This is a genomic window from Kribbella sp. NBC_01505, assembly GCF_045040285.1.
Classification (GTDB): Bacteria; Actinomycetota; Actinomycetes; order Propionibacteriales; family Kribbellaceae; genus Kribbella.
In genome coordinates this window covers 7,222,572-7,280,242 of the sequence record NZ_CP109425.1, presented here as the reverse complement: position 1 = coordinate 7,280,242, position 57,671 = coordinate 7,222,572, and the positions used below count along the sequence as shown (strand labels likewise).

The following is a 57,671-nucleotide window of genomic DNA, read 5'->3' as shown; positions in this document are numbered from 1 at the left end:
GTGAACTTCCTCAAGTGGGGTATGCGTGAGTGGTTCATCCTCACGTACCTGATGGGCGCTGTCTTCATCGCCGGTCAGGTCACCGAGTACGCCACGCTGATCCACGAGGGCATCACGATCTCGTCCTCGCCGTACGGGTCGGTCTTCTACCTGACCACCGGGTTCCACGGCCTGCACGTGACCGGCGGTCTGCTCGCGTTCGTGTTCGTTCTGGCCAGGACGTACATGGCCCGCAAGTTCACCCACGAACAGGCCGTCTCGGCGATCGTCGTGTCGTACTACTGGCACTTCGTCGACGTGGTCTGGATCGCCCTGTTCGCGACCATCTACCTGCTCAAATGAGTGAGAAGAGAACCTCCTTGTCACCGGCGCGCTTTCTCTCCGCGCGACGACGGCACCGGTCCGCCGGCCTCGTCGTGCTCCTGTTCGGCCTCCTGGCAGTGGGCTCGGCGTACGCCGCGTTTGCCCCTGGCAGCGCGGTGGCCGACAACTCGGCCCAGTCCCAGCAGATCGAAGAGGGCAAGAAGCTCTTCGCGGTCGGCTGCTCCAGCTGTCACGGCCTGAACGCCGAAGGCAGCGGGAACGGTGAGGGCGACATGGCCGGCCCCTCGCTGATCGGAGTGGGCGCGGCCGCCGTCGACTTCCAGGTCGGCACCGGCCGGATGCCCGCGATGCAGCCGGGCGCCCAGATCCCGCGCAAGACTCCGTCCTACACGCCGGAGGAGATCGAGGCCCTGGCCGCGTACGTCGCCTCGCTCGCCCCGGGCCCGGCGGTTCCGGCGACCGACTCGTACGACATCAGCAAGGCCACCGACGAGCAGGTCACCCGCGGTGGCGAGCTGTTCCGGACGAACTGCACGGCCTGCCACAACTTCGCCGGCAAGGGCGGCGCGCTGCCCAAGGGCAAGTACGCGCCGTCGCTGATGGGGGTCGACCCCAAGCACATCTACGAGGCGATGCTCACCGGTCCGCAGCAGATGCCGGTCTTCTCCGACCAGGTGATGCTGCCGGAGGACAAGCGCGACATCATCGCCTACCTGCACGCGCTGCAGGAGCAGAAGGACCCGGGTGGCTTCGGCCTCGGCCGGCTCGGCCCGGTCTCCGAGGGTCTGTGGGGCTGGCTGGTCGGTATCGGCCTGCTGGTCGCGGTCGCCGTCTGGATCGGCGCCAAGGGAGTCAAGGCCAAGGGTGCCGGCGCGCACAGTGGCGGCGGCGCACACGGAGGCGGCGCGCACGGAGGGGGGGCCGAATGAGCGACAAGAATCTGCCCGTGAAGGCAGGAGACGAAGACCACGGCGCGGTCGAGGTGGCCGAGCCGATCGCGGATCCGGGTCTGGAGCCGCACGAGTACCGGATCACCGATCTCGACCCGAAGGCCGCGGACCGCGCGGAGCGTCAGGTCGCGACGATGTTCACGCTGGCCGGCCTGCTCGCGCTCGGCGCCTGCGTCGCGTACTTCGCGATCCCGCGGGACGCGATCCTCGAGTTCGGCCCGCTGACCGGTAACGCGAACAACATGACCATCGGCCTGTGCCTGGGCGTGGGTCTGTTCCTGATCGGCGCCGGCGCGATCCAGTGGGCCAAGCAGCTGATGGTCGACACCGAGATCGTCGAGCTCCGGCACGACGCCAACTCCACCCCGGAGCAGAAGGCCGACATCATGGCCGGCTTCTCCGAGGGTGCGGCCGAGTCCGGCTTCGGCCGGCGCAAGCTGATCCGCCGGTCCCTGCTCGGCGCGATGGGCCTGCTCGGCCTACCGGCCATCGTCCTGCTGCGCGACCTCGGTCCGCTGCCGGGCCGCAGCCTGTACAACACCATCTGGGCCAAGGGCATCCGGGTCGTCAACGACGTCACCGACCGCCCGATCAAGCCGTCCGACCTGCAGGTCGGTCAGCTGGTCAACGCCCAGCCGGCCAACCTCACTCCGCTGCAGGAGGAGAGCGCGGTCGAGTACCAGAACGCCAAGGCCAAGGCCGCGGTGATCGTGGTCCGGATCGAGCCGGGCAAGATCCAGGCGCCGGCCGGTCGCGAGAACTGGGGCATCGACGGCATCCTGTGCTACTCCAAGATCTGCACCCATGTGGGTTGCCCGATCTCGCTGTACGAGCAGACCACGCACCACGTGCTCTGCCCGTGCCACCAGTCGACGTTCGATCTGGCCGACGGCGCGAAGGTGGTCTTCGGACCTGCCGCCCGGCCGCTGCCGCAGCTACCGTTGGCAGTGGACGCAGAGGGCTACCTGATCGCGCAGAGCCCCTTCACCGAGCCGGTCGGCCCGAGCTTCTGGGAACGAGGGTGACACCAGTGTCTGACTTGAAAGAACGCAGTCCTAAAGATGGGCCAGCCGCGACGGCGGAATTCCCCGCGCCGGTCAAGTGGGTCGACGACCGGCTCGGGATCGGCAAGCTCGGGAAGAAGAACCTGCGCAAGGTCTTCCCCGACCACTGGTCCTTCATGCTCGGCGAGATCGCGCTCTACAGCTTCATCATCCTGATCCTCACCGGTATCTTCCTGACGCTGTGGTTCCGGCCGTCGATGGCCGAGGTCGAGTACCAGGGCTCGTACAGCCTGCTCAAGGGCCTGCACATGTCGGAGGCCTACGCCTCGACGCTGGACATCTCGTTCGACGTCCGCGGCGGTCTGCTGATGCGGCAGATCCACCACTGGGCGGCCGTGCTGTTCATCGCCGCGATGATGGTGCACCTGCTCCGGATCTTCTTCACCGGCGCGTTCCGCAAGCCGCGTGAGCTGAACTGGGTGATCGGCTTCGGGATGCTGTTCCTCGGCATCATCGAGGGCTTCATCGGCTACGGCCTCCCCGACGACCTGCTGTCGGGTACCGGTCTACGCATCACCCAGGGCATGGTCCAGGCGTCACCGATCATCGGCACGTACCTGACGTTCTTCATCTTCGGCGGCGAGTTCCCGGGTGACGACTTCGTGTCCCGGTTCTTCACCGTCCACGTGCTGCTGATCCCGGGCCTGATCCTGGCGCTCGTGACGGCCCACCTGTTCCTGGTCGTGTACCACAAGCACACCCAGTTCGCGGGTCCCGGCCGGACCGAGAAGAACGTCGTCGGCTACCCGCTGATGCCGGTCTACATGGCCAAGGCCGGCGGCTTCTTCTTCGTCGTGTTCGGCATCACCGCCCTGATGGGCGCGCTGCTGCAGATCAACCCGGTGTGGCTCTACGGCCCGTACAACCCGGCCGAGGTGACCGCAGGCTCCCAGCCCGACTGGTACATGGGCTGGCTGGAGGGCCCCGTGCGCCTGATGCCTGGCTTCGAGAGTCATTTCTGGGGTGTCACGCTCAGCTGGAACCTGCTGATACCGGCGCTGATCATTCCACCGGCGTTCGTCACCCTGGTCGCGCTGTACCCGTTCATCGAGGGCTGGATCACCGGTGACAAGCGGGAACACCACCTGCTGGACCGGCCGCGCAACGTGCCGACCCGGACGGGTATCGGTGCCGCCTTCATCACCTTCTACGGCCTGCTGTGGATCGCCGGCGGTAACGATCTGGTGGCGACGCACTTCGGTCTCTCACTGAACGAGGTGACCTGGTTCCTGCGGTTCGGGGTGTTCCTCGGCCCGGTGCTCGCCTTCTGGGTGACCCGGCGGATCGCGATCTCGCTGCAGCGGGCCGACCAGGAGCGTCTCCTGCACGGTCTGGAGTCGGGCATCATCGTCCGCTCCCCCGACGGCGGGTACTCCGAGCGGCACACGCCGATCTCGGAGCACGAGGCCTACCAGCTCACCGCGCACGACCGGCTCGTTCCGTACGAGGTGGGTCCGGAGACCGACGACAACGGTGTCCGCGCCCCACTCCGCGCGCTCAAGAAGGTCCGCGCCAAGCTGAGCCGCTTCTACTACGCGGACGCGGTGCAGAAGCCGACCGCGACCGAGATCGAGGACGCGCACTCGCACGGTCACGACGACGACGTGCACGAGCTGACGGAGACCGAGGCCTTCCACGAGGTCACGCCCGACAAGCACTGACCGCACTAGCACCGAGAAAGGCCCCAGCTGCTGCTGGGGCCTTTTCGTTGTGGTCCAACTGGTTGCGGCCATCTTCGGCATATCGAAGTCTTCTTCCATGCCGGACGGCAAGACCCTCAACGTCACGCACTCGAGCGGCTGGTCGTCAACGGAACCGAGGTCAGCTGATGATCGACGTCACTGGCGATGGCCGGGCCGACATGGTGGTCCGCCGCGGCGGCCGGCTGTTCGTGTACCCGCACAACGGGCTGTCCGGTACGGCGGCCAACTGGACCGGACCGTTCAGCGTCGGGGCGAACTGGAACTCGGCCACCGCTCTGCTCGTCGGCGACGTGACCGGCGACGGACGTGCCGATCTGGTCGCCCGGGACGGCTCGGGCAACCTGACGGTCCATGTCACCGCCACAGGCGCTCAGATCGGCGCAGGAGGTGGCTGGGGGCTCGCTCAGGTGATGTTGCTCCAGGACGTGACCGGCGACGGGCGCCTGGACGTGGTCGTCCGAGACAGCAGCGGCGCCGCGTGGGTGTATCCCCACAACGGCGCCACTGGCAGTAATCCGTGGACCCAGACTCGCTACTCCGCCGGCGGCGGCTGGCAGGACGCGAGCCTGATGGCCCTTTAGCCCAGCGCGGAGCCTTCCTTGTACTTCGCGTACGGAAGGTTCCAGTCGGTCCAGCCGTTGCCCTCGGTCATGTGCCGGGTCGTCCCGGTCACGACCACGGGGTCGCCGCGGAGCGTCTGGTTGAAGTACCACTGGCCGTTGGCCAGGCTCATGCCGACGCAGCCGTGGCTGACGTTCTCGGAACCCTGGCTGCCGCTCGACCACGGGGCGCCGTGGATGAACTCGCCGGAGCTCGTCACCCGCTGGGCCCACTTCACGTCGTGGATGTCGTAGTACTCCGGGTCGCCGGGCTTGATGCCGACGGTCCGGGCGTCCATCCGCTTGGTGGCGAACTTCTCCATGATCACCTTCACCCCGCTGCGGGTGGTGAAGCCGGACTTACCCGCGGTGATCGGGATGGTCCGGGCCAGCTTGCCGTCGATGGTGACCCGCATCGTGTGCTTCTTGACGTCGATGTCGGTGATGACCGACTTGCCGGTCGCGAACTTGATCTCGCGGCTCGCCGCACCCCAGGTGCCGTTGCCGGCGTTCACCCCGGCGGTGTCGATGTTCACCGTCACCTTGATACCGGCCGGCCAGTAGGTCTTCGGCCGGTAGTTGACCTGCTTGCTGTTCACCCAGCGCCAGCTGCCCTCGACCGTGGTCTTCGCCGAGGTCGTGACCTTCAGCCGCTTCTCGACCGCGGCGCGGTCGGTGACCGGGTTGTTCCAGTAGATCTGGATCGGCAGCGCGACACCGACGGTCTCACCGTTCAGCGGGACGACCGAGGCCTTCAGGCTCTTGGTGGCCTTGAGCGTGCTGAACGTCGAGGAGATCGGCACGCTGGCACCGTCGGTGCCCTCCGCCGAACCGCTCAGCGTGTACGTCACACCGGGCTTCACCCCGGGGCCTGCGGTCCAGACCGTCTTGTCGGCGTTCAGGGTGCCGTCGACGGTGCCACCGTCGTCGTCCTTGAGCGTGACCGACTTGATCGTGCCCACCGAGGTGGTCACGGTCACCGGCTTGTCCGGCGCGACCGCCTTGGCGCCCTTGGCCGGAACCACCGCGATACTGGCCGCGGCCGGGTTGTCCGAGGGATCCGTGGAGGCACCGGGGGTCGTCGACGCACCCGGCGTACTGCTGCTCTGTGGGGCTCCGGGGCCGGGTTTTCCCGCCTCGGAGTCGCTGCACGCCGTGCCGACCAGCAGCATCGTCGCGATTCCCACCACGGCCAGGCCGTGTTTCCTGCTCACCATTCCCCAGTACTCCCCTGTATCCGTCGACCGCCGCCCAGCGTAACCCGTCGTTCCTGAGACGCACGAAACCGCCGTTCGGTTGGCCCGGACGGCGGTTTGTGATTTCGTGCTCAACTAGTGAGCGTGGTCACCGCGGTAGTACTCGAAGATGAATCCGGACAGCGTGACGATGCCGATCGCGCAGCCCGCGATGAACAGCCACCAGCCGAAGACCAGGCCGAGCACGACCACCGACAGCGCCGCGGCGCAGAACAGCGGCCACCACGAGTGCGGCGGGAAGAAGCCGAGCTCGCCGGCGCCCTCCGCGATCTCGGCCTCCTTGCGGTCCTCCGGACGGGCGTCCATCCGGCGGGCGGTGATGCTCAGGTAGAACGCCACCAGCAGCGACAGGAAGAACGTCATCACCAGCGCGGTGGTCCCGGTCGGGTCCTCCGACATCAGCCAGTAGATCGGCGTCACGACCAGCACGAACAGGCTCAGGATCCCGAAGACCCAGGCTTCGACCTTCACGCCTCGTCCTTCCCTTCAGCAGACTTCGCCACGTTCTCTTCAAGGAGGGCGACGCGGCCCTGGTCCTCGCCGGCGTCCAGGAGGTTGTCCGCGGACGCCCGGTTGGCCGGGTACTCCGCGAGCGCCAGCTCCGGGTGGTGCAGGTCGAACGCGGGGCTCTCGGACCGGATCCGCGGCAGCTTGTCGAAGTTGTGCCGCGGCGGCGGCGAGCTGGTCGCCCACTCCAGCGACCGGCCCCAGCCCCACGGGTCGTCGACGTTGACCTTCGGCGCCTTGCGGGACTTGTAGACGTTGTAGAAGAACGGCAGCATCGACAGGCCCAGGATGAAGGCGCCGACGCTGGAGACCTCGTTCAGCGTGGTGAAGCCCTCGTTCGCCCCGTACGACGCGTAGCGCCGCGGCATGCCCTCGACGCCCAGCCAGTGCTGCACCAGGAACGTCGTGTGGAAGCCGATGAACAGCAGCCAGAAGTGCAGCTTGCCCAGGCGCTCGTCGAGCATCCGGCCGGTCATCTTCGGCCACCAGAAGTAGAACCCGGCGAACATCGCGAACACCACCGTGCCGAAGACGACGTAGTGGAAGTGCGCGACCACGAAGTACGAGTCGGACAGCTGGTAGTCCAGCGCCGGCGAGGCCAGGATGATGCCGGTCAGGCCGCCGAACAGGAAGGTCGTCAGGAAGCCGATCGACCAGAGCATCGGGGTCTCGAAGGAGACCGATCCGCCCCAGATCGTGCCGATCCAGTTGAAGAACTTCACGCCGGTCGGGACCGCGATCAGGAACGTCATGAACGAGAAGAACGGCAGGTTCACCGCCCCGGTGACGAACATGTGGTGGGCCCACACCGCCACCGAGAGGATGCCGATACCGAGCGTCGCGGCGACCAGGCCGATGTAGCCGAACAGCGGCTTACGGCTGAAGACCGGGAGGATCTCGGTGATGATGCCGAAGAACGGCAGCGCGATGATGTAGACCTCGGGATGCCCGAAGAACCAGAACAGGTGCTGCCACAGCAGTGGACCGCCGTTCCCGGCGTCGAAGACGTGAGCCCCCAAGGCTCGATCCGCCTCCAGCATCAGCAGCGCGCCGGCCAGGATCGGGAAGGCGATCAGGACCAGGATCGACGTCACCAGGATGTTCCAGGTGAACATCGGCATCCGGAACATCGTCATACCGGGAGCGCGCATGGTGATGATCGTGGTGACGAAGTTGACCGCACCCAGGATCGTGCCCAGACCGGCCAGGTACAGACCCATGATCCACAGGTCGCCGCCGACACCCGGCGAACGGACCGCGTTCGACAGCGGTGCGTAGGCGAACCAGCCGAAGTCGGCCGCGCCGCCCGGGGTGAAGAAGCCGCTGATCGTGATCGTGCCGCCGAACAGGAACAGCCAGTAGCTGAACATGTTCAGCCGCGGGAACGCGACGTCCGGGGCGCCGATCTGGACCGGCATGATCACGTTCGCGAAGCCGACGAACAGCGGCGTCGCGAAGAGCAGCAGCATGATCGTGCCGTGCATCGTGAAGAGCTGGTTGTAGACCTCTTCGTTCACGATCTGCAGACCGGGCTTGGCCAGCTCGGCGCGGATCAGCAGCGCCATCACGCCGCCGATCAGGAAGAAGATGAACGAGGTGATCAGGTACAGATGACCGATCAGCTTGTGGTCGGTGGTCGTGAGCCACTTGACCGCGATCTGGCCCTTGCTACGCCGCCGGGGCAGCGCCGCGCTGGTCCCGATGGCGCCGGAGCGCTCGGCGAAGTCGGTCATTTCCCGCCCTCCTGCTCACCGTGACCGGGGATGGTGGTCGCGTCCGTGCCACCGACGGCGGCACCGGTCTGGCCGCGGTCGGCCAGCTCCTTGAGGTGCTGGTCGTACTCCGCGCGGGTGACCACCTTGACGGAGAAGATCATCCGGCTGTGGTAGAGCCCGCAGAGCTCCGCACACTTGCCGGCGAAGGTCCCGGTCTTGGTCGGCGTGAGCTCGAACTTGTTGGTCCGGCCCGGGATGACGTCGAGCTTGAAGTAGAACGACGGCACCCAGAAGGAGTGGATGACGTCCGGCGAGGTCAGGTCGAAGTGCACCGACTCGTTCACCGGCAGCCACAGCTCCGCGGGCTTGTCCAGCGTGCCGGTCTCCCAGACACCCTGCTGCCCGTTGACCTGGTCCTTGTAGTTGAAGGTCCACTGCCACTGCTGCCCGACCACGTTGACCGTGTGCTGCGAGGCACCCGAGTCATGGGTGATCTCGTTGCCGTGCTCGACGGTGTAGAAGAAGAGCACGCCGATGATCGCGAACGGCGCCAGCGTGTAGAGGACCTCCAGCGGCAGGTTGTACCGCACCTGCTTGGGGGCCTCGTCGTTCCGCTTGCGGTACCGCACCACGACGTACAGGATCAGGGCCCACACCGCGACGCCGACGATCAGCGCCGCGATCCACGCGCCGATCCAGAGGCTGCGGACGGCCTCGGTCCGGTCCGAGGCGGCCTCGGGAAGACCGAGACGCTTCCACTGCTCAGTGGTCTCCGACGAACAACCGGTGAGCGCAACGGCGCCGAGCACCGTTGCCGCCGCGGCCAGTAGCCGTCGTTTCGCCGGACGTGTGGCGCGGGCAGTGTCTGCCATGCGCTCCTCCACTCCGGACGTGCCGTTCGAACCCACGGGGCGCCTTTCCCTTCCCAAGTGAGACTGACGACCAAACACTACTGGACACCATTCGCCTGTTTGCGCACAGGTAGCCCTTAGCGTTTCCCCTGTGAATGAGCGTGCGTACCTCGACGCCGCATCGGCGGAGCCTCTGCATCCTGCCGCGCGGGAAATGTTGCTCTCGGCAGTGGATTCCGGGTGGGCCGATCCGGTCCGCCTGCACCACGAGGGACGGACGGCCCGGCTGCTGCTGGACAACGCCCGGGCGGTGCTTGCCGAGGGCGTCGGTGTGCGCCCGGACGAGCTCTACCTGACCACCTCCGGTACGGCGGCCATCCACGCCGGACTGTCCGCCGTACTGGCTGCCCGGCGGCGGATCGGGGCCACGGTGGTGCACAGCGCGGTGGAGCACTCGGCCGTTCTGCACACCGCCGGTGAGGCTGGCGTGGAGGTCGGAGCGGACATGCTGGGCCGCGTGGATCTGGATGCGTTCGCAGCGGCGGTCCGACAGCCCCGTGTGGCGGTGGCCGTGCTGCAGTCGGCCAACCACGAGGTGGGGACGCGGCAGCCGCTGGCCGCGGCCGTGGAGGCGTGCGGTGCGGTGCCGCTGTTCGTCGATGCTGCGGCGTCGGTTGGGCGGGAGGTTGTGGCTGATGGCTGGTCGGTGCTGACGGCAAGCGCTCACAAGTGGGGTGGTCCGGCCGGTGTCGGGCTGCTGGCGGTGCGGAAGGGCACTCGGATCGCTCCGGCCTGGCCGATGGACGAGCGGGAGGACGGCCTCTCCCCCGGCTTCCCGGACGTGCCCAATCTGCTGGCCGCCGCGGCTGCGCTGCAGGCCCGGCTCACCGAGGCAGCTGAGCTGGACCGGCAGCACCGGGGGTGGATCGCCGAGATCCGGGAGCGGGTGTCGCGAGAGATCCCGGATGTCGAGGTGGTGGGTGATCCGGACGACCGCCTACCGCATGTGCTCACGTTCTCGTGTCTCTACGTGGACGGTGAGGCTCTGGTGACCGCACTGGATGCTGAGGGCTTCTCGGTTTCCAGTGGCTCCGCCTGTACGTCGAGTACGTTGCGACCGTCCCACGTGTTGGCAGCGATGGGCGTGCTGACGCATGGCAACGTCCGGGTCTCGCTGGCCCGGACTACGACGTACGGCGAGATCGACCGGTTCTGCAGCGTGCTGCCGGGGATCGTGCAGCGGATCCGGGCGGAGGTGGGGATGTGAACCTCGAACTGGACTGCCGTGGACTGCTCTGCCCACTCCCGGTGATCAAGCTGGCCAAGGCGCTACCGACCGTGGCCGTCGGCGACACCATCACCGTGCTGGCCGATGACCCGGCCGCCGCGGCGGACATCCCGGCCTGGTGCCGGATGCGGTCCCAGGAGCTCGTGTCGGCCGCCGAAAATGTGTATGTGGTCCGGCGGATCAGCTGAAACACTCCGGCGCATGACCGACTTCTCGACCAAGCCGACTTTGACCGGTGAGCTCGTCGTACTACGGCCGGTGACCGGGGCCGACTACGAGGCGCTCGCCGTCGCGATGGACGACCGGGAGGTGGCTCGCTTCACCGGGAGTCACGGCCACATCCCCGAGGAGAAGGCCCGGGAGTGGTACCGGACGCGGCAGGACCAGACCGACCGGCTGGACCTCGCGATCGTCGAGAAGGCCTCCGGCGAGGTCGTCGGTGAGGCTGTGCTCAACGACTGGGACCCGGACAACAAGTCCTGCAACTTCCGGATCCTGATCGGTGCGTCCGGCCAGGGCCGCGGTCTCGGGACCGAGGCGACCAAGCTGATCGTCGGCCACGGCATCGAGGCGGTCGGTCTGCACCGGATCAGCCTCGGGGTCTACGCGTTCAACCCGCGGGCCCAGCGCGCGTACGAGAAGGCCGGCTTCGTCGTCGAGGGCGTGTTCCGGGACGCGCTGCTGTGGGACGGCGAGTGGGTCGACGAGATCATGATGTCGGTGCTGGCGACGGACTGGATACAGTCCGGTGCGTGATCGACGCTGACCGTATCGCCGTACTGACCGGTGCAGGAATCTCCACCGCCTCTGGCATCCCGGACTTCCGCGGACCACAGGGCGTGTGGACGACGAACCCGGCCGCGCAGGCGATGTTCGACATCGAGGAGTACGTCGCCAGCCGGGCCGTCCGCGTGGCGGCGTGGAAGTTCCGGCTGGCCGCACCGGCCTGGACGGCCGAGCCGAACGCCGGCCACCTCGCACTGGTCGAGCTGGAGCGTCAGGGCCGGTTGACCGGTCTGGTCACGCAGAACATCGACGGGCTGCATCAGAAGGCCGGGTCGTCGCCGGAGCTCGTCCATGAGCTCCATGGCACGGTCTGGTTCGTCGACTGCCTGCAGTGCGAGCGCCGGATCCCCATGGCCGAGGTACTCCCCCGGCTGGACGCAGGTGACGAAGACCCGGCCTGTGAGGTGTGCGGCGGCATTCTGAAGTCCGCCACGGTCTCCTTCGGCCAGTCGCTCGATGTCGCCGTTCTGGATGCCGCAGTCGCCGCCACTGAGGCTGCTGACGTGTTCATTGCCATCGGCACCTCACTGCAGGTCTACCCGGCCGCAGGTCTGTGCGACATCGCTCTGAAGGCCGGCAAGCCGCTGATCATCCTCAACGCCCAAGAGACGCCGTACGACGAAGAAGCGACCACCGTCCTCCGAACCCCAATCGAATCGACCCTGCCCCACCTTTTCGGCTAGCGATATCCGGAACTCGAATCGGCCGAACGACCACCGACAGATCGGCATCTCGGCGATCGACAAATCCGCAGCAGACGCCCCGACAGATCCGCAGCGAACAGTGCGACAAATTCGCAGTATGATCCGTCGCCGCGCTTCCGGTGTCCGCACTCTGGGAGCACTGACCGTTCGGCTGGGGAACCCAAGTCGTCAGCGCCGCAAGATCCCTCCACGAGGGGCTGTCGTTTTGTGACGTTCGAAGCCTTCCGCACCCCTGGACCGCGGGCTAGCGTCCCCGGGGACCGGCACGGGAGGGGACAGCTATGCGTGGGTTCAGGCGTTGGACGGCAGGGGTAGCCGCGGCAGCGATGGTGGTGCTGGGGCTGGGGGCTCCAGCACAGGCACAGGTGACCGCAGAACGGGTCATCACTCTGGCCGGCTCACTGCAGAGTGAGCTGGGTTGTCCGGGCGACTGGGACCCCGCCTGTACGGCGAGCAGTCTGGGCGGCGCGGCGCCGTACACGAAGGTGTTCGACGTGCCGGCCGGGTCGTACGAGTACAAGGTCACCGTCAATGGCGGCTGGGACGAGAACTACGGCGCCGGTGGGGTGCTGAACGGACCGAACATCCCGCTGCGGATCGAGGGACCGGCCAAGCTGTCGTTCAGCTACGACGACAAGACCCATGTGGTGTCGGTGCGGCCGGTGGACCTGGCTGGGACCGGTGTGACGGCCGCTGACAAGGCACTGGCGTCGCCGAGCCTGCGTCAGGACCTCACCAAGGAGCGCTTCTACTTTCTGATGGCGGACCGGTTCGCCAACGGGGACAAGAGCAATGACTCCGGCGGTCTGACCGGAGACCGGCTGCAGACCGGCCTGGACCCGACCGACAAGGGCTTCTACCACGGTGGTGACCTCACCGGCGTGATCCAGAAGCTGGACTACATCAAGAACCTCGGTACGACGTCCATCTGGCTCACGCCGTCGTTCAAGAACCGGCCGGTGCAGGGCGCCGGTGCTGACGTCAGTGCGGGCTACCACGGCTACTGGATCACCGACTTCACGCAGATCGATCCACACCTGGGCACCAACGCGGACATGAAGCTGCTGATCGACCAGGCGCACCGCAAGGGGATGAAGGTCTTCTTCGACATCATCACCAACCACACCGCCGATGTGATCGCCTACCAGTCCGGTCAGTACGGCTACATCCCGAAGTCCACATCGCCGTACAAGGACGCGGCCGGGAACGTCTTCGACGACAAGGCCTTTGCCGGCGGGGACACCTTTCCGCCGCTGGACCGGAACACGTCCTTCCCGAACGTGCCGGTCTTCAAGACCCCGGCCGACGAGACCGTGAAGGTCCCGGCCTGGCTGAACGACCCGACGCTCTACCACAACCGCGGCGACTCGACCTTCGCCGGCGAATCGGCCGAGTACGGCGACTTCGTCGGGCTGGACGACCTGTTCACCGAGCAGCCGCGGGTGCGCGACGGCATGATCGACGTCTACAAGACGTGGGCCGAGCTGGGCATCGACGGCTTCCGGATCGACACCGTCAAGCACGTGAACCTCGAGTTCTGGCAGAAGTTCTCGCCCGCGATTCTCAAGGCGGCGCGCGATGCCGGGTCGAAGAAGTTCTTCATGTTCGGTGAGGTGTACGACGCGGATCCGAAGTTCATGTCGACCTACACGACCGCGGGTGCGCTGCAGGCGACGCTGGACTTCGGGTTCCAGCAGAACGCGGTGACCTTCGCCAAGGGCGACCCCGCGAGCAAGGTGCGCGACTTCTACGCAGGAGACGACTACTACACCGATCCGGACTCCAACGCCTACCAACTGCCGACGTTCCTCGGGAACCACGACATGGGGCGCGTGGGCACGTTCCTGAAGCAGGGCGGTGCCAATGGGCCTGAGCTGCTCGCCCGGGACAAGCTGGCACATTCACTCATGTACCTGACGCGCGGCCAGCCCGTTGTGTACTACGGCGACGAGCAGGGCTTCACCGGTCCCGGTGGTGACAAGGACGCGCGGCAGGACATGTTCGCGACCAAGACCACCGACTACGCCGACGACGAGGTGGTCGACGGAACCGGTACGACGACGATCGGCAGCAAGGACCGGTACGACGTCAACGCGCCGATGTACAAGCACATCGCGGCCATGGCGCAGCTCCGTGCTCGCTACCCGGCGCTGGCGGACGGTCGGCAGGTGCACCGGTACTCGTCGAACTCCGGTGGGCTCTACGCGTTCAGCCGGATCGGTGCGGACAACGTGGAGTACCTGGTCGTCGCCAACAACGCGACCACGGCCAAGTCCGCGACTATTCCGACGTACGGGTCGGATACCTGGCTCAAGCCGGTCTATGGCGGCTCGAAGCTCGTCCGGACTGACAGGGAAGGACGCGTGCTGCTCAGCCAGCCGCCTCTGTCGGTGACTGTCTACCAGGCCTTGAAGAAGGTGCCTGCACCTTCCAAGGCTCCTGCGGTCTACCTTTCGGCGCCCGAGCCAGGTGGTGTGGTTGGCGGTCGTGCTGAGATCAGTGCGGCGGTTCCGGCGAACACTCCGGTCACGGTGACCTTCGGCTACCGCCCAGTGGGTACGGCGGCCTGGAAACGGCTGGGCTCTGACGACAACGCGCCGTACCGGGTGTTCCAGGATGTCAGTGGACTGCCGAAGGGGACGCTGCTCGAGTACCGCGCGGTGTTGCGGGACTCCGCCGGTCACTACTCGGTGTCTGGCTCGTACGGCGTGGTCGGCGACGCACCGAAGCCGGGTGGCGGCGGTGAGACCGGACCGGTCGTCCAGCCGGCCAACGTGAGTGTGCCGGGCGATCACAACAGTGAGATGGGCTGTGCGGCGGACTGGTCGCCGGACTGTGCCCAGGCGCAGCTGGTGCTCGATCCGAAGGACAAGGTCTGGAAGGGCACCTACACGATCCCGGCTGGTGAGCATGCCTACAAGGCGGCGCTCAACAAGAACTGGGACGTCAACTACGGTGCCGGAGGCAACCTGAACGGCGGCAACATCTCCTACACGGCTCCGGCCGGGCCGGTGACGTTCTACTACGAGCAGGGTCGCCACTTCGCCACCTCCAGCGCGGAGGGGCCGATCATCACGGTGCCTGGCTCGTTCCAGTCCGAGCTGGGTTGTCCGGCCGACTGGGACCCGAGCTGCATGCGACCCTGGCTGACGGACGCCGATGGTGACGGCACCTACACCTGGTCGACGAGTGAGATCGGAGCGGGCAGCTATGAGGCCAAAGTCGCGCACAACCTGTCGTTCGACGAGAGCTACCCGGCGAACAACGTACCGATCACCGTGCCGGGCGACGGGCTGGTCGTCACGTTCTCGTACGTGCTCGCGACCCACACCCTCACAGTGACGACCGCCAAGCCCGGTGCGCAGCCGGACCTGAGCCAGGCCAAGGCCTACTGGCTTTCCCACGACACCCTCGCCGTACCGGCGGTTGCGCATCCGGAGCGGTCGCGCTGGCGGCTGCACTCGTCGGCCACCGGCGGACTGAAGATCGACGCGGACGACATCGGCGGTACGTCGGTGGGGCTGCGCTACGACTCGCGTGAGGTGAAGCCCGGGTACACGACGCTGCGGCTCGACCATGGCGACGTACGGAAGCTGCTGACCGGACAGCTCGGACTGGCCCAGTACGACGACGCCGGACGGCTGCTGGATGCGACCGGCGTACAGATCCCTGGTGTGCTCGATGACGTGTACGGCGCGGCTGCCAAGCGCACGTATGGCGTGAGCTGGAGCGGAGGCACTCCGACCTTCACGTTGTGGGCGCCGACCGCGCAGAGTGTCGCACTGCTCGTCGGATCGCAGCGGTTGCCGATGCAGCGCCACGATGACGGCTCCTGGTCGGCCAAGGGGTCACGGTCGTTCAAGAATGCGTCGTACCGCTATCAGGTGCAGGTGTATGCGCCGAGCACCGGCAAGGTGGAGACGAACGTCGTCACGGATCCGTACTCGGCCGCACTGACCACTGACTCGGCGTACTCGGTCGCAGTGGATCTGGACGACCGGGCCGGCATGCCTGCGCTGTGGTCGAACACACCGGCGCCAAAGCTGGCTCGGTCTGTCGACTCGACGATCTACGAGCTGCACGTCCGGGACTTCTCGATCAGCGACCCCACCGTGCCGGCCGCACATCGCGGTACCTACCTGGCCTTCGCGGACGAGGGCAACGGCACCAAGCATCTGCGGACGCTGGCCAAGGCCGGACTGAACACGGTGCATCTGCTTCCGACGTTCGACATCGCCTCGATCCCGGAGACCGGCCAGCAGACACCTGCCTGCGATCTGAAGGCACTACCGGCGGACTCCGAGCAGCAGCAGGCCTGTGTGAGCGCAGTGGCTGCGAAGGACGGGTTCAACTGGGGCTATGACCCCTTCCACTGGCTGGCTCCGGAGGGCTCGTACGCGACGCAGAAGGACGGTCTGGCACGGGTCGCCGAATTCCGCACCATGGTCGGCGGACTACACCGGTCCGGGCTCCGCGTCGTACTGGACCAGGTCTTCAACCACACACCGGCTGCCGGGCAGGCACCGACGTCCGTGCTGGACAAGGTCGTGCCCGGGTACTACCAGCGGCTGAACGCAACCGGGAAGGTCGAGAACTCGACCTGCTGCAGCAACATCGCGACCGAGCACGCCATGGCCGAGAAGATCATGGTGGACGGCACGGTGAGCTGGGCACGCAACTACCGCGTCGACGGGTTCCGGTTCGACCTGATGGGTCACCACACCAAGGCCAACCTGCTCAAGGTGCGAGCCGCTCTGGACAAGCTGACGCTGGCCAAGGACGGTGTCGACGGCAAGCGCATCTACCTGTACGGCGAGGGCTGGAACTTCGGTGAGGTCGCCAACGACGCGCTGTTCGTGCAGGCGCGCCAAGGCAATCTCGGTGGAACCGGAATCGGTACCTTCTCCGACCGCCTGCGCGATGCGGTCCGTGGTGGCGGTCCGTTCGACGAGAACCCGCGGGTGCAGGGCTTCGGCTCCGGCGCGGCCAGCGACCCGAACGGCGATCCCATCAACGGCTCCGCGGCGGACCGGGCCAAGCGCCTCGCCCACGACACCGATCTGGTTCAGCTGGGACTGGCCGGCAACCTGCGCTCGTTCAGCTTCCGCTCCGCGGAGACCGGCGCGACCGTGCGCGGTGACGGGGTCGACTACAACGGCTCCCCCGCCGGGTACGCCGATCAGCCGGACGAGGTGGTCACGTACGTCGATGCCCACGACAACGAAACGTTGTGGGACACCCTCACGTACAAGCTGCCGACGGACCTGCCGATGCCGGACCGGATCCGGATGAACACCCTGTCGCTGGCGACAACCGCCCTCGCGCAGACACCGTCGTTCTGGCACGCCGGCGCTGACCTGCTGCGCAGCAAGTCACTGGACCGGAACTCCTACGACTCCGGCGACTGGTTCAACACGCTGGACTGGACCGGCGCCGACAACGGCTTCGGGCACGGCCTGCCGCCGAAGACGGACAACGAGGAGAAGTGGCCGTACATCAAGCCACTACTGGGCAATCCGGCACTGAAGCCGACCGGAGCAGACGTGCAGACCGCCTCGGCGGCCGCTGCAGACCTCTTGAAGCTCCGGTTCTCCACACCGCTCTTCCGGCTCGGTTCGGCGGAACTCATCAACGCCAAGCTGAGCTATCCGGTGAGTGGTTCGACTCCTGGGGTCGTGACCATGCGCATCGACGACACCGTCGGTCCGAACGTCGATCCGGCACTCAAGGGCGTTCTGGTCGTCTTCAACACCACGGGGTCGGCCGTGACGCAGACTGTGCCCGGGCTGGCCGGACAGTCGCTCACGCTCTCTCCGGTCCAGGCGAATGGCAGTGACCCGGTAGTGAAGCAGACCGTCTGGACAGCAGCGTCCGGCACGGTTCACGTGCCGGCGCGGACAGTCGCCGTACTGGTGCAGAGGTAGTCAGGCGAGGAGACCGGCCAGCAGGTGGTCGGTCTTCACACCTTCCGCGGTCGCCGCAGTGCACGACAACGTCAGGCCGACCTCACCAGAGTGGTAGCTCAAAGTCTGGTAACCGTAGATCCCACCGCCATGCCCCCACAGGACGTGGTCGCCGACAACGCGTCGCTCGATCCCCAGGCCGTAGCTGTAGCCCTCGTCGACGTCCACCACGCTCTGCAGCTCAGCCTGCTCGGCAGGCCTGAGCAGTTCCCCGGCCAGCAGCTTGGCGTAGAAGGTGTTCAGGTCGGCGGCCGTCGTCACGATCGCACCGGCTGCCCACGCCTGCGAGGCGTTGACGCGCGCCATGTCGATCAGCTCACCGTCCAGCTGCAGGCAGGGATGCGCATGCGGCTCTGGCATCTCCAGGTCATCACCTGGGAGCAGGGTCCGGGCGAGGCCCGCCGGTTCGAGGATGCGGTCGCGGACCTCGTCCTCGTACGGGTTGCCGGTGACTGCCTCGATCAGGAGGCCGACTGCGACGTAGTTGGTGTTGGAGTACGACCAGGAGCTGCCCGCCTCGAACAGTCGTGGTTTGGCGACTGCTCTGGTGAGCCACCCGACCGGGTCTACGTGGAGGAACCGGTCGCGGACCAGCTCCGGGATGTCCGGTAGGTCGTCCGTGTAGTTGTGCAGTCCGGCCGTGTGGTTGAGCAGTTGGCGCAGAGTGATCTCATCGGGGACGTCCGGCACCCACTCCGTGATCGGCTCGTCCAGTTTCAGACGTCCCTCCCCGACCAACTGCAGGACGGTGACAGCGGTGAAGGTCTTGGTGATGCTGCCGGCCCGGAACCAGCCGTCCGGGTCGACCGAGCGGTCGCCGCCCAATTCAGCCACTCCGCTGGAGCCGGTCCACACCGCCTCCGGCGTACGGAGCTGTAGGAGGACACCGACCGCGCCTTGCGTAACCAGGTCGTCAAGAACGGACTGCATGGTCAGCCTTTCGGGACTCGGACCAGTAAGGACGACGGATCGACCTCGGCGGTGAGGATCCGGCCAGGGTCGATCATGTCACCGTCCAACTGCCGTCGGGTGGACCGGTCGCTGCGGACCTGGATGCGTTTGCCGGTGAAGCGTTCGATGTCGCGCTCGCGCCAGCGTCTGATGACCAGACTGAGGACGAGGCGCGGCCAGTGGCTGATGCGTTGAGGGGCGAGGACGACCAGATCGATGACGCCGTCGTCCGCGCTGGCATCGGGCAGCAGCGGGATGTTCGCCTGCAGAGTGCCGACGTTGCCGATCACCACAGTCCGCGCGCGGCGACGGATCGGCGGCTGGTCGTCGATCGTGAGCTCGACCCGGAAGGCGGGGTGGTTGAGGTTCTTCACCGTCGAGATCACGTACGCCGCCCAGCCGACCCGCTTCTTCAGGTCGTCCGGTGCGTCGTCGATGATCGCGGCGTCCAGCCCGAGCCCGGCCATCACCAGGAACCGGTCGTCCGGCAGATCGTCGCCGGAGATCCGGACACTGTCGATCCGCCGCTCGGTCCCGTCGAGGACCTGGGCGAGCGCGGTCTCCATGACGAGTGAGATCCCGAGGTTGCGGGCGAGCAGGTTGCCGGTGCCGGCCGGCAGCACGGCGACCGCGATCCCGGTCCCGGCGAGCTCCGCGCAGACCACCCGGACCGTGCCGTCACCGCCGGCCACCAGCACCAGGTCGACGGCCGCGGCGATCGCCTCCTGGGCCATCGCGACCCCTGGATCTTCGGCGGTCGTCTCGAACCACGACACCGCGCCCGCACCACGGGCGGTCAGCGCATCGGAGACGGTACGACGGAACTGCTCGACGTCGGCTTGCTTGATCGGATTGACGATCACGGCCGCGTGCAAAGAACTCACCTGATTTTTGTCCGTCCGGGGAGATAGCGTGCGTGGGGTGAGCCTTCCACGGAGTGCAGCTGAGGACCAGGGACTGTCGGGCGCGGCGATCGACGCATTCGTCGCCGCACTGGATTCGTCCGACCAGGAGTTCCACACGGTGATGCTGGTGCGGCATGGTCATGTCGTGCTGGAGGCGGACTGGACGCCGTACCGATCGACCGATCGACACCTGCTGTATTCGGTGTCGAAGAGTTTCACCTCGACAGCGATCGGGATCGCGGTCGACGCCGGGCTGCTCTCGATCGACGACAAGGTGGTGTCGTTCTTCGGGCCGGAAGACCTGCCGGAGACGATCAGCGACAACCTGGCCGCGATGTCGGTGCGGCACCTGCTGACGATGAGCACCGGGCACGACACCGACACCGTCGGGTCGCTGCACCGCGACCGCCGGATGGCGAAGAACTTCCTCGCCCTGCCGGTCGCCCACGAGCCCGGTGCGCCGTTCGTCTACAACAGCGGCGCGACGTACATGCTGTCCGCGATCCTGCAGCGATTGACCGGTGAGACGCTGCTCGACTACCTGCAGTCGCGGCTGTTCGCGCCGCTGGGGATCACCGACGCGACCTGGAGTTCGTCGGCGGAGGGCGTCACGTTCGGCGGCTGGGGCCTCAGCTTGAGCACGGAGTCGATGGCCAAGTTCGGCCAGCTCGTGCTGCAGCACGGTGTCTGGGAGGGCGAGCAGCTCGTCCCGGCCGAGTGGCTCGCGGCCGCCACCTCGAAGCAGGTGCCGAACGACTCCAACGACAACCCCGACGCGCAGCAGGGCTACGGCTACCAGTTCTGGCGCGGCCGGCACAACACCTTCCGTGCCGACGGCGCCTTCGGCCAGTTCATCGTCGTGATCCCCGAGTACGACGCGGTCCTGGCCGTGACGAGTGCTTCCAGCGACATGCAGGCGGCGCAGGTCGTCTTCTGGGATCACCTGCTGCCCGCCCTCGAGGGCAAGGACGTGCCGGAGGTCGCCCGGCCCGAGCGGCTGGAGATCCTGCCGCCGACCGGTCCGGCGCCGCAGGGTGGCGACGGGAAGACGTACACGTTCGGGGAGAACCCGGGCTTCCTGCAGTCGGTGCGCTGGGATCCCGACGGGAGCGCCTTCTTCACCTTCTACAACTTCTTCAGGTTCGAGCAGGACAAGGCCGAGGAGGACGGCTACCACTTCGGGCCGGGCGACTGGAACGAGCAGCCGGGCCTCGCGTCGGACAGTTTCACCGGCTCGGATTCCGATCGGGTGGTCACCGGCGCGATCGGCGACGGCGACGCACTGGTGGGCACGATCCGCTGGCTCGCGGGGCCGCACGCCGCCGACTTCCGGTGCCGGATCGGCGAGGGGCGGATGACCGTGGACATCCAGCTCAACGTGTCGTTCGAGCCGACGGAGTTCACCATCGTCTCGGCTTAGGGTTGGCGGCATGACGACCGCCGAAGAACAACGTCTGCTCGACCGGATCGACGACGACCTGCTGGTCAGGGTCTGTACGGCGTTGGTCCGGGCGACCGGCCAGAATCCGCCCGGCGAGGAGGCCGCGACCGTTGCCGTGCTCGACGCGGTCGGCCGCGAGCTCGGGCTGGACGTGACGACCACCACCGTCGAGCCCGGGCGGGACAACATCAGCCTGAGCGTCGGGAACGGCACCGGCCCCGGACTGCTCCTGCTCGGCCACACCGACGTCGTACCGGTTGGTGAGGGGTGGACCACCGATCCGTACGGCGCGGAGATCCGCGACGGCCGGATCTACGGCCGCGGCGCCTCCGACATGAAGGGCGGGCTCGCTGCCGCGCTGGCTGCACTCGCCGCGCTGCGAGACGTCGAGCTGAGCGGGCCGGTCGAGCTCGCGGCCGTCGTTGACGAAGAGGAGACCGGGAAGGGCATCCGCGCTTTCGTCGCCGACAGCCCCCGCGAGTACGTGGGATGTATCACCGCTGAGCCGACGGACCTGCAGACGATCATCGCGGCCCGCGGCGACTCGTACCTGCGGCTCGCGGTGCACGGTCGCGCGGTCCACGCCGGGAACGCGAAGGACGGCGCCAACGCGATCTACGGCGCGACCGCGATCATCACCGAGATCGAACGCCTGGATGCCGAGCTCGCCGCGGATCCGCACCCGCTGCTCGGCCCGGCCGCGTGGAGCGTCGGTCAGATCAACGGCGGCACCGGCGGCTCGATCGTGCCGGCCGAATGTGTGGTGGTCGCCGATCGCCGGCTCCTGCCCGGCGAGTCCCCCGCCGCCGTCCTCGAGGACCTGCGCGACCGCGTCGCCGCCCTGCACCTGGAGGACCGCGGGCTGACCGTCGACCTCGAGATGCCGATGGAGATGCCGCCGTTCGAGACGCCGGCCGATGCCGAGCTGGTCGCCGTCACCGAGGCGGCCCGCCGCGAGGCCGGTGGCCCGGACGTTCCGCTGGCCGGCTGGGGTGCGGCCTGCGACGGCGGGTACGTCGACCGCGACCTCGGCGTACCGGTCGTCATCCTCGGGCCGGGATCGGTCGCCCACCAGGCGCACCGGGCCGACGAGTCCGTCCCGATCGCCGAGCTCGCGATCGCCGCCCGGGCCTATGTGCTGGCCGCCGTCCGGCTGCTCGGGCACCCCGGGTGAGACCTCTCACACGGACCGTAATTCAGCAGGTGTTGAATTCTGCGGCCCGGGCCCGTTAACCTCCTGTTAAACCTCGGGAAGGGGCGCACCATGACCGACTGGGTAGTCGAGCTCGAACAGGTCGGCGCCGACGCGCTGGAGTCGGCCGGCGGCAAGGCGGTCAATCTTGGGATCCTGCTGCGCGGCGGGTTCCCGGTGCCGGACGGCTTCTGCGTCACCACCGCGGCCTACCGCGAGATCGAGCCGGCGGGCGGCACCGCGGACGAGCGGCGGGACGCGATTCTCGCAACAGCGGTGCCCGCGGGGATCGAGCGCGCGATCCGCGCGGCCTACGCCGGCCTCGGGAGCGACGTTCCCGTCGCGGTCCGCTCGTCGGCCACGGCTGAGGACCTCGGGTTCGCCAGCTTCGCCGGACAGCAGGACACCTATCTCGACGTCACCGGAGCAGATGCCGTCGTCGACGCCGTCCGGCGTTGCTGGGCATCGCTCTGGACCGATCGGGCCTGGAGCTATCGCGAGACGAACGAGGTCGACCAGGACACGGTCGCCCTCGCTGTCGTCGTGCAGCGGATGGTCGATGCCAAGGCCGCCGGGGTGCTGTTCACCGCGAACCCGCTCACCGGCAGGCGCAACGAGGCTGTCATCGACGCGGCTCCCGGGCTCGGCGAGGCCGTGGTCTCGGGCACGGTGAACCCGGACCACTTCGTCGTCGACACCGCCAGCGGCGCGATCCACGAGCGCACGCTCGTCCACGACTGCCTGACCGATGAGCAGGTGCGCGCCCTCGCCAAGCTCGGCGGGCAGGTGCAGGACCACTACGGCGCACCGCAGGACACCGAGTGGGCGCTCGATGCCGAGGGCAAGCTTTGGCTGACCCAGGCCCGCCCGATCACCACGCTGTACCCGATCCCCGCGCGGCGGACGACCGACTCCAGCCCGCGGATCTACCTGTGCCTGAGCCTGGCCCAGGGGCTGACACGGCCGATCACTCCGATGGGGCTGGCCGGGATCCGGCTGATCGCGACCTCGGCCGCCGAGCTGTTCGGCGGTCAGGTGGACGAGCCCCTCGACGGACCAGCAACGTACGTCGAAGCCGGGCAGCGGTTCTTCGTCGATGTCACGCCCGCGGTCCGCAGTGCGGTCGGCCGCGCGGTTGTCCCCAAGGTGTTCGACGTGATGGAGGCCCGATCGGCCGCCGTACTGCGGCATGTCTTCGAGGACCCGCAGTTCTCCGTCCTGACGTCGTCGCGTCGCGAGGTCGTCCGCCGGGTCGGGCGCGTACTCATCCGCAGTGGCGCGCCGCTCCGCATGCTCGCAGCGATCATCGCGCCGTCCTACGCCCACTACCGCGTACGCCGCACCTCCGCGCACTTGACGCAGTTGCTGGCAGCCGCCTCCCGCTCGGCGACCGTGCGACTGGATTTCGTCGAGCGACTGCTGCGAACTCAGGCGCTCCCGCTGATGCCGGGACTGCTTCCGTTCCCTGCCGCGGGTTTCCTGATGCTGGCTGTTGCCCGCAAGGTGCTCGGCAAGGCGGCTGAACCGGGCGAACTGCAGAGCGTGCTCCGCGGCCTCCCGCACAACGTGACCACCGATATGGACCTCCAGCTGTGGGCGCTGGCCCAACGGATCCGCGTCGACGAGGAATCGGTCGAGGCGTTCGAGGAGCCGACTGCGGTCGTTGCCGAGCGCTACCGATCGGGCAGCCTGCCGCGGGTCGCGCAGAACGGGTTGTCCGACTTCCTCGGTGAATACGGTCATCGCGCGGTCGCCGAGGTCGATCTCGGATTGCCGCGCTGGTCCGAGGACCCGGCCCACCTCGTCGGCGTACTGGCCAACTATCTGCGGCTGACCGATCCGGCGCTGGCTCCTGACCTCCAGTTCAAGGCGGGGTCGGCGGCGGCCGAGGCCAAGATCGCCGAGCTGGCGCTGCGGGTCAGCCCGCTGCGGGCGCGAATCGTCCGCTTCGCCCTGCACCGCGCCCGCGAGCTCTGCGGGCTGCGCGAGATCCCGAAGTACTTCCTGATCCGCATCCTGGCCGCGGCGCGGCGCGAGCTGCGCCAGGTGGGCGCCGAGCTGGTCGACTCCGGTCGCCTCGACTCCCCCACCGACGTGTTCTTCCTCAGCCTCCGCGAGCTCCGCACACCCGTTGATCTGCGCGCGATCGTCGCTGAGCGCCGCGTGGACTACGACCAGGAGATGCGTCGTCGGCGAGTGCCGCGGCTGATCCAGTCCGATGGTGTCGAGCCGGAGACGCTGGCGATCCAGCCGGCCGCCGACGGCGCCCTGGTCGGCAGCCCGGCGTCGGCCGGGACGATCACAGCGCGAGCCCGGGTGATCCTCGATCCGGTGGGCGCGCACCTGGAGCCCGGCGAGATCCTCGTCGCGCCCTCGACCGATCCTGGCTGGACGCCGTTGTTCCTGACGGCCGGCGGACTGGTGATGGAGATGGGCGGGGCCAACTCCCACGGCGCCGTGGTCGCCCGCGAGTACGGGATCCCGGCGGTGGTCGGCGTACCGGACGCCACGCATCGCATCGAGACCGGCGACCTCGTCACGGTCAACGGAGCTGCGGGGACGGTCGAGAAGGTCGAGGAGGTCGAGGAGGACTAGACCTTCACTCGGGGACGGCCAGCGCCGCCAATCCGCCCGCGATCACGGTGATGCCGAACTCGAACCGCTCGTCGCCGGACGCGCCCGCGGTGAGCGCCGCGGCCAGGGCAACGGTCATCGGAAAACGGTCGGCGGACAGCCCTTCGAAATACGTGCGCATCTGTACGACGAACCGCTCGACGTCGGCGGGAGTCCAGGCGGAGGCGTTCTGCACGGTCTCCTCGAACGAGATAGCGGTGACGTAGAGCGGGACCAGGTCGGCCGCCCAGGCAGCGGCCTGGTCCGGCAGGTTGCCGGCCTTCAGGATGGCGAGCAGCTTCTCGGTGCTGCTCATCGCCTGCTCACCCAGCGGGACCTGGCCGATCGCGGCCCGGGCAACCCCGGGATTCGCCCGCAGCACCCGGAGCATCTCGCGCATCCAGTCCTTGAGCTGCTCCTGCCATTGGGCCGGATCCGGTGTCGCCGGCAGGTGCATCTGGGCCGAGGCACGGTCGACGAGCAGCTGGTCCAGCTCGCCCTTGTTCGCCACGTGTGCGTACAGCGACGCCGGGCCGGTGCCGAGCTCCTGGGCGATCTTGCGCATCGAGACCGCGTCGTACCCGTGCTCGATCAGGACGCGCATCGCGGCGTCGACGATCCGCTCCCGGGTCAGCGGCTCCTTGACCGGACGCGGGGGCTTGGGCGGGCTGATCGGCTGCCACGGGGACTGGGTCATGCGAACCACTGTAGCGAACACCGTACTTGACACAAACACTGTTCGCGCGTAGAACAGTGTTCGTCAACGAACACCGTTCGCAACATCGTCAAAGCCTGGAGCCATCGATGAGCACCTCCACCCTCGCCGCGGAACCCGCGGCCGCCACCGGATCGGCGTACCGGTGGCGCTGGATCGTCCTCGCCACCGTCCTGGTCGCCGAGATCATGGACCTGGTCGACGCCACCATCGTGAACATCGCCGCGCCCTCGATCCGGAACGAGCTCGGCGGGTCCGAATCCGCCATGCAGTGGATGCTGGCCGGCTACACGCTCGCCTTCGCGATCGGCCTGATCACCTTCGGCCGGCTCGGCGACCTGGTCGGGCGCCGCCGGCTCTTCCTGATCGGCGCGGCCGGGTTCACCCTCGCCTCCACCCTCTGCGGGCTGGCCACCTCCCCCGAGCTGCTGATCGGTAGCCGGGTCGCGCAGGGCCTGCTCGGCGCGGTGATGATCCCGCAGGGCTTCGCGATCCTGAAGTCCGTCTTCCCGCCGCACGAGATCGGCAAGGCATTCTCGCTGTTCGGCCCGGTGATGGGCCTGTCCGCGGTCGCCGGACCGATCCTGGCCGGTGTCCTGATCGACGCCGACTGGTTCGGGCAGGGCTGGCGGATGATCTTCTTCATCAACGTCCCGATCGGCCTGCTGGCCGTGTTCGGCGCACTGCGGTTCATGCCCGAGCTGAAGACCGCCGGCGCCCAGCGGCTCGACGCGCTCGGTGTGATCCTGGTCAGCCTCGCCTCGGCCCTGCTGATCTACCCGCTCGTCCAGGGCCGCGAGCTCGGCTGGCCGGCCTGGGTCATCGTGATGATGGTCGCGTCGGTCCCGGTGTTCGCACTCTTCGTCTGGCGGGAGCGCCGGTCGGGCAAGCCGGTCATCGACCCGTCGCTGTTCCGCAGTCGCGGGTACGTCGCCGGCCTCGCGGTGATCACCACGTTCTTCCTGGCGATGTCCGGGTTCACGCTCGTGCTCAACCTGTTCACCCAGCTCGGTCTGCACTACAGCCCGCTGAAGGCAGGCCTGTCGATGGTGCCGTTCTCACTCGGGATCGCGATCGGTGCGCCACTGTCCGGTGGACTGCTCGCGCCGAAGCTCGGCCGGACCGCACTCCAGCTCGGCGTCGCGGTGATGACGCTGGCGATGGGCGGCATGTGGCTCACCCTGCACCACTACGGCGACGCCACCACGGTCTGGAACCTGGTCCCGGCGATGCTTGCCTGCGGCATCGGTTCCGGCATGGTGTTCGCGCCGCTGTTCGACATCATCCTGGCCTCGATCGACGACGAAGCTGCGGGCTCGGCGTCCGGCGTACTGACCGCGATGCAGCAGTTCGGTGGCGCGATCGGTGTCGCCGTCCTCGGCACCGTGTTCTTCCAGCTGCTGCCCGACCACGCGTTTCTCGGCGCCACGAAGACGACCGTGCTGGTCGCGATCGGGCTCTTCATCGTCAGCTTCGCCGTCACCTGGCTACTGCCGAAGCGCGCTCGGGAAAGCCTCGAGTCGCCATCACATTGATGGATTCGTGAGTCGCTCCGTCGAGTGGCGGCGTACGGAGCCTAGCTTTCGCGTCATGACTAGGTACCTCGCAGCAACAACGGCGGTCCTGCTGACCGCGGCCGTCTGCACAGCGGTTCCTGCCCAGGCAGGGACCGCTGAGGTAGTTGTGGCCCACGGCAACCTTCGTGACCTGCAACTCGGCACGGTCGGCCCGTTCGACCACGCCAGCGCCAGGGTCTCGATGGTGCAGCTGAACGGGCGCAGTCGCGTCGTACTGCAGGTTCGCGGCATCGACCGGTCGGTGGCCGGTCGGGACTTCGGCGCCCACTTGCACGCGGGTCCGTGTGTGACCGGCGACGGGGCGGCAGCCGGGCCGCACTACAACTCCGACACCGTTGCCGGGCGAGTCCCGCCGCAAGTCGACCCGACCACGGAGGTGTGGCTGGACTTCGAAGTCAGCCGCGCCGGGACCGGGTTCGCCACCACGACCGTCCCGTTCACGCCGCTGCCCGGGAAGCGGGCCGTCGTGGTCCACGAGATGCCGACCGATCACCACGGAGCCGCAGGCCCGCGCCAGGCCTGCTTGCCCGTGTCGTGGTGAGCGGTTAGTCCCGCAGTACGAACCCTTCCTTGACCAGCCAGTCCATGGCGACGTCGGAGGGCTCGCGTCCGTCGACGTCGACCTGGGCGTTGAGGTCGATCAGCACCTCGTCGGTCAGCTTGTCCGAGACCGGCTCGAACAGCTTCGGCAGCTGCGGGTACTGATCCAGCACCTTCTTGCTCACCACCGGCGCCACGTTGTACGCCGGGAAGTACTTCTTGTCGTCTTCCAGTACGACGAGATCCAGCGACTTGATCCGGCCGTCGGTGGTGTAGATCTCGCCGAACAGGCAGTCGCCGTTGCTGGTCGCGGCGTACACAGCGCCGGTGTCGAGAGTCCGGACGTTGCTCCGCGGGACGCCCGACCCGAGCGGGACGCCGTAGTGCTTGAGCATCGGCTCGAAGCCGTCGTTGCGGTTCGCGAACTCGGACTCGACGCAGAACGTACGCTCCTTCGCGGGCAGCGACTCGATCTGGGAGAGCTTGCTGAGCTTGAGCCGGTCGGCGGTCTTCCGGGTGACCCCGAAGCCGTAGCTGTTGTTCATCGGCGCGGGTTTGAGCCAGATCAGACCGTTCTTCTCCCGGTCCTCCTTGGCGACCGCGTCGTACTGCTCCTGCTTGTCCGGGATGCCGGTCTCGTGGCCCATGTAGGAGATCCAGGCGGTCCCGGTGTACTCCCAGGAGAACTGGATCTGGTCCTGCAGCATCGCCTGCCGGGAGGTGTCGCTGCCCGGCATGTTCGTCAGGTCCTTGACCTTGGCGCCCGCGGACTGCAGCAGGATCCCGGCCATCTTGCCGAGGATGATCTGCTCCTGGAAGTTCTTCGAACCGACCCCGATGCTCAGGCCGTCGAGCCGTTGGGTCTCCTTCAGCGGACCGCTGAGCGAGCCGGTGGGAACGAAACCGCCGCTGGTGCCGAGGCCGCAACTCGTCAGCACCAGAGTCATCGCGATGACGAGCAGCTTCTTCATCCGAGCCCCCTCGGTCGGGTGACCTCTTCGAGGACGCGGCCGGCCCAATCGATCAGCAGGGCCAGCGCAGCGACCAGAATCGCGCCGCTGATCAGCACCGGATATCTGAGCAGCCGGATGCCGGTGGTGATCAGGCCGCCGAGTCCACCGGCGTCGATGAACGTCGCGAGGGTCGCCGTACCGACGACCAGGACGAGCGCGGTCCGGATGCCGGCCATGATCACCGGTACGGCGAGCGGCAGCTCGATCCGGCCGAGCACGGACCGGTTCGACATGCCCATCCCCCGACCGGCCTCGACCAGGGTCCGGTCAACGCCTTGCAGGCCGACGATCGTGTTCCGCAGTACCGGCAGGATCGCGTACAAACAGAGCGCCAGGATCGCGGTCCAGAAGCCGAAGCCGAGCCAGATCGCGAGCAGCACGATCAGCCCGATCACCGGCGCGGCCTGACCGGCGTTCGCGAACGCGACCACGAGCGGGGCGGCCCGCCGCAACCGCGGCCGGGTGAGTGCGATGCCAAGCGGTACGGCGATCGCCAGCACGATGACCGTGGCCACCACGGTCAGCTTCAGGTGCTCGAGCGTGAGCCGGCCGAGCAACCCCCAGTCCAGCTGCCGCTTCTCGATCGAGTCGAGCTCCGCCTGCGACCGCCAGATCGCCCACGCGCCCAACACGACCGCCACGAACAACGGCTGCCCGATCAGCAACCCCAGACTCGGCCGCCGATGCTGGCTGCTCGCCAGACTCGCGGCCGTCGCCTTCGCGTCGGCCAAGCCCTCCGGCGGTTTAGTGTCCGGGCCGGGATCGACGGTGGTCATGCGACGACCTCGGTATCCGGGGTCTGGTGGTGTTCGTCGTGGGTGTCCTGGATCCGGGTCAGCACGGCCTGGAAGTCGACCACGCCCAGGTACTCGTCCCGGCGGCCGGTGACGACCGCGCTGCCGTGGCTCGACACCAGCATCGTGTCCAGGGCGTCGTTCAGGGTTGCCCGGCGGTCGATAGTGACCAGGTCGGTGTCGTCGTGGGGTGCGGGGACCCTGTCCAGATCCAGCAGGTCGCGCGTCCACATCCAGTCGACCGGACGGCGTTTACTGTCCAGGATCACCACCGAGTCGTCCCCAGCCGCCTGCGCTGCCCGCAGTACGTCGGCCGCCGAATCGCCGATCTGGGCGACGGTCGGCCGGCCCAGGTCGATCTCGCTGACCCGGCTCAAAGTGAGTTGCTTCAGGGCAGCACCGGCCCCGACGAAGTCCGCGACGAAACGGTCGGCCGGATTGGCCAGGATCGCCTCCGGTACGTCGTACTGGGCGATGTTGGCGCCTTCGGTGAGGATGAGGATCCGGTCGCCGAGTTTGACCGCCTCGTCGAAGTCGTGGGTGACGCAGACGATCGTCTTGCGCAGCTCCTCCTGGATGCTGAGCAGCTCGTCCTGCAGCCGCTGCCGTGTGATCGGGTCGACGGCACCGAACGGCTCGTCCATCAGGATCACCGGCGGGTCCGCGGCCAGGCCACGAGCCACACCGACGCGCTGTTGCTGGCCGCCGGACAGCTCGCGCGGGTAGCGGCCGCGGTACCGGGCCGGGTCGAGGCCGACCAGCTCGAGCAGTTCGTCCACGCGTTCCGCCGTACGGCGTCGGTCCCAGCCCAGCAGGCCGGGGACCAGCGCGATGTTCTGGGTGACGGTCATGTGCGGGAACAGGCTGCCGCCCTGGATCACGTACCCGATCCGTCGGCGCAGGTCGTCGTCGTTCTGCTTGCCGACCTCCTCGCCGCCGATCCGGATCGTGCCCGAGGTCGGTGCGATCAGCCGGTTGATCATCTTCAGCGAGGTGGTCTTGCCGCACCCGGACGGGCCGACGAACATCACGATCTCGCCGGCCGGGATGTGCAGGCTGAGGCCCTCGACGGCCGCGCGCTTCTGGCCCGGGTACCGCTTCACGACATCGACCAGGTCGATGTCCACGCCACTGACTTCGGTGGTGTTCTCAGACACGGATACCCCTTGAGGTGGTCAGGCGGCCGGCGAGCAGCAGCAGTGCGTCCAGGACAAGAGCGAGCAGCACCACGCCGAGGGTGCCGACCAGAGCCGAGTTCAGCGCGTTCGCGCCGCCGATCTGGGTGAGCCCGGTGAAGATGAAACCGCCGAGCCCGGGACCGAGCACGTACGCCGCGATCGCGGCGATGCCCATCGACATCTGCGCGGAGACCCGGACCCCGGCCAGGATGACCGGCCAGGCCAGCGGCAGCTCGATCCGCAGCAGCGTCCGGACCGCGCCCATCCCCATCCCGCGGGCGGACTCGATCAGGGTGCGGTCCACGCCGGCCAGGCCGACGACCGCGTTCCGCAGGATCGGCAGGGTCGCGTAGAAGGTGACCGCGATCACAGAGGTCGCCGTACCGATGCCGGCGACCGGGATCAGCAGGCCGAGCAGCGCGAACGACGGGATGGTCAGGCCGATCGCGCTGACCCCTCCGGCCAGCGCGACGACGCGAGGGTTGCGGTGCACGAAGACCGCCAGCGCCACCGCGAGCACGGTGGCCAGCAGGACGCACTGGATCACCAGGCTCAGATGCTGGTAGCTCTGATAGAGCAACTGCGCGTGACGCTCAGTGATGTAGTCCCACATGTGCGGCTCCGTACCCAACAAGTGTTGGATTCACACAGTGCCACAGCGACGGCTCAGTGTCGGAGCATGCCGAAGCCCCCGGACACCGAGGTGTCCGGGGGCTTCGGAGGTGGATCAGTTGAACGAGTCTCCACAGGCGCAGGAGCCGGTCGCGTTCGGGTTGTCGATCGTGAAGCCCTGCTTCTCGATCGTGTCCACGAAGTCGATCGACGCACCCTTGAGGTACGGCGCGCTCATCCGGTCGGTGACGACGCTCACACCGTCGAAGTCGGCGACCACGTCACCGTCGAGGTTGCGCTCGTCGAAGAACAGCTGGTACCGGAGCCCGGAGCAGCCACCCGGCTGCACGGCGACCCGGAGCGCGAGGTCGTCGCGGCCTTCCTGGTCGAGCAGCGCCTTCACCTTGGCTGCGGCCCCGTCGGTGAGGAGCACACCACTGGTGACGGTCTGCTCGGTCTGCGCTTCAGTCATTCCTGACTCCAGTCATCTCGCAAAAATCCTGTCAACACCGGTCAACCTCACCCGGTCCGCGAACATTCCCATGGTCGCACACCTATTTTGAGGATCAAGCCAGTGCCCACTTCACAGGGCGGGTCGTCAACGTGCCCACGTTCTGGCTACCCGCTCGGCCACCGTAGCCAATGATCCGTGCGGGTCCGCGAAGGCCTGCTCCTCGCCGACGGCGTCGACCAGCGAGTACGCCGATTCGACCCCCATCGTGCGCATCTCCCGCGATCCGATCAGCACCTTGCCGGCCAGCACCACACACGGCCGCATGGCGTCGTTCGCGACCTTCGCCACCCCCGCGATCACCTTGCCGTCGCGGGACTGGAAGTCGAACGCACCCTCGCCGCTCAGCACCAGGTCGACCCTGGCCGCCTTCTCCTTCAGTCCGGTCAGATCCGCGACCAGATCGATCCCGGACACCCGCTCGGCCCCGAGCAGCAGCAGCGCGTAGCCGAGCCCGCCGGCCGCGCCCGCAGCCTTCTGGTCGGCGGTCTTCCGCCCGGCCAGCTCCGCGAACTTGCTCAGGTAGCCGTCCACCGCGGGCTTGCGCTCGTCGGTGATGCCCTTCTGGGTGCCGAAGATGTTGGTCGCGCCACGCAGCCCGAGCATCGGGTTCTCCACGTCACTGGCCGCAACGAACTCGATCCCGGCCACCCGGCTCAGCGCCGGCTCCAGATCTACCGCCGTCAGGTCCGCCAGCCCGGCCGCGCCCGCTGCCAGGTCCCCATCGACCGCCGTAGCGCCCAGCGCAGCCAGCAAACCGGCACCCGCGTCGTTCGTGCCGGATCCGCCCAGACCGAGGATGATCCGCTTGGCCCCGGCATCCACGGCCGCCGCGATCAACTGCCCCACGCCGTACGTCGTACCGTCCTCAGGCCGCCGCTCGCCCGGCTCCACCAGGTGCAGCCCACAAGCCTGAGCAGTCTCGATGTACGCCGTCTCGCCCGCCACCAGCACGGTCGCCGGGGTCTCGACTCCCAGCGGCCCGCGCACAGTCACCGCCAGCAGTGTCCCGTCCACCACCGCGGCCAGCACGTCGATGAACCCGGGGCCGCCATCAGCCATCGGCGCGACCAGCACCTCTGCACCGGGGTCCCGCCGCCGCCACCCTTCCTCGATAGCCGCAGCCGCCTCCACCGCGCTCAACGTCCCAGCAAACTTGTCCGGCGCAATCAGCACTCGCATCCCCCCATCCTCCCCCACCCGCCCGCGCAGCCACGACTCCGTCTCGCGGTCTAGAGTCGGCCGGTGAACTGGCCCAGTACCGCCGCCGAGGCGATCGCCGTACAGGAGGAGCTCCGGGGGCAGGTCGACCGGACCGACTACGGTCCGCCGCCGCGGACCGTGGCTGGGCTGGACGTCCAGTACGACGGGGATCGGCTGGCCGCGGCGGTCGTCGTACTGGAGTGGGAGACACTCGCTGAGGTGGATCGGGCGGTGGTGCCTGGGCGGACCGCGTTTCCGTATGTGCCGGGGCTGTTCGCCTTCCGGGAGGTACCAGCGTTGCTTGACGCACTGGAGCAGCTGGAGACCACACCGGATCTGCTGGTGTGTGACGGGCAGGGCGTCGCTCACCCACGGCGGTTCGGCCTGGCGTCACACCTCGGCGTGCTGACCGGGCTCCCGTCGATCGGAGTGGCTAAGACGGCGTTCGTCGGGACGCATGTGGAGCCTGCAGCAGAGCGCGGGTCAGCTGCCGACCTGGTGCTGGACGGTGAGGTGGTTGGCGCGGTGCTGCGTACGCAGGACGGCGTGAAGCCGCTGTACGTGTCGGTCGGGCATCGGGTCAGTCTGGCAACGGCGATCAGCCACACGCTGCACCTGAGCCCGCGTTACCGCCTGCCGGAGACCACTCGGGCCGCCGACAGGCTGTGTCGCCGCAGTCTCTAGTCGCGCGCTGACTTGCCCGGGAGAGCAAGCATCCGGTCCAGGGCGATCCGGGCGTAGTGCTCGGTGTCGGCGTCGACCTTGATCGGGTTGACCACGTGTCCGGCGACCAGGTTCTCGAGCGTCCAGACCAGGTGCGGGAGGTCGATCCGGTTCATGGTGGCGCAGTAGCAGACCGTCTTGTCCAGGAACACGATGTTCTTGTCCGGGTTCTGCTTGGCCAGCCGCTGCACCAGGTTGAGCTCGGTGGCGACGGCCCACGACGTACCGGGCTCGCCGGCCTCCACCGTCTTGATGATGTACTCCGTCGACCCGACCAGATCGGCCTTCGTGACGACCTCGTGCCGGCACTCCGGGTGCACGATCACCTTGACCCCGGGGACCCGCGAGCGGACGTCGTCGACCGACTCCGGCGTGAAGCGGCCGTGCACCGAGCAGTGCCCGCGCCACAGGATCATCTTCGCCGCGACCAGCTGCTCACGGGTCAGTCCGCCGTTCGGCTTGTGCGGGTCGTACACCACGCACTCGTCGAGCGAGATGCCCATCTTCAGCACCGCGGTGTTCCGGCCGAGGTGCTGGTCCGGCAGGAAGAACACCTTCTCGCCCTGCTCGAACGCCCAGTCGAGCGCCACGTCGGCGTTGCTCGACGTACAGACCGCACCACCGTTGCGCCCGCAGAACGCCTTGATGTCGGCGCTCGAGTTCATGTAGGTGACCGGCACCGTCACGTCGGCCACACCCGCGTCGGCCAGCGCCTCCCAGGCCGCCTCGACCTGCTGGATGCGAGCCATGTCGGCCATCGAGCATCCGGCGGCCAGGTCCGGCAGGATGACGGTCTGGTTCTCGTTGGTGAGGATGTCGGCGGACTCGGCCATGAAGTGCACACCACAGAACACGATGTACGGCGCGTCCGGCCGATTGGCCGCGTCCCGCGCCAGCTTGAACGAATCGCCAGTGACATCGGCGAACTGAATCACCTCGTCACGCTGGTAGTGGTGACCCAGCACGAACACCTGATCACCCAGCGCAGCCTTGGCCTTCAGCGCCCGCTCCACCAGATCCGGATCGGAGGCCGGCGGCAAAGCACCGGGGCACTCGACACCCCGCTCGGAGTGCGGATCAGTGCTCTGGCCAAGGAACAACAGCGGCAGGGACTTCGGCCCATCGGCAATCGTCGTCACGTCAACCATCGTTGCACGTTCATCAGCCGGTTCACGTGTCCGGCGTCACTGCTCAGATCGTGAAATTCAGTGTGCGACGTGGGCTGGTGCGTACCAGTTGGCCAGCAGGTCTGGGAGGCGGTCGGGGCCCCAGCGGTCGACCGGGGTGATGCGGCCGTCGAGCGAGGCGAGCGCTTTGGCGAGCTCGCCTACTACGTCGCCGCGCCACGGTACGGCGACGCCTTCGCCCGGGCCGACGATGACGGACGGGCCGCCGCGGTCTAGGCAGACGACCGGGCAGCCGGAGGCGAGCGCCTCGGTGACTGCCCAACCCGCGGCTTCGCGCAGAGCCGGTGCCAGTACGGCGTCGGCGCGGAACATCGCGGCGAGCACCGACTCGCGTGGCAGCTGGCCGGTGAACTCGACCCGGTCACGGACGCCGAGCTGCAGGGCGAGCCGCTCGGCGCGTTCCCAGTCGGGGCCGTCACCGATGATCCGGAGCTCCCAGTTCGCGGCTTCGGGGCGGGCCAGCGCGCTGATCGCGAGCAGGACGCCCTTCCACGGAATCAGCCGGCCGACGAACAGCGCCGTCTTGGTCCCCGGCGGGCCGAAGGGTTCGTACGGGCCGGCGGCGGTGAAGCGGCGGATCGCGACGTTCGGCTGGACGGCGATCTGCTGCGCGTACGGCCGGAAGACCTCGGCGACATCGTTGTTCTGGGCAACCATCAGGTCGGCGATCCGGGCGGCCTTGCGGCCGGTCAGCCGACGGCGGGCACCGGTGTAGACACGACGGACCAGCTCGCCAACCACCCCGCGCGGGCCGAGCCAGTGCGCCATCGACAGCGGCGCGGTCGTCGAACCACCGACCGGCCCCCAGATGACCTTGGCCGACGACGGCTGCACCACACCGGCCGCCATCCAGTCGACGGCAAACGTCAGGTGGTGGATGACGTCGTACGAATGCTCGGCGTGCATCCGGCGCGCGGTCTGTCCGGCCAGGCGCTGCCAGAGCGGGTAGTACCAGTAGACGTCCGCGGGCCGGCGGCGCAGTTTCAGCACCCACTTCGGAAGCTCCAGCGGTACGACGGTCAGTCCGGGGACCGGCCGGATCGCGAGCTCCTCGGCGATCTCGTGGGCGAACTTGCCCCGGGTCAGCAGCCACACGTCGTGATCCCGGGCGGCGGCCTTCGCCCACGCCCACCCCGCGCCGGGCTCCGAACCGCCCTGTGGCCGGCACGCGTAGGCGCTGATCAGGACCTTCGGCCGGCTCGGCATCAGCTCAATCCCTCCAGCAGGCGGCGCAGATCGGTGCTCGAGGTGGACGCCGTGTACGGGAAGTAGTGCACTTGCGCGCCGACCTCACCGAGCAGCCGCTCCAGCCGGGTGCCCTTTTCCGTCCCTTTCCAGTCGTCGCCCTTGAACAGGACGTCGTACCGGAGCTGTTTCCACATCTCGAACTTGTCGCTGGACCAGTCGCTGACCACCTCGTCGACCAGGCCGAGGGCCCGGACGACCTCCATCCGCTCGTCGTGCGGAACGACCGGCGGGCGGCCCTTGATCCGGGTCACCACGTCGTCCTCGACGACTCCGGCGATCAGGTGGTCGCAGTGCTCGCGGGCCCGGCGCAGGATGTTCAGATGGCCGATGTGGAACATGTCGTAGACACCCGGCGCGTACCCGACGACACCCATCAGCCGCGCACCGGCTGCAGCGCGGCCATCTCCCGGTACCACTTGGCGACGGCCGCCGCCAGGAACAGCAGGTTGATCGCGAGCAAAGCGCCGTACAGGACGGCGAACAGCGGCGGTGAGCCGAAGGCCAGGAAGACCAGGCAGAGGACGCCGTAGTCGGTCGGTGCGATCAGCAACGACTTCAGCACGGAATCGCCACGCTGGTTGGGCTTCAGGGCGCCGGTGTGCCCGCGGCGCAGCTGGTCGATCAGGATCAGCCCGAAGAACAGCACCGACGACAGGCAGAGATACGCCAGCGGGACGAGCAGTACCAGCTCGTTGCTGAAGGCATCGAAACGGTAGAACGAGATCAGTACGGCGCTGTGCAGCAGCACGATCTTGACCGCGTCGATCATGTGGTCCAGCCACTCACCGAGCGGCGAACCGCCGCCCCGCAGCCGGGCCAGCTGACCGTCGGCGGAGTCGAGTCCGTAGCCGAGCACGAGCAGCGCCGTGACGGCGAGCGCGAGCCCGAACGACGGCCGGATGGTCGCGACCAGCGCGATGCCGGCCAGCGAGCACAGGCCGCTGGTGATGCTGACCTGGTTCGGAGTCCGGCCGGCCAGGAACGCGGTGGCCGCGAAGACCCGCCCGATCCGGCGGTTCACGAACCGCGAGTACGCCGGCGTACCGGCGGAGGGCTTCTGCGCCCGGGAGAGCCGGGCGACGACCTCGCCCAGTGAGCCGGCGGTCATGCCACCGAGCTGCGGGACTGCCGCTGGTCGATGGCCGCCCGCAGAATCGTGCTGCGGGACATCCGCACATCCGGAAGCTCACGCAGCCCCGGCACGCCGGTCAGGTCGTCCGCACCGAGAACGCCGTCCAGGTCAGCGGCGAAAACCAGCCGCCCGGCCAGCAAATGGGCGTCCACGTCGTCGATGACGACAACCTCGTCGACCGCGCGCAGGTGGTCGAGAATCTGGACCCGCTCGAGCAGCGGCACGAACGGCCGCGCGCCCCAGGCGTCCATCGCCCACTCGTCGGTCAGGACTCCGACGACCAGCCGGTCACAGGCCGCACGGGCCCGTTCGAGCACGTCGAGATGCCCGACGTGGAAGAGGTCGAAGACCCCGGCCAGAAATCCGGACTGCGATCCGATCTGCGGCAAAACGTGTTCCCCCTGCGGCTCCCCCACGGAGCGTTCTGTTGCGCGGCCTGGCCGATGCAGAGCCTGACCGTCTGCGGTGACCCTATACCTCTGCGTCACGTCGCGCCCAGCGTCCCCTCCGGTTGCGTTCGCCCCGCGCGTGCTCGGCGATCGCATCCGTGTAGATCCTTTCGGTGGCAGCGAGGTCGCGCGCCGGTGTGAAGCGGTCGAGATAGACCTGCCGGGCCCGTTCGCCGAAGGCTACCGAAGTCGCCGGATCGGTCACCAGCCCGATCGCCTTGCGCAGACCCTCGAGGTCGCCGGGCTCGGCCAGCGCGCCGGTCTCGCCGTCGTCCACCAGTTCCGCCAGTGCGCCGAGCCGGGACGCGACCACCGGAACGCCGTGCGCGAACGCCTCCACCACCACGAGTCCGAAGGTCTCATACGAACGCGCCGGTACGACGACGGCGCGCGCGGTGCGAAGAACTTCCATACAAGCCGACCACGGTCGTTGCCCAAGTACCTGAATCGACAGGTCCTGCCGGGCCCGCTCCTCCGCCTCGGCCCGCAGCGGCCCGTCCCCGATGATCACCAGCTTACCGAGCGAGGAATCCCAGGCCCGCAACAGATCCGCGAACCCCTTGTCCTCGACCAGCCGCCCGAGGAACACCACCGCATCCCCCGGACCGCTCCGGACCTGACCGTCGTGCGGCACCGCATGCGGTTTCACGACGATGCGGTCCGCCTCGAAGCCATGAGCGACGTACCGCTCCTTCACGAACTCCGACGGCGCGATCAGCGTGGTGACGTAGCGCTGCCAGGTGTGCAGCGTGTTGTGGATACCGATGCTGGTCGCCAGCGGCACCGTCTGCACCCGGGACTCGCGGTAGCAACCGTGCCGCACACCGGCCAGCGGAAGCCTGCCGACGCAGGAATCACACGGCCCACCCTCGCGCTGCAGTACGGCGTTCGCGCACATCAGCCGGAAGTTGTGCAGCGTGGCCACCACCGGCAGGTCCAACCGGTACGCCGCGCGCAGGACCGAGGGGCTGAACAGCGGGAAGGTGTTGTGCACATGGACCAGATCGGGCCGGTTCGCTTGCAATAGCTGTGTTAAATCGCGTTCGGCCGAGAATGACCATACGGAGCGGAACGGTAACAATGCGCGATCTTTTCGGCCCATCTGGGCGATATCGTCGCTGTTCCGGGCGTAGAGGTCGATCTCATGTCCTGAGTTACCGAGCAAATCAACCGTTTGTGCGACAACGGTGTTCTCGCCACTGGGTTGACCACTCCGGTAACGGTTGTGCAACATGGCGACCCGCATGGCACTACCTTAAGTCTCGCGGTGGCTACGCCTGGTGTCCCCAGGCCGATGGTGAACCCGCAATCCCCGGAGGGTTCCTTGAGCAGTAAGCGCTCTACGGCGTGGTTCGCAGCGTTCATCGCTGCGGCCGTCGCGGTCGTTACGGTCGCCCTCCCGGTGATCGCACACGAGAACAACGCCACCAGTGCCGTGAAGTCACGCACGAATTCCGATCCGTCGATCGCCGGTGGCAAGGTGCCGACTCACCACGCCACCAAGCCCGGTCACCCGCCGGCCAAGGCGACGCCGTCCGCGCGGCCGACCAAGAAGGCTCCGGCAAAGCCTTCGGCGAAGCCGACGCCTTCCGCGCCGCCGGTTACGGCACCGACGGTTCCCGTTATCGACCAGGGCTCTGCTGGTCCCGCGCTCGCCGGTGCATGTCGCGGCGTCGCGATCGAGCCGGCCGATGACGCGGCCAAGGTCGTCAGTGCGGCAGCCGCCGGTACGACGTTCTGTTTCGCGGCCGGCGTGCATCGGATCGCCACGACGATCCGCCCGAAGGCCAATCAGGTGCTGGCGAGCGCGGACCGCGCCGTACTGACCGGGTCGGTTCCGTTGACCGGGTGGACGCGGGACGGCGATCACTGGGTGACTCGCGGAGCGCTGCCGACGGCGTACGGGAAGAGCGGGCAGTGCGAGGACAACGTCGCGGACATCTGCCACCTGCGTGAGCAGGTCTTCGTCGACGGCACGCATCTGACGCGGGTGTCGAAGCTCGCCTCGGTCGCGCCCGGGACGTTCTACGCCGACTACGCCGCGGACGCCGTCTACATCGGCAGCAACCCGGCCGGGCACGCGGTGGAGATGTCGAAGACGGCGACCGCGATCGAGTCCGGCGCGACCGGAGTGGTCGTGCGCGGGCTGACCATCGAGCACTTCGCCAGCGCCCCGCAGGCCGGTGCCCTGGTGTCCGGTCCGGGGTGGAAGGTGACCGCGAACGACGTGCGCTGGAACCACGCGGTCGGCGTGATGCTGGTCAAGGCGGACAAGACGCTGGTGGAGAAGAACCTGATCCACCACAACGGCCAGCTCGGCCTCGGTCAGTACAGCTCGGCGGACGCGACGATCGCGCGCAACGTGGTCAGCGAGAACAACACCGACGGCTTCTGGGTCGCCGACTGGGAATCCGGCGGCATCAAGTCGACGCGCTCCTCCGGCACCGTCAGCGGCAACGTGGTCAAGGCCAACCGCGGCGTCGGGATGTGGGCCGACGTCGCCGACGACGGCCGGGTGATCACCGGCAACAAGATCACCGGCAACGCCGCCGACGGCATCCGGTTCGAGATCAGCCGCAACGGCGTCATCTCGGACAATGTCGTCACCGGCAACGGTTTCGGCACCGGCCGCGGCTCCGGTACGTCGCTGTGGGACGGCGGCGGGATCAACGTGAACACGTCGTCCGACGTGACGATTCGCGGGAACTCGGTCTCCGGCAACGTCAACGGGATCACCGTCCAGTCGCGCACCCGCGGTACCGGGCCCTGGGGCGCCTACGTGCTCCGCGACATCGCGATCACCGGGAACACGGTCACGATGACCGGCGGTACGCAGGCGACCGGCATGGTGCAGAACACCGCGTCGCCGGTGCCCGCGGGCGAGGTCGAGTTCTCGGGGAACCGGTATGTGCTGGACGCGCTCGGGGCCAAGCGGTTCGCCAAGTTCGGCACCAAGCTGACCGCGGACGGCTGGCAGGACGCCGGCCTGGACACCGTCAGCACCTTTCTGGCCAACTGACAATTACTGTTCGCAACCGAATTCGCCCTGTGTAATCGCTGTGTGATCGATGCTTGGCGCAACGGACGTAAATTTGGTGCATAAAGCAACGGATTGAGGGTTGCATCGACTACCCGACGTAGTACGCTGCTGACTTGAAGTCGCGCCTTGGGGGGTGCGCCGAGGAAACTACGTTGCCCCCCGGAGGCTCCTCAGTGAAACCACCGCTCACCGTTCTCGCAGTCGTTGCCACCGGCACCGTGATGGCCGCCGCGCTGGCCCCGCAGGCTCTCGGCAGCAACATCAGCAGCCTGGACAGCCCCGTCGGCATCCGCCTTCCCGACGAAGCTGCCACGCTGCCCGGCGGAGTGACCATCGCCGTCGGCCCGTCGGACGATCCCACCGCGACCCCGACGACTCCCCCGGCGACCACCCCACCACCCGCGCCCGCTTGTTCCGGCGTACGGATCCTGCCGACCGACAATGCGGCCAAGGTGGTGGCGGGCGCACCGGTCGGGACGACGTTCTGTTTCGCCAAGGGCTTGCACCGGATCGGCGAGACCATCAAGCCGAGGGCGAACCAGGTGCTCACCGGCGAGACCGGATCGGTGCTGACCGGGTCGGTTCCGCTCACGCAGTGGACGGCCAACGGTGACGACTGGGTGACCACCGGCGCACTGCCCCCGGCGTACGGACAGACCGGGCAGTGCGAGGACAACGTCGCGAACATCTGCTACCTCCGTGAGCAGGTGTTCCTGAACGGCAAGCACCTGACCCGGGTCGCCAGCCGCGACAAGGTTGCCCCCGGCACCTTCTTCGGTGACTACGCGGCCAACGCCGTCTACGTCGGCGACGACCCGCGCAAGGTCGCGGTCGAGATGTCGAAGACCGCCACCGCGATCGACGGTGGCGCGACCGGCGTGACCGTGCGTGGCCTGACGATCGAGCACTTCGCCACCGCACCGCAGGGCGGCGCCGTGGTCCTCGGCCACAACTGGAAGGTGACCGACAACGAGATCCGCTGGAACCACGCGGTCGGCGCGATGCTCGTGAACGCCGACGGCGCGCTCCTGGACGAGAACAACATCCACCACAACGGCCAGCTCGGCGTCGGTCAGTACAGCACGCTCAACGGCACCATCAGCCGCAACGCGGTCACCGACAACAACACCGACGGCTTCTGGATCGCGGACTGGGAGTCCGGCGGCATCAAGACCACCTGGTCGAACGGCGGCTCCGTCAAGGGCAACCTGATCAAGGCCAACCGCGGCGTCGGACTGTGGAGCGACGCATACGACGACGGCCGCACCTTCGACGGCAACTCGATCGTCGGCAACGCGGCCGACGGCATCCGCTTCGAGATCGGCCGCAACGGCGTCATCTCCGACAACCTCGTCACCGGCAACGGCCACGGCACCGGCCGCGGCTCCGGCCGCTCGCTGTGGGACGGCGGCGGGATCAACATCAACACCTCGTCCAACGTCCAGGTCCGCGACAACACCGTCGCGAACAACGTGAACGGCATCTCCATCCAGTCCCGCACCCGCGGCGACGGCCCCTGGGGCCGCAACCTCCTGCGCGACATCTCCATCACCGGCAACGAGATCACCATGCGCGGCGGCACCACCGCGACCGGCATGGTGCAGAACTCCGGCGCCGCCATCCCCGCCGGCGAAGTCACCCTGGACAAGAACTCCTACGTCCTCGACAGCCTCACCTCGGACCGCTTCCAGAACAACGGCGAGTGGTACACCGCCCGCGAATGGCAACAGTCCGGCCAAGACAAATCCAGCTCCTTCCTCTCCAACCGCCTCCCCCCACCCAGCTAACCCAATCCACGGCCGCCTACTGCCGCTCTATGCCTGTTGCGATCTGGTGGCTGGTCTTCCCCGAACCGGTTTGGGGAGCGATCGCGACAGGTGACATCCGTCGCGGTGGCTGAGGGCTTTGGCCGGCCAGAAGCCCCTCCTCTCCGAATGCGCTCGTCCCATCCGACCGCCCACATTCGGCCGACAGCGCACGCGGTGGCTGGTCGCCGCTGCGGCCGGTTTGCCTGAGACGGGTGGCTGGGGTGGTCTTCGGCTGGTCCCGGATGGCGAGGTCGGTGACCGCGGTTCCCCGTTGCCTGTGGCTGACGTGCTGTGCTTTGCGCCGACGATCAGGAGGCTTACTAGCTGACCCGCCGCGCTGGTTGCCGCCGACGATCAGGAGGCTTGATAGCTGACCCGCCGCGCTGGTTGCTGCCGCCAAAGGCACGGTCCCCCACTCGGGTGCTGATTGCACGGTGGCGCCTTCGCCGGGGCGGTGATGGTCGGGCTGGGGAACCTTACCCCCCGAAAACGACAGGTAAGGTTCCCCAGCCCCGATGCCCCGCGCCACCACTGGCGGCCGGAGACAACAAGCGGGGGCCGGAGACCTATGGCATCAGGTCTCCAGCCATCACAAGGTGTCTCACGCCACCACTGGGCGGCGCGGGACCGACCACCCGTCCGCTTCGCTGGCCGGTACTTTTTTCTGGGGATAGCGACCAGAACTTACCGACTGCCGTCACCCCACCGACCTCAGCCGTAGCCCGGAAGCTCAAGCAACCGCAACCGTGGTCACCGGCCCCGCCATCCCCCTCAGCCACAGAACCGCTCAGCCACCCGCCTCAGTCATACCGGCCGCAGCGGCGACCAGCCACCGCCTACCCCGCCGGCCGAATCCGAGCGGTCGGATGGGACGAGCACATTCAGGAAGGAGGGGTTACTGGCTAGACGAAGACCTCAACCACCGCAGAACGTCCCCGACCGCATCCCCACCAGGCCAATCCCGGCTTAGCGGGGAACTACTGCCGCCCAGAGACAGCAGCTCCCCACAAACACGCATTAGCCGCGGCGCCGGCCGACGACGGGTCTGCCTGCGACAGTTAGCGGAGCGCGGTCAGCTCGTCGATGAAGCGATGGCCGCGCTCGACCACCCCTGGAACGACCTCGTGGCGCCCCTGACGGATGGGGAACTCGAGATGCACGAGGATCTGTGTCGCTGCGAGCACCGCTGCCCCATCCCAGCCGACCAGGTCGAGGATTCTTGTCCACAGCCGTCTTCGGGCACCGTCCAGTTGCGGATGCTGGAAGGTGTGCCACTGGAGGGTGCCGAGATCTGTCGCCCGCGTGCCGCTGCCGGCGTTCCCGATGTCCACGACTGCCACCACTGCTCCGTCACGGACCAGGACGTTGTCGGGCTTGAAGTCGGCATGGACCATGTCAGGTGCTGCTCGTGGGGGTGGGGCGTCGGCGCACATCAGCCGAAGGCGCTCGACCAAGGCCGACACCTCGGAGGAGTACCCCGGGAGTCCGGCGACGGCCCTCGACAAACTCGGAGCCAGGTCTTGACCGAATTCGTGACCGGTGGCGAGCCGCCAGGCGTACGACCAGTGGTCGTAGGGCTCGGAGGCTTGGCCGGCCTGGAGTTCGGTGATCTCCATCAGTTGCTCAACGAGGGAAGGCGTCAGCTCTGGCGCGGGCGCCGCGTCGACGAAGTCCATCAGGTGCCACACATGAGTGGCGGTGGCTCCTACTCCGAGGCAGGCCGGGGTGGGATAGCCGCGGCTCCGCATGTGCTCGACCACTCGCTGGGCTCGCAACGCCTCGTCCAACTGGTTGGGGTGTGCCCGAGGCCAAGCTTTGAGCACACCATCTGCCCTTCCGGCCAACTGGATGCGCAGGGCACCCACATCGAAGCCTCCCGGTAGGCGATTGAGGAGAGTGACCTCTGCCCCAACCACGCCGGCGACATCGGCCAGAACCTCTGCTGGCAGCTCTTCGGCCCGGGTACCCATGACGGGCATCCTGGCACCCTTCCACGCCCCAGCGCCTGCCATTTACCGCCGACGGAGGGCGGTTACCTGCTCGACCAGGAGGTCTCGGAAGGGCGCGGAGTTCTGTAGCGAAGGGGTGAAGATGGCGTCGATGGCGAGGAGGCTGTCGACGATGGCGGCTGGGGTATCGGCGCCGTCCAGGGCTGCTGTGAGCAGGGCAGCTTGAGGGTCGTCGAGGTTAGCGGCGGTGTTGACGTAGACCATCCAGGCGGCGACGGCCAGGGCCAGGGTGCGGGGCTCGGCGCCGACCGTAAGGCGATCCTCGACTGTGCCGAGCAAGCGGACCGGAAGCTTTACGGAGCCGTCCATCGCTACCTGGGCAGTGCGGTGCTTCAGCGCTGGGTTCGCGAAGCGGTCGAGAACGGTCCCGCCGTACGACGCGAGGTTGAGACCGTCGGGCGGAGTCAGGGTCGGAATGACGTCGTCGGTGATCAAGGTGTGGGCGAACGCGGCGAGCTCTTTGTCGCGGACAGCTTCGGCGATGGTCTCGTAGCCGCGGAGCGCACCGAGGTAGGCCAGCATCGAGTGGGTGGCATTCAGAATGCGGAGCTTGGCCTGCTCCCAGGGCGCCACGTCTGCGGTGAGCACTGCCCCGCCCTGCTCCCAGGCCGGACGCGGGCCGGCGAAGTCGTCCTCGATCACCCACTGCAGGAACGGCTCCGCGACAACGACGGCTTCATCCCGTACGCCGAGGAGCCGGGCAGCCTCGTCCCGATCGGCCTCGGTGGTCGCGGGAACGATCCGGTCCACCATGCTCGCCGGGAACCTGGACGCCTCGAACACCTCCGGCACCTTGCCGAGCGCCTCGAAGTACTCGGCGACCAAGCGGCGCAGGAAGGGGCCGTTGGCAACGAGGTTGTCGCAGGACACGATCGTCAGCGGCGAATCCCGTCGAGCCAGCGCAGCGGCCAGTTGACCGACCACAGTCCTCGGCGGCCGGCCAGTGAGGTCGGCCTGGATCTCCGGGTCATCGAGGTCGAGTCCGCCGCTCTTCGCACGGTAACCCTTCTCGGTCACCGTCAACGTCACCACCGAGACCGCCGAGTCGGCCATCCGGGCGACGACCGCCTCCGGGGCCTCAGGGGCGGTGAGCACCTCGCGGATGCTCCCGACCACCTGGATCGTCGGATCGCCGTTGCCACGCTCGAGAACGGCATACAGGCCGTCCTGTGGCTCGAGTTGCTCGCGGACGGTGGCGGAGCGCTGGCTGACCCCACTGATCCCCCAGCGGGTGTCGCCGGTCAGCGCGGCGGCTCGCTCGGTGATCACGGCCTGGTGGGCCCGGTGGAAGGCACCGAGGCCGAGGTGGACGACACCGATCGACAGCGACATCGGATCGACGGCTGGTGCGACGGGCAGGTGGGCGAGACTCAACCTGTTCACGGGGGCGACCTCTTTCAGCCTGTGATGGACGGTGTCGGGCCGGTGGAGTTGCGGACGATCAGCTCGCCCGGCAGCGGATCCTGCCAATGGAGCGGTGGGATCATTTCGGGCATGGTGATCAGGCCGAGCAGGATCTCGACGGCGATCTGACCGGCTCGCTGTTTCGGCAGCCGGATCGTGCTGAGCGACGGAATCGCCATTCGGGACATCTCGATGTCGTCGACCCCGAGCACGCTGAGCTCGTCCGGCACCGAGATCCCGCGGGCGTGCAGCCGGGTCAGCAGTCCGATCCCCATCAGGTCGTTGTAGGTCACCACTGCGGTGGCGTCGGTGGCGACCGCCTGATCCGCCGCGGCGACACCACCCTCGTACGTCGGGGCGAAGTTGCCGACCACGACCAGCTCGACCCCGTGGGCTTCGGCGGCGGCGCGTAGACCGACCGTGCGGTGCTGATTCGACCAGGAGGCCTCCGGTCCAGCGACCCAGGCGATCCGGCGATGCCCGAGCGCGACAAGGTGTGCCATCGCCTGACGCATCGCGTCCTCGTCGTCGAAGATGACGCGGGACACTCCCGGCACACCCCGGTTGATCAGCACGACGTTCGTGTCCTCGGCGATCGCGGCCAACTCGTCGACACTCGACCGTGGTGAGCACAGGATCAGGCCGTCGACCTGCTTGGCCAGCGCCCGGAACAGGCCGGCCTCGACTGCCGGCTCCTCGTCGGTGTCTGCGACGAAGACCGCGACATCGTCACGACGGGCACGGGCCTGGACGCCCTTCACCACACCGGCGAAGAACGGGTTCGCGAGATCGGGGACGACGAGACCGACGTTCCCGGTGCGGCCGGTGATCAGGCCGCGGGCGGCCCGGTTCGGCTCGTAGCGGAGCCGCTCGACGGCGACGGCCACCCGGGCGCGCGTGTCCGGGTTCACCATGTCCGGCAGCGAGAGCGCGCGAGACACGGTGGACGGTGAGACTCCAGCGAGCCGGGCCACGTCACGGATCGTCGCGGGCATCGCCACCTCCTCCGGGCTGAGTCGGGCCAGTCTGCAATCTGTTTCAGTCGAGTGTCAAATCGGGCCCTGCCAGCGACGATTTGCGTAGCTGACGAACGACTGCAATCCTTTGCAGTATTCGTCGCAGCCGAGCAACTCGGAGGACCTCATGCCCAAGGCCCTGCAGCCCCATCCCGATCGCGCCCTGCCCGCCGGAGAGTCATGCGATCTCGCGCGCCGGATCCACGCGTCGACGAAGGATCTGCCACTGCTGTGCCTGCACGGGCACGTCGACATCGCGTTGTTCGCGGCCGACGCCCCGTTCGGCAATCCGGCCGAGCTGCTGGTGATCCCGGACCACTACGTGACCCGGATGCTCGTCTCCCAAGGCGTCTCGCCGGACAAGCTGGGTCTCCCCCGCCGCAACGGTGCGCGGACGGCCGACCCGCGCGAGGTCTGGCGAGAGTTCTGCGCTCACTGGCATCTGTTCCGCGGAACGCCCAGCCGGTACTGGTTGGAGCACGAGTTCGCCGAGGTGCTCGGGCTGACCGTGCACCCATCCGTTGAAACCGCCGACGAGCTGTACGACCAGATCTCCGCGCGGATCGCCGAGCCGGACTTCCGGCCGCGAGCGCTGCTCGACCGGTTCAACATCGAGCTGCTGTCGACCACCGACGCAGCGACCGACGACCTGGCCCTGCACGCACAGGTCGCGGCGGACCTGCCCGGCCGGGTGATCCCGACCTTCCGTCCAGACGCCGTCGTCCATCTCGACCGACCCGGCTGGAGCTATCTGGCCGAGCAGCTCGGGCAGCTCGCCGATGTCGACACCTCGACGTACAGCGGCTATCTGGACGCGATCCGGAAGCGGCGGCAGGTGTTCGTGCAGGCAGGCGCACGAGCGACCGACCACGGGCACTTCAGCGCGGCGACGACACCACTCGCGGACGCCGAGGCGGAGCGGATCTACGCCGACGCACTCAAAGGCCAGGTGTCGACGGACGACGCGGCCGCGTTCGCCGGGCACATGCTGTTCCAGTCCGCAGCCATGTCGGCCGAGGACGGGCTGGTCATGCAGCTCCACCCCGGCGTCCTGCGGGACCACGATCCGGCGATCCACGCGACGTACGGGCCGGACCAGGGCCACGACATTCCGGTGACGACGGAGTTCACCCGCTCACTGCGACCGCTGCTCGAGCAGTTCGGGCATGCGGAGGGCTTCCGGATCGTGCTCTTCACCGTCGACGAGACGACCTACTCACGCGAGCTCGCGCCACTGGCCGGCGTCTACCCGGCCGTCCGGCTCGGAGCACCCTGGTGGTTCCTGGACAGCCCGGGCGGCATGCGCCGATTCCGCGAGCTGGTGACCGAGACAGCCGGCTTCTACAACACCTCCGGCTTCGTCGACGACACCCGCGCGTACCTGTCGATCCCGGCCCGCCACGACCTCGCCCGCCGGATCGACGCCGGCTACCTGGCCGACCTGGTCGGCCAGCACCGCCTCGACGAAGACGACGCATTCGAGGTAGCCCAAGACCTCGCCTACAACCTCGCTCGGGACACCTACCTGGGGTGACGGTAGTCTCCACCAGATCTTGTACGGCGGGGGCCTGGAAGGGATGTGGATGAGGCGCGGGGTTGGGATCGGTACTGCGGTCGTGCTCGGGTTGTTGCTGGGCGGCTGCACCGATGGTGACGACGCCGGGCCGAAGCCAGCCGGGCCGACTGTGGCGGTGCCTACTGGGCCGCCGGCGGCTGCGGCGGCGGTTCTTGGGGCTACAGGGCCTGGTACGGCGACACCTTGTCGTGGCACGGCGATCGCGGTCGGTGCGGATCCGCAGGCTGTGATTGACAGCAAGCCGGCTGGTAGTACGTACTGCTTTGCGGCGGGGGTGCATCGGATCAGTCGGCCGATTGAGCCGCGTGATGGGGACACGTTCGGCGGTGGGGCTGGTGTGGTGCTGACTGGGGCCGTCCCGTTGAAGGAGTGGACGCGGGACGGGGACCGGTGGGTGGTGCGCGGCATGCTCCCGGCGGCGTATCCGCTCAAGGGGCAGTGTGAGGACAACCGGGCGAATCCGTGCCAGGTTGGCGAGCAGGTGTTCCTTGGCGGTGTGCATCTCAATCGGGTGATGAGCCTCGAGGAGCTGAAGCCGGGGACGTTCTTCGGGGACTACGCCGCCAACGCGGTCTACGTCGCTGATGATCCGTCCGGGCGTGCTGCCGAGTTGTCGCGGACGCAGACGGCGTTCGCCCGCGGTGCGCAGCGGGTGACGGTGACCGGGCTGACGATCGAGCACTTCGCATCTCGCCCGCAGGCCGGCGCTCTCGAGGCCGGAACCGGCTGGCGGGTGACGAGCAACGAGGTGCGCGGGAACCATGCGGTCGGCGTGATGCTGATCGAGGCCGATGGGGCCGAGGTCGGGCGGAACACGATCGCTGACAACGGGCAGCTCGGTCTCGGGCAGTACAAGTCGGCCGACGTCCGGATCACCGGAAACCTGGTCACGCGGAACAACACCGACGGGTTCTGGATCGCCGACTGGGAGTCCGGCGGGATCAAGTCGACCCGTTCGTCCGGTGAGATCTCCGGCAACGACGTGGTCGCCAACCGCGGAGTGGGGATCTGGAGCGACATCGCTGAGTACGACCGGCGGATCAGTGCGAACCGGATCCGCGACAACGCGGCCGACGGGATCCGGTACGAGATCAGCTACGCCGGGATCATCGAGCAGAATGTTGTCGAGGGCAACGGATTCGGTACCGGCCGGGGTTCCGGCGGCAGCCTCTGGGACGGCGGCGGAATCAACGTGAACACGTCGGCCGGGGTTCAGGTCCGGGGCAACCTGGTGAAGGACAACCGGAACGGGATCTCGATCCAATCGCGGACCCGGGGCGACGGACCGCGCGGCCGCTACGTGCTCAGCGACGTGGTCGTCGAGGGGAACCTGATCATCCTCGGCCGTGCGGAGGCCAGCACCGGAGTGGTCGAGAACAAGGGCTCCCCCACGCAGTCCGGTGCGGTCACGTTCCGCCGCAACAGCTACCAGCTCCCCACCAGCACCCGCTTCGGCTACCGCGGCAAAGAGCTCACCTGGCCCCAGTGGCAACAAGCCGGCTTCGACCAGGACTCAGTCAGCAGCTAGCCGGGTCTTCTTCGGGCCCGGATTCGGTCGGCGTCGCAGATGGCGGCGGCTACCAGCAGGTGGACGGTCATCGACGACAGGTCCGAGAGGCCGCTCTCGTTCAGGGAGGCCGCGGTGACGTAGCCGAGGAGGAGGGCGCCGCAGGCGCGGATGTACGGCGTCGGGGCGCGCAGCACGGAGATCCAGGCGAGCAGCAGGGCCACGGCGACGATGATCACGGCTAGTACGCCGGTCTCCCAGTAGAGGCCGAGCCAGCTGTTGTCGATCGCCATCACGTCGATGTCGCCCTCGCCGCGGCGGAGCAGGATCCGTTTGTTGCCGAGCCCGTGCCCGAGCAGTGCGGTCTGGATCGAGACCTTCTCGTCGAGCACCGCCTGCCAACTCGTGGTGCGGCCGCTCAGCGAACTGATCTGCCGGGTGCCCTGCCCACGCAGCAGCCAGTTGTGCAGCGAGCCGATAGTGAGGAAGGCGATCCCGAGCAACGCCGGTACGCCGAGGGTCGCCAGCCGGCCGAACCAGCTCTTCCGGGTGAACAGCAGCGCCAGGACCAGCCCGAAGGCGATGGCCGCTGCCGAGGTGCGAGTCCGGCTGGCCGCGATCAGAATGCCGCCGAGGCCGATCAGTGCGGCCGCGGGCAGCAGCGCGAGTTTGCGGCAGAGGTAGCCGATCAGGGCCAGGCCGAGCAGGATCGCGCCGACCTCGCCGACGCGGGGCGGCAGCATCGGAATGATGACGCCCTGCAGACGTGAGCCGGTGCCGAGCGAGCTGAGCGGGCGCCAGGCCAGGCTAGGTGCATACGCGAGGCTGGCGACGACCGTGATCGCGAGCGCGAGGTGCGCCCACAGGTGCGCCCGAATCAGCCGCTCCGGCACGTGCACGAGCGGTCGCCAGAGCAGGAAGATCAGCACCAGGCCGATCAGGAAGCGAGCCAACCGGGTCAGCGGACCCATCGGCTCGGCGAGCAGGAACGCCGTTGCGGTCGCGAAGAGCACGTAGCCGACGTACAGGGTGCCCGTCGGATTGACTCGGGTCCGGAAGCCGGGCTTGGTCGCGGCCAGGGCGATCAGGAAGAGCGCGCCGAGCAGCAGGCCCTTCATCACGCTGTTGGTGGAGCCGGTCGTGCCCTGCGGCGCGGCGACCCGGGCTGACCACGGCTGCACACCGAGCACGAACAGGCACCACAGCATCAGCCAGAACCAGGCCGGCTTCTCCGACGGTGTCTCGACCGTGCCCGGGACCGCGTGCGCCAGCCGGTCCCGGCGTGGCCCCCAGCCACGTCCGACCCGATACTCCGCGCCGGTCCGGAACAGCTCCGCGGCTGGTTGCCTGGCCAAGGTCAGCGAACGTGCGGGGTGGCGGACTCCGCAGGCGTGTAGTTGAGCGGGATACCCAGCGTCTCGTCATGGTCGGAGGCGCCGATCAGGACCACACCGAGGACCGGGGCGCCGGCATAGTGCAGCGCGCCGGTGAGCCGGGCGACGTCCATCTCCTTGTCGTGACCCACCTGCACCACCAGAACCGACGCGTCCACAGCAGCCGCCAGCGGCGAGATGCCGTGCCGGCCGACCGCGGCGGGGCCGTGGATGATGACCGAGTAGCCCGGGGGCAGGTCGGCCACGATGCCCGGGACGAGCGACGGGCCGACGGCCGACGCGGTCTCCTCGTGGTTCAGCCCTGGGGGCAGCACGTAGAGGTCGGCGACCGGGCCGGGACGGAACAGCTTGCGGGCGCGGATCGCCCGCGTCGCCGCAGGCTCCATGACCAGGTCGGTCAGGCCCTCGTGGCCGGTCACGTGCGGCAGGACCGGCGTACCCTCCACGTCGGCGAGGACCAGCAGCGTCTCGCGGCCGTCGCGGGCGTTCGCCTCGGCCATGGCCAAGGCGATACCGGCCGCGTTCGGGCTCTGCGATGCCGAGACGACCAGCAGCGCACCGGGGCCACCGCTGGCGAAGGCGCGCGCGCTCAGCTCGCGGCGGGCCAGCGCACCGCTCGCTTCCGCACCCAGTGCAGTGATCTCGTACTGCGGGAGCTCCGGAGCCGACCGGTGCCAGATCCGCCGCCGGTTCCCCTCGGAGGCCGCGATGACCGGCGAGCTCGACGCCCGCGCAGCCTGGTCGCGAGTCAGGATGTACGGCGTGAGGTGCGTCCTCGCCAGCGCGAGGCCCAGACCGAGCACCAGCCCGAGGATGCCGCCGACCAGGATGTCCCGCGCCACCATGGGCGACGATGACGCGGTGTCGGTCGTGGCCGGGGTGACCAGCTCGCTCCCGGCGCCCACGCCGGTCAGCGCCTTGCGCATCGCGGAGGCATCGTCAGCGGCCTGACGGGCTTCGGTGGCCAGCCCGACCCGCTGGTCGCGCAGCTGGCTCGCGGTCTGCGTGTCCCCACGCGCGACGGCCTCGTCGATCTGGCTGACCAGCGACCGGGACTGCGTGTTCGCGGTCTTTGCCCGGTCCGTGGCCTGACCGGCCAGTGTGGTGAGCAGGGCCTTGGCCGCGTCGTTGCGCTGCTTCAGGTAGATGTTCGCGATCGCGTTCGCCCGCTGCACGGCCTGTGCCGCGGTGGGCCCATCGGTCGTCACCAGGTACGCGTTGTCGGTGACCGCCTTGACCCGGGTCACCGTGGCGAGATCCTGGATGGTCTGGTCGGTGGTCGGGAGCCCGAGGGACTGCGCGACACCGCGCAACAGCCGCGGGCTCGCCATCACTCGTGCCTGGGTCTCGGCCGGCAGATCCATGCCGAGCGGTCCGGTCTTGTCCGTACTGCTCGGCAGCTTGCCGACCAGCGCGGGCGGCACCGCCGGACCGATGACGAGCTGACTGGACGCCGTCCAGCGCTGGGTCTGGGCCAGCGCGAAGACCGACGCGCCCACCAGACCGAGCACGACACAGGCCAAGATCAGCCACTTCTGCCGTAGCAGTGACTGAGCGGTTTCCCGCCAGACCACGGTGCCCGGTTCCATCCCAACCTCATTCCGTCGATCAGCGCGCATCAGGATAGCCACGACGGCAGGGCGTGGCGAGTCGGTCTCGCTCTGTGCCCTAACCTCTAGCCAAGGTCTCGGGGGCACGTAGCAGACCGTTTATGTCCTAGGGGGGACATCGCAGCATGAAGAGATGGTTCGTCACGTCCGTTACCGCCGCGGCTTTGGTGGCGGGATCACTGGTGTTCGCGCCGGCCGCGCAGAGCATCGAAGCCTCGCTTTCGGCCACCGACAGTCCCGTCTGGCAGACCAACGCCAGCGTGCAGGGCTTGGCCGTCGCCGGAGGCAAGGCCTACGCCGGAGGCCGGTTCACCAGTGTCCGCCCGCCAGGCGCCGCGGCCGGTACCAGTGAGGTCGCCCAGGCGTATCTGGCCGCCTTCGACCAGAGCACCGGCGAGCTGGCGAGCTCCTTCGCGCCGGTGCTGAACGATCAGGTGTACGCCGTCGCCGCATCCGCCGACGGATCCCGGATCTTCATCGGTGGCGACTTCACCACGGTCGGCGGCGTCACCCGCAACCGGATCGCCGCGTTCGACACCGCCACGGGCGCACTGCTCGCGGACTGGAAGCCGAGCGTCTCCTACCGGGTCAAGACGATCGCCGTCTCCGGAAACACCGTGTACTTCGGTGGCTCGTTCGGCCTCGTCAACGGCCAGGACCGGCCCCGGCTCGCCGCAGTGACCGCCGACACCGGCGCACTGCTGCCGTTCGCGCCCAACGTCAACGGTGATGTGTACGCCGTGGACGCCACCGATGACGGCTCGAAGGTATACGCCGGGGGCCAGTTCAGTCAGGTCAACGGCACCAGCCAGAACACCGTGGCCAGCCTGGACCCGGCGACCGGTGCCGTGCTCCCCTTCCCCGGGGCGTCCGCCGTACCGCCACCGAACGGCTCCTGCACGACCCGGGTCAAGTCGATCGACGTCAGCGGCGACACGGCGTACTTCGGGAACGGCGGTGACGGCGGTGGCTGCTTCGACGGCACCTGGGCCGTCGAGGTCGCGACCAATGCGCTGAAGTGGAAGAACCAGTGTCTCGGCGCGACCGAAGCGGTCAAGGTCGTCAACGGCTGGCTCTACAAGGGCTCGCACGCTCACGACTGCGCGAACCAGGGCGCCGGCGGCTTCCCGCAGGGCTTCGGCTACCGCTTCCTGCTCAGCCAGAAGCTCACCGACGGCCAGCTCGGCCCGTGGTTCCCGAACACCAACGCCGGTCCGCCCACCGAGGTCGGCCCGCTGGCGTTCGCGACCGGCGGCAGCGACCTGTGGGTCGGTGGCGACTTCACCACCACGAACGGCGTCGGCCAGCAGGGCCTGACCCGCTTCACGAACGCGGGTCCGGGTGCAGCACCCGCCAAGCCGGCGAAGCTCACGCCGTACAGCGTCGATGCGGGCACTGTGCAGATCCACTTCCCGACTGTGGTCGACAACGACGACAGCACGCTGACCTACCGCCTGCTCAAGGGCTTCAGCAACACCACCATCGCCACGTGGACGGCCAAGTCGACGCCATGGGACCGGCCCTGGCTGCACTACACGGACACCAACGTCACACCCGGCGAGTCGACGAACTACCGCGTCGAGGTCACCGACGGCAGTACGACGCTGCGCGGCAACTACTCCGACCCGGTGACCGTGGCGAGCGCGAAGTCCACGGCCTACGACCAGATCGTCGGCGCCGACGGCCCGCAGGCCTACTGGCGACTCGGCGAGCCCTCCGGTACGACGACCTCGGTCGACGCGTCCGGCCAGAGCAACAACGGCACCTTCACCGGTATGGCGCTCGGCGCGGCCGGTGCGATCGCCGGGAACACCGCTGCGTCCACCAGCTCGAGCAGTGGCCGGATGGTGGGTGAGAAGGCCTACAGCATGCCGCAGCAGTTCACCGTCGAGGCTTGGATCAAGCAGAGCGGCAGCAAAGGCGGCCGCATCCTCGGCTTCGGCAACTCCAAGACCGGCAACAGCACCGGCGGCGGCGACCGGATGCTCTACCTGCGCTCGAACGGCGCGGTGCTGTTCGGCGTCAACGACGGCTCCCAGCGGACCGTGACCAGCCCGTCGGGCAAGAACGACAACCAGTGGCACCACGTTGTCGGCACCTTCGACAACGGTCTCCTGAAGCTCTACGTCGACGGAGTCCTGTCCGGCAGCACCAGCGCCGGCACGGCGTCCCTGTACTACGGCTGCTGGCGGATCGGGTACGACAACACCAGCTCGTGGACCGGCGGCGGGGCCACCCAGACCGGACTGGCGATCGACGAAGCGGCGGTCTACCCGTATGCCCTGAGCCCTGCACAGGTGCAGACGCACTACGATGCCCGATGAGCATTCTGTCGGGGAGTTGTCGCTCAAAGTCATCATGCGCTTGACTGATGCTCCCCGCCCAGTCAAAGGAACTTGATGAAGAAGCTAGTTCTGATTGTCGTCACCGCCGCGGCCGTCGTCGCCGCGGCGCTGATCCCGTCCGGCCCACCCGTAGAGGCTGCCTCGAAGGGCTTCGGCTCCGCGGTGTCGGCGGTGCGGCAGACCGCCTGGCAGACGAACAGCAGCGTGAACGCCCTGGCGGTCGCCGGGAACGTCGTCTACGCCGGTGGCCTCTTCGACAGGATCCGTCCGCCGGGCGTGGCCAAGGGCAAGCAGGAGGCGGTCCGCACTTATGTTGCCGCCTTCAACAAAACCACCGGCGCGCCGACCACCTTCGCCCCGAAGCTGAACGGTCCCGTCTACAGCATCGCGACCAGCCCGGACGGCAAGTGGGTGGCGCTCGGCGGTGACTTCAGCACGGTGAACGGCGTGAAGCGCAGCAAGATCGCGCTGTTCAGCGTCGCCACCGGCCAACTGGCCGCGAGCTGGGACCCGGTGGTCGCGGCCCGGGTCAAGTCGATCGCCATCTACGGCAACAGCGTCTACTTCGGTGGTGCGTTCACCAAGGTCGACGGCCAGGTCCGCAACCGCGTCGCCGCCGTCACCCTGAACACGGGTGTGCTGCAGGCGTGGAACCCGAACGCCGACGACGACGTCTACGCGGTCGCGACCTCCGACAACGGCGCCCGGGTCTTCGTCGGCGGCCCGTTCACGACCATCAACGGCCGTGACCACTACTCGCTCGCGATGGTGAACCCCACCACCGGCGCCGCGCTGGCGATGCCGGCCGCGGCCGAGATCCCGAAGCCGACCTGGGGCTGCACCACCCGGGTCAAGGTGATCGACACCGCCGACAACAAGGTCTTCATCGGCAACGGCGGGGACGGGGCGGGCTGCTACGACGGGATCATCGCCGCCGACGCGACCACCGGCAAGCTGCTCTGGCAGAGCAACTGCCTGGGCGCGAACGAGGCCCTCAAAGCGATCGACGGCTGGCTCTACAAGGGCTCGCACGCCCACGACTGCAGCCAGGACGGCTCGTTCGGCGACGGGACCGGCACGCACTTCCTGCTCGTCCAGAGCGGGGCCACCGGCAAGATCGGCCCCTGGTTCCCGAACACCGACGCCGACCAGAACAGCGCCACCAAGGTCGGCCCGCTGGCCTTCGCCGGCGACAGCACCGGTCTGTGGGCCGGTGGCGACTTCCTCAACGTGAACGGCAAGCCCGCCCAGGGCCTGACCCGCTTCAGCAGCGCGCCGGGCGGTTCGGTGCCCGGCGTACCGAAGGCGCCGGCGGTGACCGCGGGCGCCGCCAAGGTCACGATCAAGTTCACCGACGTCTACGACGCCGACAACATCGGGCTGGTCTACAACGTGTTCCGCGGGAACACCAGGATCGGCTCCTACAAGTACAACTCCTACTTGTGGGAGAAGCGGAAGACCTACACGGTGACCGACACCGGTGTGAAGTCCGGCCAGACGGTCGGATATCGAATCGAGGTCACCGACGACCGCAACACGGTCAAAAGCTCGACAGCGTCAGTGAAGGTGCACTAGAACTAAGGGTCTGCCCGACCGGGCAGACCCTTCGCTTTCGCCCACCGGCCGCCTGCCGGTCCCCTGCCAAAATTCAACACAGTCGCCCGTTTTTCGCCCTCTTTACCCATAGCCGCACGGGGCGGCCCGATCTACCTTTGAACCCAAGGGGGGTTCATAAAAGTGAGGAAATTAATCGCTGCGCTCAGCGCGGCAGGTCTCGGCGTTGCCGGGCTCCTGGTCGCCCTGCAGCCGGCTCAAACCGCTGTCACCACCGCCGGTCCGCTCACCGCGCTGCCGGCCTCGGCCTGGCAGACCGACGCGAGTGTGCTCGGACTCGCCGTCGCCAAGAACAAGGCCTTCGTCGGTGGCCGCTTCCTGAACGTGCGTCCGCCGGGCGCCGCGCCGGGCGCCAGCCAGACCAGCCGGACGTATCTGGCGGCCTTCAACCAGACCACCGGTGCGCTCGACACGTCGTTCAACCACGTGCTGAACGGCATCGTCTGGTCGATCGTCGCCTCGGCCGACGGCTCGAAGGTCTACATCGGCGGTGACTTCACCAAGGTCGACGGCGTCACCCGGAACCGGCTGGCCGCCTTCGACACCACCACCGGCGCCCTGATCGCGAACATCAAACCCAGCGTGTCGTACCGGGTGAAGACGCTCGCCATCGGCGGCAACAGCCTGTACTTCGGTGGCTCGTTCGGACTCGTC

47 protein-coding genes (2 of these 47 cut by a window edge) are annotated in these 57,671 nt (G+C 68.1%); 23 read left to right on the top strand and 24 right to left on the bottom strand.

Features of this window, described 5'->3' with window-relative positions; all coding sequences use genetic code 11:
- The 5 genes from OG474_RS34285 to OG474_RS34265 form a co-directional block, all read left to right on the top strand.
- Positions 1-342, top strand: the 3' portion of a protein-coding gene (locus OG474_RS34285) for a heme-copper oxidase subunit III (protein WP_405057763.1). 321 nt of this gene lie to the left of the window's left edge; the window shows 342 of its 663 coding nt (coding positions 322-663); its start codon lies off the left edge, out of view; it ends in the stop codon at positions 340-342.
- On the top strand, positions 339-1,253 hold the full coding sequence (locus OG474_RS34280) for a c-type cytochrome (protein WP_405057762.1): 915 nt from the start codon (positions 339-341) through the stop codon (positions 1,251-1,253). Before OG474_RS34285 ends, OG474_RS34280 begins: the two co-directional genes overlap by 4 nt.
- Entirely contained in the window at positions 1,250-2,299 is a 1,050-nt protein-coding gene (locus tag OG474_RS34275) for a Rieske 2Fe-2S domain-containing protein (protein WP_405057761.1), read from the top strand. The genes OG474_RS34280 and OG474_RS34275 overlap by 4 nt, the downstream gene beginning before the upstream one ends.
- A 5-nt stretch (positions 2,300-2,304) precedes the next feature.
- Positions 2,305-3,999: a cytochrome bc complex cytochrome b subunit gene (locus OG474_RS34270; RefSeq protein ID WP_405057760.1), complete on the top strand. Its 1,695-nt coding sequence runs from the start codon at positions 2,305-2,307 to the stop codon at positions 3,997-3,999.
- 167 nt (positions 4,000-4,166) lie between these two features.
- Positions 4,167-4,622, top strand: coding sequence for an FG-GAP repeat domain-containing protein (locus OG474_RS34265; protein ID WP_405057759.1), 456 nt, complete (start codon positions 4,167-4,169; stop codon positions 4,620-4,622).
- On the opposite strand, the gene OG474_RS34260 is transcribed toward OG474_RS34265, so the two are convergent.
- From OG474_RS34260 to coxB, 4 genes are all read right to left on the bottom strand, one after another.
- The gene (locus OG474_RS34260) at positions 4,619-5,857 is read right to left on the bottom strand and encodes an Ig-like domain-containing protein (RefSeq protein WP_405057758.1); all 1,239 of its coding nucleotides are present in this window, start codon (positions 5,855-5,857) and stop codon (positions 4,619-4,621) included. The genes OG474_RS34265 and OG474_RS34260 overlap by 4 nt on opposite strands.
- 114 nt (positions 5,858-5,971) lie before the next feature.
- Complete coding sequence (locus OG474_RS34255) at positions 5,972-6,367, bottom strand: cytochrome c oxidase subunit 4 (RefSeq protein WP_405057757.1); 396 nt, start codon at positions 6,365-6,367, stop codon at positions 5,972-5,974.
- Complete coding sequence (gene ctaD / locus OG474_RS34250) at positions 6,364-8,136, bottom strand: cytochrome c oxidase subunit I (protein ID WP_405057756.1); 1,773 nt, start codon at positions 8,134-8,136, stop codon at positions 6,364-6,366. The genes OG474_RS34255 and ctaD overlap by 4 nt, the downstream gene beginning before the upstream one ends.
- Complete coding sequence (gene coxB, locus OG474_RS34245) at positions 8,133-9,026, bottom strand: cytochrome c oxidase subunit II (RefSeq protein WP_405057755.1); 894 nt, start codon at positions 9,024-9,026, stop codon at positions 8,133-8,135. The genes ctaD and coxB overlap by 4 nt, the downstream gene beginning before the upstream one ends.
- Before the next feature lie 94 nt (positions 9,027-9,120).
- On the opposite strand from coxB, the gene OG474_RS34240 reads away from it, so the two are divergent.
- The 5 genes from OG474_RS34240 (at position 9,121) to pulA (ending at position 17,671) form a co-directional block, all read left to right on the top strand.
- The gene (locus tag OG474_RS34240) at positions 9,121-10,236 is read left to right on the top strand and encodes a cysteine desulfurase family protein (protein ID WP_405057754.1); all 1,116 of its coding nucleotides are present in this window, start codon (positions 9,121-9,123) and stop codon (positions 10,234-10,236) included.
- On the top strand, positions 10,233-10,445 hold the full coding sequence (locus tag OG474_RS34235; protein ID WP_405057753.1) for a sulfurtransferase TusA family protein: 213 nt from the start codon (positions 10,233-10,235) through the stop codon (positions 10,443-10,445). Before OG474_RS34240 ends, OG474_RS34235 begins: the two co-directional genes overlap by 4 nt.
- A 13-nt stretch (positions 10,446-10,458) precedes the next feature.
- Positions 10,459-11,013 (top strand): GNAT family N-acetyltransferase, encoded by a 555-nt coding sequence (locus OG474_RS34230; protein WP_405057752.1) that lies wholly within the window; start codon positions 10,459-10,461, stop codon positions 11,011-11,013.
- Positions 11,010-11,726: an SIR2 family NAD-dependent protein deacylase gene (locus OG474_RS34225; protein ID WP_405057751.1), complete on the top strand. Its 717-nt coding sequence runs from the start codon at positions 11,010-11,012 to the stop codon at positions 11,724-11,726. Before OG474_RS34230 ends, OG474_RS34225 begins: the two co-directional genes overlap by 4 nt.
- Positions 11,727-12,112: 386 nt before the next feature.
- Positions 12,113-17,671, top strand: coding sequence for a pullulanase-type alpha-1,6-glucosidase (pulA, locus tag OG474_RS34220; protein ID WP_405057750.1), 5,559 nt, complete (start codon positions 12,113-12,115; stop codon positions 17,669-17,671).
- Here pulA and OG474_RS34215 read toward each other — a convergent pair whose 3' ends face one another.
- The gene (locus OG474_RS34215; protein ID WP_405057749.1) at positions 17,672-18,640 is read right to left on the bottom strand and encodes a serine hydrolase domain-containing protein; all 969 of its coding nucleotides are present in this window, start codon (positions 18,638-18,640) and stop codon (positions 17,672-17,674) included.
- Between the two features lie 2 nt (positions 18,641-18,642).
- Complete coding sequence (locus OG474_RS34210) at positions 18,643-19,545, bottom strand: diacylglycerol/lipid kinase family protein (RefSeq protein WP_405057748.1); 903 nt, start codon at positions 19,543-19,545, stop codon at positions 18,643-18,645.
- 37 nt (positions 19,546-19,582) lie between these two features.
- On the opposite strand from OG474_RS34210, the gene OG474_RS34205 reads away from it, so the two are divergent.
- The 3 genes from OG474_RS34205 (at position 19,583) to OG474_RS34195 (ending at position 24,794) form a co-directional block, all read left to right on the top strand.
- The gene (locus OG474_RS34205; RefSeq protein WP_405057747.1) at positions 19,583-20,986 is read left to right on the top strand and encodes a serine hydrolase domain-containing protein; all 1,404 of its coding nucleotides are present in this window, start codon (positions 19,583-19,585) and stop codon (positions 20,984-20,986) included.
- A gap of 10 nt (positions 20,987-20,996) precedes the next feature.
- Complete coding sequence (locus OG474_RS34200; RefSeq protein WP_405057746.1) at positions 20,997-22,181, top strand: M20 family metallopeptidase; 1,185 nt, start codon at positions 20,997-20,999, stop codon at positions 22,179-22,181.
- A 90-nt stretch (positions 22,182-22,271) separates the two neighbouring features.
- Positions 22,272-24,794 (top strand): PEP/pyruvate-binding domain-containing protein, encoded by a 2,523-nt coding sequence (locus OG474_RS34195; RefSeq protein WP_405057745.1) that lies wholly within the window; start codon positions 22,272-22,274, stop codon positions 24,792-24,794.
- Between the two features lie 4 nt (positions 24,795-24,798).
- Here the strand turns inward: OG474_RS34195 and OG474_RS34190 are convergent, their stop codons facing one another.
- On the bottom strand, positions 24,799-25,509 hold the full coding sequence (locus tag OG474_RS34190) for a TetR/AcrR family transcriptional regulator (protein ID WP_405057744.1): 711 nt from the start codon (positions 25,507-25,509) through the stop codon (positions 24,799-24,801).
- A 107-nt stretch (positions 25,510-25,616) separates the two neighbouring features.
- Here OG474_RS34190 and OG474_RS34185 point away from each other — a divergent pair, with 107 nt between their 5' ends.
- Both OG474_RS34185 and OG474_RS34180 read left to right on the top strand, forming a co-directional pair.
- Positions 25,617-27,062, top strand: a complete 1,446-nt coding sequence (locus tag OG474_RS34185) for an MFS transporter (protein ID WP_405057743.1) — start codon at positions 25,617-25,619, stop codon at positions 27,060-27,062.
- Between the two features lie 55 nt (positions 27,063-27,117).
- A complete protein-coding gene (locus tag OG474_RS34180; RefSeq protein ID WP_405057742.1) occupies positions 27,118-27,645 on the top strand; it encodes a superoxide dismutase family protein in 528 nt (175 codons plus the stop codon).
- A gap of 4 nt (positions 27,646-27,649) precedes the next feature.
- Here OG474_RS34180 and OG474_RS34175 read toward each other — a convergent pair whose 3' ends face one another.
- The 6 genes from OG474_RS34175 to OG474_RS34150 form a co-directional block, all read right to left on the bottom strand.
- On the bottom strand, positions 27,650-28,615 hold the full coding sequence (locus OG474_RS34175) for a glycine betaine ABC transporter substrate-binding protein (RefSeq protein WP_405057741.1): 966 nt from the start codon (positions 28,613-28,615) through the stop codon (positions 27,650-27,652).
- Complete coding sequence (locus OG474_RS34170; protein WP_405057740.1) at positions 28,612-29,433, bottom strand: ABC transporter permease; 822 nt, start codon at positions 29,431-29,433, stop codon at positions 28,612-28,614. The genes OG474_RS34175 and OG474_RS34170 overlap by 4 nt, the downstream gene beginning before the upstream one ends.
- Positions 29,430-30,608, bottom strand: coding sequence for an ABC transporter ATP-binding protein (locus OG474_RS34165; RefSeq protein ID WP_405057739.1), 1,179 nt, complete (start codon positions 30,606-30,608; stop codon positions 29,430-29,432). Before OG474_RS34165 ends, OG474_RS34170 begins: the two co-directional genes overlap by 4 nt.
- Positions 30,601-31,242, bottom strand: coding sequence for an ABC transporter permease (locus tag OG474_RS34160; RefSeq protein WP_405057738.1), 642 nt, complete (start codon positions 31,240-31,242; stop codon positions 30,601-30,603). Before OG474_RS34160 ends, OG474_RS34165 begins: the two co-directional genes overlap by 8 nt.
- 114 nt (positions 31,243-31,356) lie before the next feature.
- Positions 31,357-31,713, bottom strand: coding sequence for a HesB/IscA family protein (locus OG474_RS34155; RefSeq protein WP_405057737.1), 357 nt, complete (start codon positions 31,711-31,713; stop codon positions 31,357-31,359).
- 126 nt (positions 31,714-31,839) lie between these two features.
- Entirely contained in the window at positions 31,840-32,934 is a 1,095-nt protein-coding gene (locus OG474_RS34150; RefSeq protein ID WP_405057736.1) for a glycerate kinase, read from the bottom strand.
- 63 nt (positions 32,935-32,997) lie between these two features.
- Between OG474_RS34150 and nfi the strand changes: the two genes are divergently transcribed.
- A complete protein-coding gene (gene nfi, locus OG474_RS34145) occupies positions 32,998-33,639 on the top strand; it encodes a deoxyribonuclease V (RefSeq protein WP_405057735.1) in 642 nt (213 codons plus the stop codon).
- On the opposite strand, the gene nadA is transcribed toward nfi, so the two are convergent.
- The 6 genes from nadA to OG474_RS34115 all read right to left on the bottom strand — a co-directional run bounded on the left by nadA (position 33,636) and on the right by OG474_RS34115 (position 38,928).
- A complete protein-coding gene (nadA, locus tag OG474_RS34140; protein WP_405057734.1) occupies positions 33,636-34,826 on the bottom strand; it encodes a quinolinate synthase NadA in 1,191 nt (396 codons plus the stop codon). The genes nfi and nadA overlap by 4 nt on opposite strands.
- 57 nt (positions 34,827-34,883) lie before the next feature.
- Positions 34,884-36,071 (bottom strand): glycosyltransferase, encoded by a 1,188-nt coding sequence (locus tag OG474_RS34135; protein ID WP_405057733.1) that lies wholly within the window; start codon positions 36,069-36,071, stop codon positions 34,884-34,886.
- Positions 36,071-36,487: an adenylyltransferase/cytidyltransferase family protein gene (locus tag OG474_RS34130; protein WP_376038901.1), complete on the bottom strand. Its 417-nt coding sequence runs from the start codon at positions 36,485-36,487 to the stop codon at positions 36,071-36,073. The genes OG474_RS34135 and OG474_RS34130 overlap by 1 nt, the downstream gene beginning before the upstream one ends.
- The gene (locus OG474_RS34125; RefSeq protein ID WP_405057732.1) at positions 36,487-37,221 is read right to left on the bottom strand and encodes a CDP-alcohol phosphatidyltransferase family protein; all 735 of its coding nucleotides are present in this window, start codon (positions 37,219-37,221) and stop codon (positions 36,487-36,489) included. Before OG474_RS34125 ends, OG474_RS34130 begins: the two co-directional genes overlap by 1 nt.
- Positions 37,218-37,634 (bottom strand): adenylyltransferase/cytidyltransferase family protein, encoded by a 417-nt coding sequence (locus OG474_RS34120; protein WP_405057731.1) that lies wholly within the window; start codon positions 37,632-37,634, stop codon positions 37,218-37,220. Before OG474_RS34120 ends, OG474_RS34125 begins: the two co-directional genes overlap by 4 nt.
- Before the next feature lie 82 nt (positions 37,635-37,716).
- A complete protein-coding gene (locus OG474_RS34115) occupies positions 37,717-38,928 on the bottom strand; it encodes a glycosyltransferase family 4 protein (RefSeq protein WP_405064643.1) in 1,212 nt (403 codons plus the stop codon).
- A gap of 90 nt (positions 38,929-39,018) precedes the next feature.
- Here OG474_RS34115 and OG474_RS34110 point away from each other — a divergent pair, with 90 nt between their 5' ends.
- A complete protein-coding gene (locus tag OG474_RS34110; protein ID WP_405057730.1) occupies positions 39,019-40,713 on the top strand; it encodes a right-handed parallel beta-helix repeat-containing protein in 1,695 nt (564 codons plus the stop codon).
- 194 nt (positions 40,714-40,907) lie between these two features.
- Complete coding sequence (locus OG474_RS34105; RefSeq protein WP_405057729.1) at positions 40,908-42,521, top strand: right-handed parallel beta-helix repeat-containing protein; 1,614 nt, start codon at positions 40,908-40,910, stop codon at positions 42,519-42,521.
- Between the two features lie 1,079 nt (positions 42,522-43,600).
- Here OG474_RS34105 and OG474_RS34100 read toward each other — a convergent pair.
- From OG474_RS34100 to OG474_RS34090, 3 genes are read right to left on the bottom strand one after another with little or no spacing between them, the layout of a single operon-like run.
- Entirely contained in the window at positions 43,601-44,521 is a 921-nt protein-coding gene (locus OG474_RS34100) for a phosphotransferase family protein (RefSeq protein WP_405057728.1), read from the bottom strand.
- Between the two features lie 33 nt (positions 44,522-44,554).
- A complete protein-coding gene (locus OG474_RS34095) occupies positions 44,555-45,934 on the bottom strand; it encodes a mannitol dehydrogenase family protein (protein ID WP_405057727.1) in 1,380 nt (459 codons plus the stop codon).
- A gap of 14 nt (positions 45,935-45,948) precedes the next feature.
- Positions 45,949-46,950 carry a LacI family DNA-binding transcriptional regulator gene (locus OG474_RS34090; protein ID WP_405057726.1) on the bottom strand — a complete coding sequence of 334 codons (1,002 nt, stop codon included), beginning with the start codon at positions 46,948-46,950 and terminating at the stop codon, positions 45,949-45,951.
- Between the two features lie 148 nt (positions 46,951-47,098).
- Between OG474_RS34090 and uxaC the strand changes: the two genes are divergently transcribed.
- Positions 47,099-48,505, top strand: a complete 1,407-nt coding sequence (uxaC, locus tag OG474_RS34085; RefSeq protein ID WP_405057725.1) for a glucuronate isomerase — start codon at positions 47,099-47,101, stop codon at positions 48,503-48,505.
- A 49-nt stretch (positions 48,506-48,554) separates the two neighbouring features.
- Positions 48,555-50,075, top strand: a complete 1,521-nt coding sequence (locus OG474_RS34080; RefSeq protein ID WP_405057724.1) for a right-handed parallel beta-helix repeat-containing protein — start codon at positions 48,555-48,557, stop codon at positions 50,073-50,075.
- Here the strand turns inward: OG474_RS34080 and OG474_RS34075 are convergent.
- Positions 50,072-51,409, bottom strand: a complete 1,338-nt coding sequence (locus OG474_RS34075; protein WP_405057723.1) for a hypothetical protein — start codon at positions 51,407-51,409, stop codon at positions 50,072-50,074. The genes OG474_RS34080 and OG474_RS34075 overlap by 4 nt on opposite strands.
- 2 nt (positions 51,410-51,411) lie before the next feature.
- The gene (locus OG474_RS34070) at positions 51,412-53,037 is read right to left on the bottom strand and encodes a Wzz/FepE/Etk N-terminal domain-containing protein (protein WP_405057722.1); all 1,626 of its coding nucleotides are present in this window, start codon (positions 53,035-53,037) and stop codon (positions 51,412-51,414) included.
- Positions 53,038-53,183: 146 nt separating this feature from the next.
- Here OG474_RS34070 and OG474_RS34065 point away from each other — a divergent pair, with 146 nt between their 5' ends.
- From OG474_RS34065 to OG474_RS34055, 3 genes are all read left to right on the top strand, one after another.
- Positions 53,184-55,382: a LamG-like jellyroll fold domain-containing protein gene (locus OG474_RS34065; protein ID WP_405057721.1), complete on the top strand. Its 2,199-nt coding sequence runs from the start codon at positions 53,184-53,186 to the stop codon at positions 55,380-55,382.
- Between the two features lie 75 nt (positions 55,383-55,457).
- Positions 55,458-56,978 (top strand): fibronectin type III domain-containing protein, encoded by a 1,521-nt coding sequence (locus tag OG474_RS34060; RefSeq protein ID WP_405057720.1) that lies wholly within the window; start codon positions 55,458-55,460, stop codon positions 56,976-56,978.
- 162 nt (positions 56,979-57,140) lie between these two features.
- A protein-coding gene (locus OG474_RS34055; protein WP_405057719.1) for a fibronectin type III domain-containing protein crosses the window boundary here: on the top strand, positions 57,141-57,671 show its start. It continues 993 nt past the right edge of the window; only the first 531 of its 1,524 coding nucleotides appear in the window; the start codon lies at positions 57,141-57,143; its stop codon lies off the right edge, out of view.

Coding starts and splice junctions, on each gene's coding strand:
- OG474_RS34280 (WP_405057762.1), top strand. CDS start 339: ATGAGTGAGAAGAGAACCTCCTTGTCACCGGCGCGCTTTCTCTCCGCG.
- OG474_RS34275 (WP_405057761.1), top strand. CDS start 1,250: ATGAGCGACAAGAATCTGCCCGTGAAGGCAGGAGACGAAGACCACGGC.
- OG474_RS34265 (WP_405057759.1), top strand. CDS start 4,167: ATGATCGACGTCACTGGCGATGGCCGGGCCGACATGGTGGTCCGCCGC.
- OG474_RS34260 (WP_405057758.1), bottom strand. CDS start 5,857: ATGGTGAGCAGGAAACACGGCCTGGCCGTGGTGGGAATCGCGACGATG.
- ctaD (WP_405057756.1), bottom strand. CDS start 8,136: ATGACCGACTTCGCCGAGCGCTCCGGCGCCATCGGGACCAGCGCGGCG.
- OG474_RS34230 (WP_405057752.1), top strand. CDS start 10,459: ATGACCGACTTCTCGACCAAGCCGACTTTGACCGGTGAGCTCGTCGTA.
- OG474_RS34215 (WP_405057749.1), bottom strand. CDS start 18,640: ATGCAGTCCGTTCTTGACGACCTGGTTACGCAAGGCGCGGTCGGTGTC.
- OG474_RS34200 (WP_405057746.1), top strand. CDS start 20,997: ATGACGACCGCCGAAGAACAACGTCTGCTCGACCGGATCGACGACGAC.
- OG474_RS34195 (WP_405057745.1), top strand. CDS start 22,272: ATGACCGACTGGGTAGTCGAGCTCGAACAGGTCGGCGCCGACGCGCTG.
- OG474_RS34190 (WP_405057744.1), bottom strand. CDS start 25,509: ATGACCCAGTCCCCGTGGCAGCCGATCAGCCCGCCCAAGCCCCCGCGT.
- OG474_RS34185 (WP_405057743.1), top strand. CDS start 25,617: ATGAGCACCTCCACCCTCGCCGCGGAACCCGCGGCCGCCACCGGATCG.
- OG474_RS34180 (WP_405057742.1), top strand. CDS start 27,118: ATGACTAGGTACCTCGCAGCAACAACGGCGGTCCTGCTGACCGCGGCC.
- OG474_RS34175 (WP_405057741.1), bottom strand. CDS start 28,615: ATGAAGAAGCTGCTCGTCATCGCGATGACTCTGGTGCTGACGAGTTGC.
- OG474_RS34170 (WP_405057740.1), bottom strand. CDS start 29,433: ATGACCACCGTCGATCCCGGCCCGGACACTAAACCGCCGGAGGGCTTG.
- OG474_RS34160 (WP_405057738.1), bottom strand. CDS start 31,242: ATGTGGGACTACATCACTGAGCGTCACGCGCAGTTGCTCTATCAGAGC.
- OG474_RS34155 (WP_405057737.1), bottom strand. CDS start 31,713: ATGACTGAAGCGCAGACCGAGCAGACCGTCACCAGTGGTGTGCTCCTC.
- OG474_RS34150 (WP_405057736.1), bottom strand. CDS start 32,934: ATGCGAGTGCTGATTGCGCCGGACAAGTTTGCTGGGACGTTGAGCGCG.
- nadA (WP_405057734.1), bottom strand. CDS start 34,826: ATGGTTGACGTGACGACGATTGCCGATGGGCCGAAGTCCCTGCCGCTG.
- OG474_RS34135 (WP_405057733.1), bottom strand. CDS start 36,071: ATGCCGAGCCGGCCGAAGGTCCTGATCAGCGCCTACGCGTGCCGGCCA.
- OG474_RS34130 (WP_376038901.1), bottom strand. CDS start 36,487: ATGGGTGTCGTCGGGTACGCGCCGGGTGTCTACGACATGTTCCACATC.
- OG474_RS34125 (WP_405057732.1), bottom strand. CDS start 37,221: ATGACCGCCGGCTCACTGGGCGAGGTCGTCGCCCGGCTCTCCCGGGCG.
- OG474_RS34115 (WP_405064643.1), bottom strand. CDS start 38,928: ATGTTGCACAACCGTTACCGGAGTGGTCAACCCAGTGGCGAGAACACC.
- OG474_RS34100 (WP_405057728.1), bottom strand. CDS start 44,521: ATGCCCGTCATGGGTACCCGGGCCGAAGAGCTGCCAGCAGAGGTTCTG.
- OG474_RS34090 (WP_405057726.1), bottom strand. CDS start 46,950: ATGCCCGCGACGATCCGTGACGTGGCCCGGCTCGCTGGAGTCTCACCG.
- uxaC (WP_405057725.1), top strand. CDS start 47,099: ATGCCCAAGGCCCTGCAGCCCCATCCCGATCGCGCCCTGCCCGCCGGA.
- OG474_RS34080 (WP_405057724.1), top strand. CDS start 48,555: ATGAGGCGCGGGGTTGGGATCGGTACTGCGGTCGTGCTCGGGTTGTTG.
- OG474_RS34070 (WP_405057722.1), bottom strand. CDS start 53,037: ATGGAACCGGGCACCGTGGTCTGGCGGGAAACCGCTCAGTCACTGCTA.
- OG474_RS34065 (WP_405057721.1), top strand. CDS start 53,184: ATGAAGAGATGGTTCGTCACGTCCGTTACCGCCGCGGCTTTGGTGGCG.
- OG474_RS34060 (WP_405057720.1), top strand. CDS start 55,458: ATGAAGAAGCTAGTTCTGATTGTCGTCACCGCCGCGGCCGTCGTCGCC.